At 44.3% G+C, this 57671-nt stretch carries 54 protein-coding genes, 1 pseudogene and 1 riboswitch (1 of these 56 running past the window's edge); of the genes and pseudogenes, 4 read left to right on the top strand and 51 right to left on the bottom strand.

Annotated elements, in window-relative coordinates; translation table 11 throughout:
• Positions 1–6: 6 nt before the first annotated feature.
• The 10 genes from MHI52_RS14545 to MHI52_RS14500 form a co-directional block, all read right to left on the bottom strand.
• Positions 7–726 (bottom strand): methyltransferase domain-containing protein, encoded by a 720-nt coding sequence (locus tag MHI52_RS14545; RefSeq protein ID WP_127548355.1) that lies wholly within the window; start codon positions 724–726, stop codon positions 7–9.
• Positions 713–1870: a type III polyketide synthase gene (locus tag MHI52_RS14540; protein ID WP_405159274.1), complete on the bottom strand. Its 1158-nt coding sequence runs from the start codon at positions 1868–1870 to the stop codon at positions 713–715. Before MHI52_RS14540 ends, MHI52_RS14545 begins: the two co-directional genes overlap by 14 nt.
• 229 nt (positions 1871–2099) lie before the next feature.
• Positions 2100–2984 carry an alpha/beta hydrolase gene (locus tag MHI52_RS14535; protein ID WP_127548351.1) on the bottom strand — a complete coding sequence of 295 codons (885 nt, stop codon included), beginning with the start codon at positions 2982–2984 and terminating at the stop codon, positions 2100–2102.
• Between the two features lie 164 nt (positions 2985–3148).
• Positions 3149–3841, bottom strand: coding sequence for a hypothetical protein (locus MHI52_RS14530; protein ID WP_036608182.1), 693 nt, complete (start codon positions 3839–3841; stop codon positions 3149–3151).
• Between the two features lie 105 nt (positions 3842–3946).
• On the bottom strand, positions 3947–4300 hold the full coding sequence (locus tag MHI52_RS14525; RefSeq protein ID WP_405159273.1) for an MmcQ/YjbR family DNA-binding protein: 354 nt from the start codon (positions 4298–4300) through the stop codon (positions 3947–3949).
• 141 nt (positions 4301–4441) lie between these two features.
• Positions 4442–5848: a DEAD/DEAH box helicase gene (locus tag MHI52_RS14520; RefSeq protein WP_036608186.1), complete on the bottom strand. Its 1407-nt coding sequence runs from the start codon at positions 5846–5848 to the stop codon at positions 4442–4444.
• Positions 5849–5965: 117 nt separating this feature from the next.
• Positions 5966–6280 (bottom strand): multidrug efflux SMR transporter, encoded by a 315-nt coding sequence (locus MHI52_RS14515; protein WP_100528056.1) that lies wholly within the window; start codon positions 6278–6280, stop codon positions 5966–5968.
• Positions 6280–6618: a multidrug efflux SMR transporter gene (locus MHI52_RS14510; protein WP_036608190.1), complete on the bottom strand. Its 339-nt coding sequence runs from the start codon at positions 6616–6618 to the stop codon at positions 6280–6282. The genes MHI52_RS14515 and MHI52_RS14510 overlap by 1 nt, the downstream gene beginning before the upstream one ends.
• A gap of 101 nt (positions 6619–6719) precedes the next feature.
• Positions 6720–6820: riboswitch (guanidine-I (ykkC/yxkD leader) on the bottom strand.
• Between the two features lie 70 nt (positions 6821–6890).
• Positions 6891–7520 carry a pentapeptide repeat-containing protein gene (locus tag MHI52_RS14505; protein WP_339286787.1) on the bottom strand — a complete coding sequence of 210 codons (630 nt, stop codon included), beginning with the start codon at positions 7518–7520 and terminating at the stop codon, positions 6891–6893.
• 11 nt (positions 7521–7531) lie between these two features.
• Positions 7532–8296, bottom strand: coding sequence for a methyltransferase domain-containing protein (locus MHI52_RS14500; RefSeq protein ID WP_339286785.1), 765 nt, complete (start codon positions 8294–8296; stop codon positions 7532–7534).
• A 453-nt stretch (positions 8297–8749) separates the two neighbouring features.
• Between MHI52_RS14500 and MHI52_RS14495 the strand changes: the two genes are divergently transcribed.
• Positions 8750–9469, top strand: coding sequence for an AraC family transcriptional regulator N-terminal domain-containing protein (locus tag MHI52_RS14495; protein WP_405159272.1), 720 nt, complete (start codon positions 8750–8752; stop codon positions 9467–9469).
• Between the two features lie 178 nt (positions 9470–9647).
• On the opposite strand, the gene MHI52_RS14490 is transcribed toward MHI52_RS14495, so the two are convergent.
• The 14 genes and pseudogenes from MHI52_RS14490 to MHI52_RS14425 all read right to left on the bottom strand — a co-directional run bounded on the left by MHI52_RS14490 (position 9648) and on the right by MHI52_RS14425 (position 25361).
• Complete coding sequence (locus MHI52_RS14490) at positions 9648–10727, bottom strand: low specificity L-threonine aldolase (RefSeq protein WP_036670810.1); 1080 nt, start codon at positions 10725–10727, stop codon at positions 9648–9650.
• Positions 10724–11146, bottom strand: a complete 423-nt coding sequence (locus MHI52_RS14485) for a MarR family winged helix-turn-helix transcriptional regulator (protein WP_036670809.1) — start codon at positions 11144–11146, stop codon at positions 10724–10726. Before MHI52_RS14485 ends, MHI52_RS14490 begins: the two co-directional genes overlap by 4 nt.
• 229 nt (positions 11147–11375) lie before the next feature.
• Entirely contained in the window at positions 11376–13094 is a 1719-nt protein-coding gene (locus MHI52_RS14480; RefSeq protein ID WP_282321518.1) for an ABC transporter ATP-binding protein, read from the bottom strand.
• A gap of 2 nt (positions 13095–13096) precedes the next feature.
• Entirely contained in the window at positions 13097–13471 is a 375-nt protein-coding gene (locus MHI52_RS14475) for a hypothetical protein (RefSeq protein ID WP_051449727.1), read from the bottom strand.
• 176 nt (positions 13472–13647) lie between these two features.
• Positions 13648–14589 (bottom strand): alpha/beta fold hydrolase, encoded by a 942-nt coding sequence (locus MHI52_RS14470; protein WP_405159271.1) that lies wholly within the window; start codon positions 14587–14589, stop codon positions 13648–13650.
• Between the two features lie 57 nt (positions 14590–14646).
• Positions 14647–15948, bottom strand: a pseudogene (locus MHI52_RS14465) (serine hydrolase); the annotation flags it as partial.
• A 177-nt stretch (positions 15949–16125) separates the two neighbouring features.
• The gene (locus MHI52_RS14460; protein ID WP_405159270.1) at positions 16126–18213 is read right to left on the bottom strand and encodes a serine hydrolase domain-containing protein; all 2088 of its coding nucleotides are present in this window, start codon (positions 18211–18213) and stop codon (positions 16126–16128) included.
• A 32-nt stretch (positions 18214–18245) separates the two neighbouring features.
• Positions 18246–19703 (bottom strand): alpha/beta fold hydrolase, encoded by a 1458-nt coding sequence (locus MHI52_RS14455; RefSeq protein WP_339286774.1) that lies wholly within the window; start codon positions 19701–19703, stop codon positions 18246–18248.
• A gap of 39 nt (positions 19704–19742) precedes the next feature.
• Complete coding sequence (locus MHI52_RS14450) at positions 19743–20663, bottom strand: alpha/beta hydrolase (protein ID WP_340020298.1); 921 nt, start codon at positions 20661–20663, stop codon at positions 19743–19745.
• Positions 20664–20856: 193 nt separating this feature from the next.
• Positions 20857–21843 carry an alpha/beta fold hydrolase gene (locus MHI52_RS14445; RefSeq protein ID WP_405159269.1) on the bottom strand — a complete coding sequence of 329 codons (987 nt, stop codon included), beginning with the start codon at positions 21841–21843 and terminating at the stop codon, positions 20857–20859.
• Between the two features lie 218 nt (positions 21844–22061).
• The gene (locus MHI52_RS14440) at positions 22062–23432 is read right to left on the bottom strand and encodes a HAMP domain-containing sensor histidine kinase (RefSeq protein ID WP_340020296.1); all 1371 of its coding nucleotides are present in this window, start codon (positions 23430–23432) and stop codon (positions 22062–22064) included.
• A complete protein-coding gene (locus tag MHI52_RS14435) occupies positions 23429–24103 on the bottom strand; it encodes a response regulator transcription factor (RefSeq protein WP_017688634.1) in 675 nt (224 codons plus the stop codon). The genes MHI52_RS14440 and MHI52_RS14435 overlap by 4 nt, the downstream gene beginning before the upstream one ends.
• Before the next feature lie 73 nt (positions 24104–24176).
• Positions 24177–24710 carry a GNAT family N-acetyltransferase gene (locus tag MHI52_RS14430; RefSeq protein WP_282321526.1) on the bottom strand — a complete coding sequence of 178 codons (534 nt, stop codon included), beginning with the start codon at positions 24708–24710 and terminating at the stop codon, positions 24177–24179.
• Positions 24711–24755: 45 nt separating this feature from the next.
• A complete protein-coding gene (locus MHI52_RS14425; protein ID WP_047842851.1) occupies positions 24756–25361 on the bottom strand; it encodes a TetR/AcrR family transcriptional regulator in 606 nt (201 codons plus the stop codon).
• 282 nt (positions 25362–25643) lie between these two features.
• Here MHI52_RS14425 and MHI52_RS14420 point away from each other — a divergent pair, with 282 nt between their 5' ends.
• Positions 25644–27083 (top strand): DHA2 family efflux MFS transporter permease subunit, encoded by a 1440-nt coding sequence (locus tag MHI52_RS14420; protein ID WP_237175774.1) that lies wholly within the window; start codon positions 25644–25646, stop codon positions 27081–27083.
• 98 nt (positions 27084–27181) lie between these two features.
• On the opposite strand, the gene MHI52_RS14415 is transcribed toward MHI52_RS14420, so the two are convergent.
• The 3 genes from MHI52_RS14415 to MHI52_RS14405 form a co-directional block, all read right to left on the bottom strand.
• Positions 27182–28417, bottom strand: coding sequence for a cytochrome P450 (locus MHI52_RS14415; protein WP_315371142.1), 1236 nt, complete (start codon positions 28415–28417; stop codon positions 27182–27184).
• A 215-nt stretch (positions 28418–28632) separates the two neighbouring features.
• Positions 28633–28920: a hypothetical protein gene (locus tag MHI52_RS14410; RefSeq protein WP_340032909.1), complete on the bottom strand. Its 288-nt coding sequence runs from the start codon at positions 28918–28920 to the stop codon at positions 28633–28635.
• Positions 28917–30059, bottom strand: a complete 1143-nt coding sequence (locus tag MHI52_RS14405) for an FAD-binding oxidoreductase (RefSeq protein ID WP_340020292.1) — start codon at positions 30057–30059, stop codon at positions 28917–28919. Before MHI52_RS14405 ends, MHI52_RS14410 begins: the two co-directional genes overlap by 4 nt.
• A gap of 296 nt (positions 30060–30355) precedes the next feature.
• Here MHI52_RS14405 and MHI52_RS14400 point away from each other — a divergent pair, with 296 nt between their 5' ends.
• The gene (locus tag MHI52_RS14400; RefSeq protein ID WP_340020291.1) at positions 30356–31171 is read left to right on the top strand and encodes an AraC family transcriptional regulator; all 816 of its coding nucleotides are present in this window, start codon (positions 30356–30358) and stop codon (positions 31169–31171) included.
• Here the strand turns inward: MHI52_RS14400 and MHI52_RS14395 are convergent.
• The 11 genes from MHI52_RS14395 to MHI52_RS14345 all read right to left on the bottom strand — a co-directional run bounded on the left by MHI52_RS14395 (position 31168) and on the right by MHI52_RS14345 (position 43623).
• The gene (locus MHI52_RS14395; protein WP_127548321.1) at positions 31168–31809 is read right to left on the bottom strand and encodes an HAD family phosphatase; all 642 of its coding nucleotides are present in this window, start codon (positions 31807–31809) and stop codon (positions 31168–31170) included. The two genes, MHI52_RS14400 and MHI52_RS14395, sit on opposite strands and share 4 nt — an antisense overlap.
• Before the next feature lie 28 nt (positions 31810–31837).
• A complete protein-coding gene (locus MHI52_RS14390; RefSeq protein WP_340020290.1) occupies positions 31838–32431 on the bottom strand; it encodes a DUF1349 domain-containing protein in 594 nt (197 codons plus the stop codon).
• Positions 32432–32525: 94 nt separating this feature from the next.
• Positions 32526–33770: an MFS transporter gene (locus MHI52_RS14385; RefSeq protein WP_083657105.1), complete on the bottom strand. Its 1245-nt coding sequence runs from the start codon at positions 33768–33770 to the stop codon at positions 32526–32528.
• A 92-nt stretch (positions 33771–33862) separates the two neighbouring features.
• Entirely contained in the window at positions 33863–34894 is a 1032-nt protein-coding gene (locus MHI52_RS14380) for a zinc-binding dehydrogenase (RefSeq protein WP_036608226.1), read from the bottom strand.
• 42 nt (positions 34895–34936) lie between these two features.
• Positions 34937–36244, bottom strand: coding sequence for an aminotransferase class III-fold pyridoxal phosphate-dependent enzyme (locus MHI52_RS14375; protein ID WP_036670800.1), 1308 nt, complete (start codon positions 36242–36244; stop codon positions 34937–34939).
• Positions 36245–36281: 37 nt separating this feature from the next.
• On the bottom strand, positions 36282–37436 hold the full coding sequence (locus MHI52_RS14370) for a glycosyltransferase family 2 protein (RefSeq protein ID WP_076249421.1): 1155 nt from the start codon (positions 37434–37436) through the stop codon (positions 36282–36284).
• Between the two features lie 345 nt (positions 37437–37781).
• The gene (locus MHI52_RS14365) at positions 37782–39395 is read right to left on the bottom strand and encodes an RNA polymerase subunit sigma (protein ID WP_101314040.1); all 1614 of its coding nucleotides are present in this window, start codon (positions 39393–39395) and stop codon (positions 37782–37784) included.
• Positions 39379–39897 (bottom strand): RNA polymerase sigma factor, encoded by a 519-nt coding sequence (locus MHI52_RS14360; RefSeq protein ID WP_101314039.1) that lies wholly within the window; start codon positions 39895–39897, stop codon positions 39379–39381. The genes MHI52_RS14365 and MHI52_RS14360 overlap by 17 nt, the downstream gene beginning before the upstream one ends.
• A gap of 243 nt (positions 39898–40140) precedes the next feature.
• Positions 40141–40707 carry a TetR/AcrR family transcriptional regulator gene (locus MHI52_RS14355; RefSeq protein ID WP_405159268.1) on the bottom strand — a complete coding sequence of 189 codons (567 nt, stop codon included), beginning with the start codon at positions 40705–40707 and terminating at the stop codon, positions 40141–40143.
• A gap of 206 nt (positions 40708–40913) precedes the next feature.
• The gene (gene abc-f, locus MHI52_RS14350; RefSeq protein WP_076249424.1) at positions 40914–42392 is read right to left on the bottom strand and encodes a ribosomal protection-like ABC-F family protein; all 1479 of its coding nucleotides are present in this window, start codon (positions 42390–42392) and stop codon (positions 40914–40916) included.
• A 391-nt stretch (positions 42393–42783) separates the two neighbouring features.
• Positions 42784–43623 carry a MerR family transcriptional regulator gene (locus MHI52_RS14345; protein WP_405159267.1) on the bottom strand — a complete coding sequence of 280 codons (840 nt, stop codon included), beginning with the start codon at positions 43621–43623 and terminating at the stop codon, positions 42784–42786.
• Positions 43624–43762: 139 nt separating this feature from the next.
• Here MHI52_RS14345 and MHI52_RS14340 point away from each other — a divergent pair, with 139 nt between their 5' ends.
• Positions 43763–45268, top strand: a complete 1506-nt coding sequence (locus MHI52_RS14340; protein ID WP_405159266.1) for an MFS transporter — start codon at positions 43763–43765, stop codon at positions 45266–45268.
• 157 nt (positions 45269–45425) lie between these two features.
• Here the strand turns inward: MHI52_RS14340 and MHI52_RS14335 are convergent, their stop codons facing one another.
• The 13 genes from MHI52_RS14335 to MHI52_RS14275 all read right to left on the bottom strand — a co-directional run.
• A complete protein-coding gene (locus MHI52_RS14335) occupies positions 45426–45809 on the bottom strand; it encodes a hypothetical protein (protein ID WP_405159265.1) in 384 nt (127 codons plus the stop codon).
• A gap of 143 nt (positions 45810–45952) precedes the next feature.
• Positions 45953–46558, bottom strand: coding sequence for a pentapeptide repeat-containing protein (locus MHI52_RS14330; RefSeq protein WP_341343996.1), 606 nt, complete (start codon positions 46556–46558; stop codon positions 45953–45955).
• Between the two features lie 252 nt (positions 46559–46810).
• The gene (locus tag MHI52_RS14325) at positions 46811–47419 is read right to left on the bottom strand and encodes an N-acetyltransferase (RefSeq protein WP_340029587.1); all 609 of its coding nucleotides are present in this window, start codon (positions 47417–47419) and stop codon (positions 46811–46813) included.
• 32 nt (positions 47420–47451) lie between these two features.
• Positions 47452–47814: an Asp23/Gls24 family envelope stress response protein gene (locus MHI52_RS14320; protein ID WP_036670792.1), complete on the bottom strand. Its 363-nt coding sequence runs from the start codon at positions 47812–47814 to the stop codon at positions 47452–47454.
• A 163-nt stretch (positions 47815–47977) separates the two neighbouring features.
• Complete coding sequence (locus tag MHI52_RS14315) at positions 47978–48466, bottom strand: hypothetical protein (protein ID WP_405159264.1); 489 nt, start codon at positions 48464–48466, stop codon at positions 47978–47980.
• Positions 48463–50481 (bottom strand): S9 family peptidase, encoded by a 2019-nt coding sequence (locus MHI52_RS14310; protein WP_405159263.1) that lies wholly within the window; start codon positions 50479–50481, stop codon positions 48463–48465. Before MHI52_RS14310 ends, MHI52_RS14315 begins: the two co-directional genes overlap by 4 nt.
• Before the next feature lie 21 nt (positions 50482–50502).
• Entirely contained in the window at positions 50503–51432 is a 930-nt protein-coding gene (locus MHI52_RS14305) for an ABC transporter permease (RefSeq protein WP_036670788.1), read from the bottom strand.
• Between the two features lie 16 nt (positions 51433–51448).
• Positions 51449–52366 carry an ABC transporter permease gene (locus MHI52_RS14300; protein ID WP_339260983.1) on the bottom strand — a complete coding sequence of 306 codons (918 nt, stop codon included), beginning with the start codon at positions 52364–52366 and terminating at the stop codon, positions 51449–51451.
• 102 nt (positions 52367–52468) lie between these two features.
• A complete protein-coding gene (locus MHI52_RS14295; RefSeq protein ID WP_405159262.1) occupies positions 52469–54034 on the bottom strand; it encodes an ABC transporter substrate-binding protein in 1566 nt (521 codons plus the stop codon).
• Positions 54031–55242, bottom strand: coding sequence for a M20 family metallopeptidase (locus tag MHI52_RS14290; RefSeq protein ID WP_076317980.1), 1212 nt, complete (start codon positions 55240–55242; stop codon positions 54031–54033). Before MHI52_RS14290 ends, MHI52_RS14295 begins: the two co-directional genes overlap by 4 nt.
• Complete coding sequence (locus MHI52_RS14285) at positions 55239–55991, bottom strand: FadR/GntR family transcriptional regulator (protein ID WP_405159261.1); 753 nt, start codon at positions 55989–55991, stop codon at positions 55239–55241. Before MHI52_RS14285 ends, MHI52_RS14290 begins: the two co-directional genes overlap by 4 nt.
• Positions 55992–56179: 188 nt before the next feature.
• On the bottom strand, positions 56180–56893 hold the full coding sequence (locus MHI52_RS14280) for a glycosyltransferase (RefSeq protein ID WP_405159260.1): 714 nt from the start codon (positions 56891–56893) through the stop codon (positions 56180–56182).
• A 150-nt stretch (positions 56894–57043) separates the two neighbouring features.
• Positions 57044–57671 carry the 3' portion of a Gfo/Idh/MocA family protein gene (locus tag MHI52_RS14275; RefSeq protein ID WP_405159259.1) on the bottom strand. Its footprint extends 470 nt past the window's final position, so only the last 628 of its 1098 coding nucleotides appear in the window; its start codon lies off the right edge, out of view; it ends in the stop codon at positions 57044–57046.

The raw sequence follows: 57671 nt of genomic DNA, 5'->3' as shown, positions 1-57671 counted from the left end.
GTAAGATCACCTGCCTTTCGTGGGAATTACAACAGAATAACGGAATAAGGGCTTCCATTCATAGGTCATCGTATCATGATTGAGACGTTGTTTAAGTTCCTTCCAATCCCTCCCTGTAAAACCTTTGGCTACGGAAAGAGGCCCATCATGACGAATATAACGATTGCGCGAGATCATCCGTGTAGTAATCCAGACCGCCTTATAGGATACGGGGTGGCGGTGAATATCATTAATAACGACACCGTATCTGGATGCTCTTAGCATATGAGAAACCATATCAACCAGCTGATCTCCGTCAAAATGATGTACAAACTGGGAACCTGTCACAATATCTGCTGAAGCATCCGGCAGTTGTGTAAGATCGGCACGTTGTACCCGGACTCGGGATTCGTCACGGAATAGTTGTCTCGCTTCATCACACGCTTCTTCCGTCAGATCAACCAGCGTAATTTCAAGCTGAACACCCTGACGATCTGCCCATTGCAGTAGTTTCTGGTTCACATCTCCTGAACCTGCCCCCACATCCAGCAAGGTCAGCTTATTCGGCTTACCGACTGAGTTCCACAACTTCTCTACACCAGCCAGAGTTGGGCCAGGTGCTGCAAATATTTTGTTAAGACGTCTCAGATGTCTAAGCGCTTCACGCAGCTCCTCCCCTCCCAGAGAGAAGTCATCCATCAGTTCATCTTCCTTGGCTCGAATGGACAATGTTCTAAAAAAGGACATGATCGTGCTCCTCCATCACTGAAGATAATGAGGGGACATAAGTGAATTTCATCAACTCTGCGGTGAGTCCCGGTCCAAATGCCATGGCTACACCATCTGTGGAGGATTGACCCTGTGCCTTCATGTCCTCACGCATCGCGTTCAGTACAAACAGAATGGTATTGGAAGATAAGTTACCATACGTTCTGAGGACATCCCTGCTATACTTCGTTTGCTCGTCTCGCAACTTCATTACATTCTGCACAGAGTCCACAATCCCGCGTCCTCCCGGATGAATGGCCCATAGTTCAGGAAGCTGTTCACTTTGCAATAAGAGACGCAGTTCCTCTTCCAGATGAACACCTAACAGCTTCGGAATACGAGGGGATAGATACAGGTCATACCCCAGATTCCCCACCTCCCAGGTCATATCTTCAGTCGAATCCGGAAGAAGCACAGAATAACCCGTTCCCAGACTCAAATAATTCTTGTGCTGAGATTCTGGTGTGCCCACTACACAAGAAGAAGCAGCGTCTCCGAAGAATGAAGCTGCAAACAGCGCTTCCCGATCTTGTACGGGCTGAAAATGAATGGTGCACAACTCTACACAGACCACAAGGACCTGTGATCCGGGAGCTCCCTGCACCACATCTCGTGCCATCTGAACGGCTTTCAGCCCTGCGGCACAACCCTGAAAGATTAGCGGCAGTCGATTAACTCGGGCAGACAAACCCAAATGACGGATGAGCATAACATCAAGACCCGGCAGATATTGACCTGTGCAGCTGACCGTGATGATATGTGTGATGCTCTTTGGAGATACGCCTGAATCCTCCAGGGCTTTCTCTGCAGCCTCAACCCCGAGCGGAAGCGCCTCTCGCTTGTATGTATTCATTCGTTCTTCGGTTGTCGGGATGTCTGATCGCTCACCAGAGGGCAGATAACGGCATTCTTCGAGTGAACCCAGATAGCTCGGTTCCACGGTATATCGTGTTTCAACACCACAGGACTTGAATATTCGTCTGGCAAAACGGGCCAAATCTGGCCGATCCTGAAGAGAAGAAGCGATTAGTTCTGCAATATCTGACTGTGCTACGGGGTGAGCAGGTAGAGCCGTTCCCATGCCAAGAATCGCGATATCGGATGGACTGTTATATTGGTTCATAATAAACCTCCTGGTATTGGTCATTATTTCCTCTAATTTAACAACTCTTACCCTTAACGATATCGTTATAATCTCAATAGGGCTCCTAATCTAGTTTATTAACACATTCGCAAGCTCAGAAGCTTGGTTTCTCCAAGCCATTGAAGCAATCACACCAATGAACGAAAAAAGCCGCCATTAGGCGACTTCAAGGTAACTATATTCCTTCTAAGCGTCATTCTGATACACGTTATTTGGAAAATGCTTCTCTGATCTTGTCACTCATCAGGTACCAGGCATCCTCAGCCATCTGGAGATCGCCAAAATGCGTAAATCCATGAGCGGCTCCCTTATACTCCTTAAGTGTCACCTTCACACCGCTTGCTTCCAGCCTTGCTGCATATGTTCTTGCTTCTTGGGCCAGTGAATCTTTCTCCGCGGTAATGATCAATGCTTCTGGAAGTCCCTCTACTGATGTTGCAAGCACAGGTGAAGCCCACGGGTCTTGCGCCTCTTCTGACGTTTCAAGGTACATAGCATTGAACGTTCTGGCGATATCGGCTGGAATGGCTTCTGCAAAACTCGGTTTCTCGGCCGGATCTGTAGCCACATCCAATACGGCATAATCCATAATTTGCAGAACAATTGGCAGCTCGCTACCTCGTTGCTGATTCAGTAAACACACTGCTGCAGCAAGATTACCACCAGCGCTATGTCCCCCAATAGCGAATAGAGACGGGTTAACCGAGAAGGATTGCGGGTTGGCATGGACCCACTGTACAACGTCGTAACATTCATGAACCGCCGTTGGGAACTTGTGCTCTGGTGCAAGACTGTAATCGATATTAACGACCACACAATCAGATCGATCAGCAATCAAGCGACACCATGGATCATCCATCTCTGCTTGTCCCAAGATGAAACCACCCCCATGCATATTAAAAAAGACCGGCAGAGGCGCGGAATGCTCCCTATCCGGTGTATACACAAGTACACGTGTATCCCCTTTAGTTGTAGGAATCATGACTTCTTTTACTGTGACCGCATACGTGGAACTGGGTTGAAGAGCTGCACCTGTACCGACGACATTTTGACGCATACGTTGTACCATTGCCAATTGTTGTTGTTGATCCATAGATATCACTCCTTTAGTGGATTGCCAATACGCCTTCTTCCGTTGTCACTTTAAGTATAGATGACACTTGTCTATTCCGTCATGTGCAAATCATTTGATATGTATTGATCAACATGCTGAAACGTCAACCAAAATTACCTTCCCCTGCTCTTAATGCTTCAATGTTAACATTCAGTGCCAGGAGATTGGTTTGGGTCCGTGCTTGTTTCCTTTTTTTTGTGGAACATCATCCAGACCCCCATCAAACAAAATAAAACGCTGCACCCCATGCCAAACAAGCTACTGGTTTTTAATGCAAGAGGTGAGCCTTGCATGGTAAGTAACGTCGCTTGGGTCACCACGATGGATACCATCGCATCGGTGAAGTTAATCATTTTCAATGTAGATATGATCGGGTTATGGAGATGACGGTTCGCCCAGGTACCATACACGGCAAAAACCAGCTTGGTAAAAGCAACTGTAGATACGATATACACGATGTTACCCTCATATATGAAGGCATCGCCGATTAGATACATTCGCAGGCAGACCATCGAATAGGACACGCCTAGTAAACACAGGAACAGACCTCCGCGCTTATATACCGTAAGTTCTAATCTATATCTTTCTTCGGGAGAGTCCATTCTCTTGGTAACTGTATATTTATGGAGCACTTGTCCTTTTGCCACACACAGAATCAGATAATATACAGCATTTGTAATGAACCATCCCGAAAGCAGATATATGCCCAGGATTAACTTGCCTATCCCTGTTACAGCATTGATAACAAGGGAAGCCACATTAAACAAGGCCGTTCGATCTTGTTTATTTCCAAGGTAATGGAACCAAATGGACTTCAAATATGTCTTCATTTTCATAGGATATTCATTCTGTTAGAGAAGCAGACCATTAGCCTTTTCACCTACCTCTTAAATGTCAATAACATGATGAATGAGGTGTAGAGAAAGTGGTATATGTTCTCCTCATTCGGCCAAAGACTCCCGAACGCTTTTTGGAAGGGATTTGACAACCATATCATACGAGTGATCGATCATGACATAGACATCTTCATCGGACAATGAACCATCCAGCGTAATGGTATTCCAGTGTTTTTTGTTCATATGATATCCTGGTCGAACCGCTTCATGCTGCTCTCTCAGGTTCTCTGCAATAATGGGATCACATTTTAAGTTTAATATCCCATTTTCTTCTTTGTCTTCGAAAAGTAATGCGAATATTTTCCCTCCGACCTTCATCGCGACTGGATCAGGCCCAAATGGATAATCCTTGGTCGCACCTTTCTTCTTCAAACTGTATTCAATCATCGTATCCTTCAAGTCAGTACCTCCCTTTCACCAGTGGACGATATAATGATACCGAATGCAAGTTCGTATGTAAATAAGCTCGTTGCACATAAAGCACATAATAAAACCTCCTCCAAATGAATGGAGAAGGTTTTATCTGGATTTATTTAGATCTTAATTGGCTCTATCATTCCTAGTTTTGCTGCTGCGGCTGAATGAGCCATGGTTAGATTTACTGCTACTACTGTTTGATCTACTGCTATTGGGTCTACCGTCGTTTGAACGACTACTGTTTGATTTACCACTCTTGGCAAACCATTCGGATTTGGGCTTGCGTGCCGGGTTAGCTTTGGACTTCGCCGGTTTGCCTGCAGCCGATTTGTTGAACGAAGGTTTACTGCCTGATGCTTTGCTGGTTTTATCAAACACAGGTACACCTGTCATTGGATACGGATGACCTTTCACTTCAGGAATCGTCTTTTTGATTACTTTCTCGATATCCTTCAGGAATGGAAGTTCGTCCTTCTCGCAGAACGAGATGGCCATCCCGCTTTTGCCTGCTCGACCTGTACGGCCAATACGGTGAACATACGTTTCCGGAATGTTAGGCAGGTTAAAGTTAATGACATGTGAAAGTTCCTCTACGTCAATTCCTCTTGCCGCGATATCCGTCGCAACTAATACACGTGTTGCACCACTCTTGAAGTTGTTCAGTGCCCGTTGTCTCTCGTTCTGAGACTTGTTGCCATGAATAGCCTGTGCCGTAACATTCGCTTTGGCCAAATCACGTGTAACCCGGTCAGCGCCGCGCTTCGTGCGTGTGAACACCAATGCCGTGACGATGGATTTATCCTCCAAAATTTGGTTCAACATATGTTGCTTCTTGCCGTTCTCCAGCAAATAAATAGACTGCTCAATGCGGTCTACCGTTGAAGATACCGGTGTGATTTCTACTTTGACTGGATCAACCAGCAGGGTTTTAACCATTTTGGTGATTTCAGGAGGCATCGTAGCTGAGAAGAACAGCGTCTGCTTTTTGTTCGGCATTTTGGCAATGATTCTTTTCACATCATGAATGAAGCCCATGTCTAACATCCGGTCTGCTTCATCCAGAACGAGAATCTCAACCATCTTCAGATCAATACGTTTCTGGTTAATCAGATCGTTCAATCTACCAGGCGTTGCGATAATAATATCTGCACCTTGATTCAACGCACGCTCTTGCACTTTTTGCGAAACGCCGCCAACGATTGCCGTACAACGAATGTCCGTATACCGGCTATATACCTTGATATTATCCGCGATCTGAATAGCCAGTTCTCGTGTTGGTGTCAAAATTAATGAGCGAATATGTCGTGCGGACTTCGATCCTTGCCCTTTGGATCTTTCGCTTAATAATTGAATGATCGGCACTGAAAATGCTGCCGTCTTGCCTGTTCCTGTCTGTGCACATCCCAGCAGATCTCTGCCAGCTAATACAGCTGGTATGGCCTGTTCCTGTATAGGGGTAGGATTAGTATAGTTTGCTTTGCTTAACCCTTCCATAATAGAGGGGATAATATTTAAGTCCTTAAATGTCATGTTGTCTCCTTCATTTACGCACATCTATCAATAAGACGCATCTTTTATTTCACACGTAACGTATAAGGATACCATTAAAAACGCAATTTGTACATTATCTTTTTAAAATCACTTTGTTTAACTGACCAATTTAAGACCAACTGCCGATCCGAGCACCATAGCGATAAACAGAATTCTTAGGGCATTTCGAGGTTCTCCATAAAACACCATGCCCAGAATGGCACCACCGGAGGCTCCGATTCCCGTCCATACGGCATATGCTGTCCCCATCGGAAGAGTTTCCATTGCAATGGACAGGAACATGAAGCTTAAACCAAACCCGACTACCAATAGAACCAGTGAAATGAGATTACGGTCTTTGTGCAACTTGTTTATCATCAGCACTCCGATCATCTCAAATATACCTGCCAAGATAAGAAATACCCAGTTCATTATAGCTGCACCTCCTTATTCTTCTCTTTGCTCAGCATTTTAAGACCAATTACGCCAAGTAAAAGTACACCAATGAGTACCATTTTTCCGGTTTGAACAGTCGCATTAAACAGAACAATCTCTGCAAGTACCGTGCCAGCGGTACCCAGGCCAACAAATACGGCATACACGGTTCCCACAGGCAGTGTCCGCGAAGCTGCAATCATCAAGGAGAAACTAATGATAATTGCAACCAACGTAAACCCCCATTCCAGCAGACCACTGGCATGTTTCAATCCAATGACCCAACCCACTTCAAACAACGCAGCAATTACAACCGACATCCACGTTTTATTCATTCTTGTAACACTCCTTCTCTACTACATTTTTTGTACAACCCGTAAGGTACATTAGCGAAAAAACAAAAAAAGCCCGGGAAACAAACTGCATGTAGCAGTTCATCTCCCAGGCTTTTATCCCTCCGTGGCACAACCAACAGGTTGCGGGTTTTCTCTCGGACCAGACCGACATATCCATCGCGGAACCCTAGAAAACCTGTTTTTATTCTAATGTGTCTCCAATTATACACACTTCCACTATCTTGGCAACCCCGTAAGTGTGATCACGCCATTTATTTGATAATCAAACCCATTAATCCTACAAATGTGGCGGCTTGATGTGGTGAAATCACACAACCGTTGAGATCTTCCATGGTCAGCACCAAGGAGTCAAATTCGCAATCGCTAAGATCCAAATCCTTCATTTTGGTCCCCGTTAAGGAAGCTTGGTCGATGTTACATTGACTGAACTCCATTTTTTGCAGTGCCAGATAGGCAAAGTCCGCACCAATCAATGTACATTCCGAGAAGGAGACCTGTTTCAGATGGGCAAAACGGAAATTGCTGTAGTCGCCTAGACCATGAAGGAAACTGACATTTTGCAATCGGCTATTGGAAAAATCCGTTCCGACAAACTTGCAGTTATGCCATTCGATCCGGTGCATGAAGGCACTTGAGAGATTGACATTGGAGAAGTCGCAGTGTTCAAAGCGAACATCTGTGAATTCAAATTGTTCCAAGGTAGACTCCGAGATGGTCACATGTCTAAATACAACATTTTCAAAGGAAACCTTACTCGCTTCCTGTTGATCCAATGTAATGTTCTCGATCAGTTTGTGTTTGTACTCCACTTTGGATTCCAGGAATGCAATCGTTTCCGGTTCGAGCAACTGCTCCTGAATCTTGGGTTTGTCCATTTTCATCCCGTATTCCCCTATTCCTTAATAGCTACAACTCGCAGTCGGCTTCTGTCCAGATACCACTGTCCATCCCGCATCAGTTGTGGCTGTACTTTTTTCTCAACTGCTTCCATAATAACATCCTGTTCCGCAGGTGTGATACCACTGAATAAATACTCCGCGAAGCTGGTCAACCACTTTCTGGCACCTGGCTTGAACGGGGTAAATTGATCCACATGCTGAGCCAGACTAACTCGAAATCCGTGTTGCTCCAGAAGATTAGCATATTCGCCAATGGTCGGGTGATACCACGGATTCCGTCCTTCCCATTTGTATCCACGGGCATCCAGTTCTTCCTGTACCGCTGTAATTAATATAGCCGTGTTACCATTTGCAGCAAACTCAACCACGAATCGCCCGCCCCTCTTGAGCGCTAACTGTATTGATTGTACTACAGCTGGAGCATCCTTTATCCAATGCAGAACGGCATGAGAGAAGACCGCATCAAACGGTTCTTCTGTCCGATAATGACAAGCATTTGCTACTTGAATATTCATATCAGGGTATTTCTGTTTAGCTTGCCTAATCGTCTCTTCTGAAAAATCTATACCTGTTGGCAGCGCTCCTGCGGCTGCAATTTTGGCTGTCAGTTCGCCATTACCGCAACCTACATCAAGAATACGTTCACCTTGGGATGGCTGGAGCAATGATAAGATAGGTGTGCCCTGTAACGTAGCAAAAGGAGCGGAATGACCACTCGATGATTCGTTCACTTGACCGGATGAATGTCCGTTATTCATAGATTATAATCTCCTTCTCAATTAAGGATCTAATGTACCTATAATAACTTTAATATAAAGGAACTGTCAATTCACTTATCAGATCACTATAAAAAAAGCCGCCGAATGGCGACTTTAACATTAAGAATTCGGATCAACTGAGATTTTGTTAGCCCACATATTCCATATTTCACACTCTCCTTGAATTTGTTCTGTAAACTGATGTTGTCTCGACCTCTTCGGTAACTAGCTCTAACCAGCATGTAAAGTATATCTCTCGATGTACGGAATTTTCTTCATACTTAATTTGTGATTCGAGCCTGTCAATTAATATTTGCCTCACATGGTTTGATAACCACTTCATCACCTTGTTCACCCAACTTTTTAAATAAACTTTAATCGCTTGGCTCTGTTAACATACTCTTAGTATGCCGAGTCATGGGCTGCAAGCGGTATATCAATCGTCTTAATTGATTGCCTGATCCTCTCAGGCCCTCTTCCAATTACCTGATTGCTTCCATGAATCTCCCGGTCATCGGGCAGATTATCAAGGCATCCGCCGATGCACCCTACTTAAGTCTCAAACTCGAATTCACACCGAACCAAATTCTCGAAGTACTTAACGAATGCAATATCAAGGTAACATTCAACGAAAACGCCAGACGAGCCATGTTTGTAGGTCAGATGGAATCGTCCATTCAGGACGCTGTACTCCGACTTGTTCGATTGCTGGATACGCCGGGAGAGATTCCGTTTCTGGCTCCGTTGTACGTTAAAGAAATCCTGTTCCGTCTCCTTCAAGGGCCTTACGGAGGAGAACTGGCGCAGATTGCGGTTGAAGGTAGCAGCACTTATCGGATCAGAGAAGCGATTGAGTACATCGTTCATCATTGGGAACAGCCATTTCGCATTGAAGATCTGGCTGAGACCGCCAGCATGAGCGTCTCTTCATTCCATCGTCACTTCAAAGAGATCACAGCTATGAGCCCATTACAATTCCAGAAACAATTAAGATTACAGGAAGCCCGGCGACTTCTGATGGCCGAATCTGCCGATGCGGCAGATGTAGCGTTCCGGGTTGGTTACGAGAGTGCTTCTCAATTTAGCCGCGAATATGCACGCATGTTCGGTGCCCCGCCAAGAGCCGATATCCGACGGCTGAAAGAGAAATATGACATGGCCTTGAGTGAGTAACCTAGTATGTACTCTCTATCTCACAACTATCACACAAAAGGCAAACCAAAAAAGGACAACCACAATGAGTTGTCCTTTTTTCAGTATCAAAATTCTGCGTAATATCTTTTGGATTTTTTAAAAATACTCGTATTCATGAAAGGAAATCGGAGCTGTTCTCCTTAATTAATGAACAAGATTAGACCAATGCTTCGACCCGTTCTGGCACGTGGATCTCTTCGTGCAATAATTGAGTGATGTCACGAGTCAGTGCATCCACATTTTCCTGCTGCGTTGCCCAGCTGGTACAGAAGCGCACCGCACTATGTGTATCGTCAACCTTTTCCCAGAAGGTGAACGTATAACCGTTGCGTAATTTCTCAAGCAAACGATCAGGCAGAATCGGAAACTGCTGGTTGGTTGGTGAATCGTACAGGAAGCGTACCCCCTGCTGTTCGAGTGAGTCATGAATTCTCAAGGCCATATCTACGGCATGGCGAGAAATATCGAGGTACAGACCATCTTCGAACAACGTTTCGAATTGGATACCTAGCAATCTGCCTTTGGCAAGCAGGCCACCTTTTTGTTTGATCATATAACGAAAATCAGGTTTCAGTGCATCATTCAGGATAACAACCGCCTCTCCCATCAATGCGCCAATCTTGGTTCCCCCGATGTAAAATACATCACACAAACGTGCAAGGTCAGCAAGTGTCATATCGCAATCTCGGGAGGCAAGTGCATATCCAAGGCGTGCTCCATCCACGAAAAATGGAAGACCACATGCTCTGCTCACTGTATGCAATGCTTGCAGTTCTGCCTTGCTGTACATCGTTCCATTCTCCGTTGGTTGGGATATGTAGACCATTCCTGGTTGAACACAGTGTTCCGGCGACGACTCATTCATGTGCGCATCGTAGACTGCTCTAACCTGCTCAGGCGTGATCTTTCCGTCCTCGCTTGGAACTGTGAGTACCTTATGTCCCGTAGCTTCAATAGCTCCGGTTTCATGAACCGCAATGTGTCCCGAGGACGCAGCAATCACACCTTGATATGGACGCAAAATAGAGGCAATCACCGTTGTATTTGTCTGTGTACCACCAACCAGGAAATGAACATCAGCTTGCTCATTGTCACAAGCCTGACGAATAAGCATTCTCGCCCGTTCGCAGTGTCCATCCGTGCCATACCCGCTCGTCTGTTCCATATTGGTTTCCATCAGTCTTTGTAAAATGCGTTCATGCGCACCTTCGTTATAATCACATTCAAATCGTATCATCGTGTTGTCTCTCCTGCCTTCTTGTTCAACTTCTCTTGTATGTTCATCATGGAGGTGTATACCTCTTGAATCTCTTCTTCATTCAATTCTTGCATCAGCTTCAGGATCTGTTGATCGGATCGGTCATTCAATTGGGCATACAGTTCCTCACCCTTGGCTGTCAGACGAATCAGACTGACCCGGCTGTCGGCCGCAGAATCCACTTTCACCAGCAGTCCTTCCTTGGACAGCTTGTTCACAATTCGGCTCATGTAACTGCGATCAATGGTCAGTGTATCTACCAGATTGTTCGCAATGCTCTCTCCCCGAATTCCAATCTCAATAATGACTCGTACTTCTGCAAACGAATACCCTGTTCCAAGAATATGCTTATCGAGTACACCAAGTATGTTGGTATAAAAACGGTTAAAACGTCGCATGTCAGCCAGTATATCTGGATTTATGTACTGAGAGTCGATGTCAAACCCTCCTTTTTAGTGGACATTGTCAACATTATAATAATCACGTTAGTGGACGTTGTCAACATTATATTTTACATAGCATTTTATAACTTCATTTTTAATATCCAATCAATAAAAAAAGCCGCGCATATGCGCGGCAAGGTTGTTCTGTCATCGGAGTGGCTAGTGTAAATTCAATTTACATGGATTAAGAGTGACTATATTGCACCTGATGAAGACGGCTGTATATCCCTCCAGCGGCGACCAACTCCTCGTGGTTACCCTGCTCCGCGATACCATCTGTGTTTACTACGATAATTCGATCTGCATTCTTGATAGTTGTCAGTCTGTGTGCAATCACAAGTGTAGTTCTACCCACCGACAACTCTGCGAGTGATTGCTGGATCAGTGCTTCCGTTTCCGTATCCAGCGCTGAGGTCGCCTCATCCAGAATAAGAATGGGTGGATTTTTCAAGAACATACGAGCAATAGATAACCGTTGCTTCTGTCCTCCGGATAGCTTGACTCCACGCTCGCCAATGACCGTATCCATGCCATCAGGCAACGTGAGAATCAGTTCCTCCAATGAGGCACGACGGGCGGCATCCCAGATTTGTTCATCCGTTGCACTCAGATCACCATAAGCAATATTCTCCTTAATGGTACCCGAGAACAAAAATACATCCTGTTGAACGATTCCGATATGCTTGCGCAAGGATTGAAGCTTAACGTTACGAATGTCGACGCCATCCACAGTGATACGTCCCTCTTCTACCTCATAGAATCGGGGCAACAGGCTACAGATTGTCGTTTTGCCTGCACCCGAAGGTCCAACAAAAGCAACGGTTTCCCCTGGTCGAACAGACAGACTGATATCACTTAGAATACGCCGACTGGATTCATAACCAAACGAGACGTTCTCAAAGCGAATATCACCCTTCACACTTTCGAATTCAACGGCGTTTTTGCTATCCGCAATCTCAGGTTCTGTATCAATGATCTCCAGATAACGCTTGAAACCAGCAATGCCCTTTGGATAACTTTCAATGACGGCATTGATTTTCTCGATCGGGCGGAAGAAGATATTGGACAGAAGCAGGAAGGCCATAAAGTCACCCATATTGATTCTGCCATCGATATAAAACCAAGCCCCACTGATCATGACAAACACCGTAACCAGTCGCATCATCATATAACTGACCGAGATACTTTTTGCCATCGTTTTGTAGGCAAGCAGTTTGGTTTTACGGAAATTCTGATTGTCCACTGCAAAAAGTTCTTTCTCATGTTCTTCGTTGGCGAACGATTGCACAACACGCATACCGCCGACGTTGTCTTCAATACGCGCATTGAAATTGCCGACGTCTCCGAAAAGTCGCCGATACGTCTTTGTCATGCGACCACCAAATACGATAATGACCCAAGCCATAATTGGGATAATGATAAAGGTAAGTAGCGCAAGCTCCAGATTAATGTTAGCCATCAGCCAGAACGATCCGATTAATGTCATTATTGCGATGAACACATCTTCAGGTCCATGGTGAGCAACCTCGCCGATATCATTCAGATCATTCGTAAGATGACCAATTAAGTGGCCTGTTTTACGATTATCAAAGAACCGGAAGGACAGCTTCTGCAAGTGAGCGAACATCTTCTCACGCATGTTGGTCTCAATGTTAATGCCCAGCATATGTCCCCAATATGTAACTACATAGTTCAATACGGTATTAAGTGCATAGATGGATAACAGCACGACGCAGGCAAGCATAATGAGAGGCCAATCCTGACCTGGCAACAATTCATTAATGAATTTGCTGACGGCAAGGGGGAAAGCCAACTCCAGAAGACCTGCGAGTACAGCGCATCCAAAATCAATCAAAAACAGTTTTTTATAGGGACGATAATACGAAAAAAAACGACGAATCATACTTATTCACTCTCACTCTCCAGATCCTTATTGGGGTTTACATCTTCATTTTGCAGCTCGAAAAGATGGATATACTCGTCGATGACCTGATCAATGGCTTTCAACTCCCCACTGATTATCGGGCGAATATGTTCATACTCCTCCTGACCAAGTTGTCTGGCGAGCGTTGTTCTTCGATTCTGCATTTGTTCCAGAAATACAAGAATTCGGCCGCGACGGAATGTCTGCGCACCACGGCCCCGTTTTCCCTCATGTTCACCATGACCTCTTCCACGTCTGGAACGTTCACCACGTTGCTCATTGTCACTCATATCACGTCTTGGACGCTCAACTTGACGTACACTTCCATCCATCTCTTCGATAGGACGATCTCTCATATTTGCCACCCCCATAACGTGTATACATATGTATACAGCATATTCATGTATACGATTGTATACGCGATAAAAAGAAGTGTCAACCTAAATTTTCCAATAAAGTAACTACGCTTGTATATTCACCATCTTCTTAACAGAAAAAAGCCGCGATTTCGCGACTTTTTTTGTTGGCGACACTATTTTATCTCACTCATAAACTTTCTATATTCTTGAACCATTTCTTTGGATCGGGTGTGATGCAAATAATGTTCTCCCTCAAATGTCATCACTTTTCCATGCACAGAATCTTTGACTTGCTCTTCATGCAAGGGTATCCAGCCTTCTGTTTCCGTATCATTTGCTTGTAAAAAGAAAATCACAGGAAGATCTTTGGGGAAGGACAGGTTCTCAGCTACTTTGAAATTAGGACCAAAGTTCTCACCTTCATTCAGGTTGTTCGGATTAAACGTATTTTTGAGTGAAAGTATTCTAATTTGTTCTCTGGTCTCATCATCAACATCGGGTGCAATCAGTTGATCAGGGGCCAGTTTCATTAACAATCGGTAGAACCCTGATTTTTTAAGCAGTTTGTACGTTTCGGTTGGAAATGGATCATCATTACCTCCCTGCGTTGGGACACTACTCTCAATTCCGACAAATGAACTTACTTCGTTTGGATATTTGTTCACATAATCCAGGCCGTATATCCCTGAAATGGAGTGAGCCATGAGCGTGTAATTATGAATACCAAGTTGCTGTAACGCTTCATGAATTTCACTAACCATATTTTCAGTGGTACGCTCTTTTTCAGTAATATCACTTAATCCATAACCGAAAGGTTCAATGACAACAACTTTGTAAAATGAAGATAACTCATCGATGAGCGGTTTGAAATCAAGGGCTGGGGCAGGTGTTCCGTATCCAGGAAGCAATACCACCGTTTCTTTGCCTTTTCCTTGAATCAACACATTCATGTTTTTCCCGTCAACTGCTACAAACTGACCATAGGGTTTTATTTTCCCTTCCTCTGATTTGTTGCTAAATACATTAACAATAAAAACAGTGGCAATAAATAATGCAAAAGCGATAACGATGGCTCCGAATATTTTGAGCAAAATGATTAATATTTTTTTCATCATGATGGTGTTCTCCTGTTGAGTTCGTTTGTTGTACAGCCGTTTGAAACGCTATTCATTTTACTTTTTTAATGTAATTTCAAATTGAGAACCAGCCTCACCTGCAAATACAATACGACCGTTTTCTGGTAAAACAACTTCATTTTTACCGCTGACCACGGTGTGATTAATACAAATTCCGGTCTGATCATAGACAGCAAAGGCTCCCTTTGCAGGCAACTTCACTGTCATGACTTTTCCTTTCGCAGTAGCTGGTACCGAAAACCATTTGGCATATCCATCTGCTTGAATGGTTGTTGCAGATTGTTTACCCGAATAGATTGGTTTCACCATTTCCTCACTAGCGTATACATAACCTGAAAATGTAAGATACTCTCCTCCGTTCTTTTTGGAGAAATGAATGTCCATCGTATCACGTCCGGCAGTACCCGGAATCTGCAATTGATTGGCTGCTTCGTTGGCTCCAATAATCTTATTATTGGACATATATCCCGGATTCTCTTTATTCAACTGAATAGGCAGGATCGATGTAGCATTAAGATAGAGCATTGATGTGTATTTCTCATTCACCAGATAATATTTTTTACCATCACGCTTTGCCCATGCAGCGTTAATCTCCTTGGATAATTTATTGGCTTCAAGCTTCTCCCCATTATATTCTGAGAAAGCCAGCTGTCCGAGTCCTGGAACGGATACATAAGATCGTGACCACAAGTAGGTTTTCCCATTTTTCTCCACAACGAATTTCAACTTGTCTGTACCTTCGTTATTAACAAAAGTACCATCCGCTGTATAGGTGTATTCTTGAGCCGGATTACTCGGAGCAGTAAGTGAAGATACAGTCATTTGTCCAGCCTTATTTATTTTGATCTTCATAACCGAATTATTGCCGCCATATATACCTGCATACTTGGAGACTTCCTTAGGCATATTGGCCTTCACAGGTACGCCAAATGTTTTTTCTGGCTTCCGTTCTGTAATGATGTCCTTTTCCTCAAGTGCGCTGAGTAATAATTCATTCGCAATGAAATTATTGGTTAAGCTTGACCCGCCTGAAGAGATAACGGCTGCAGCCATGTTATATTCCGGGAGTACCACTAATGAGGACTGATAAGATAAAGTATCTCCACCTTTCATAACGGCCTTAATGCCGTATTCGTTGAATGGGAACAAGTTCACACTATCCCACCCCAACCCGTAAGACATCAGCGTATCGCTATCCTCTGGCCACATGCCTCTTTTATACTCTTCTTGCGCCATAGCTTCTACAGACTTACTGGAAAGAATACCATCAACTTCTCCCGTGAAGATTCTTGAAAATTTGACCAGATCTTCAGCGGTGGAATACAGACCTCCAGTACTCTTGCTTCGTTGTTAAAATAAGCTTAACCCATGTAAATGGACTGCTCGTGACGTCTATATGAACCGAATATGAACAGGCAAAATAATGTTTGAGTACATGATGATTCACGATCCATGGTCCTTTTTTGCCATAAAAATAACCCCTTTAAGTGTCTACTTAAAGGGGTTACAGACCGTCTATTTTAATGTAATTTCAAATGTGGAATCCACGTCACCTGCAAATACAATGCGGCCGTTTTCTGGTAATACAACCTCATTCTGACCGCTGACTACGGTGTGATTAATACAAATCCCCTTCTGATCATATACGGCAAAGGCGCCAGTTGCAGGCATTTTAACCGTCATGACTTTTCCTTTCACCGTTGCTGGTAACGAAAACCATCTGGCATATCCATCTGCTTGAATCGTTGCTAGAGATTGTTTACCCGAATAGAGTGGTTGTACCATTTCCTCACTGGCGTATATGCTACCAACGGCTGTAATGTACTCTACTCCGTTCTTTTTAGCAAAATAAATCTCCTTTGTATCACGTCCAGCCAGGCCAGGGATTTGCAGCTCCGTGACTGCTTCGTTTGCTCCAATAATCTTAGTATTGGATACATACCCAGGCGTCTCTTTGTCCAAATGAATAGGGAGAATTGGTACCGAATTGAGATAAACCGTTGATGTATATTTCTCATTCAGAAGGTAATATTTTTTACCTTCACGTTGCTCCCATGAGGCCGTAATATCCTGGGATAATTCATTGGCTTCCAGCTTTTCCATTTTATATTCGGAGAAAGCCAATTGTCCAAGTCCTGGTAAGGATATATAAGATCGATACCACAGATAAGTCCTTCCATTCTTCTCCTTAACAAATTTCAACTTTTCCGTGCCTTCATCGTTAACAAAAGTACCATCTGCTGTATAGGTGTATTTTTGAACCGGATCACTTGGAGCTGAAGGTGTGGATACAGTCATTTGTCCAGCCGTATTCATTTCGATCTTCTTAACTGAATTATTGCCGCCATATATACCTGCATTCGTGGCTATTTCTTTAGGTATATCTGCCTTCACTGGAACACCAAACGATTTTTCCGGCTTCCGTTCTGTAATAATGCCCTTTTCCTCAAGTGCGCTGAGTAATAATTCACTCGCAATGAACTGATCTTTGGCACTTGTCCCACCTGATGAGGTAACGGATGCAGCCAGATTATATTCCGGCAGTACGACTAATGATGAGTGATACGATATGGTATCTCCACCTTTTGTTACTGCCTTGATACCATATTCACTGAATGGGTACAGATTTACACTATCCCACCCTAATCCGTAAGATATAGACGTATCGCCACCCTCTGGCCACATGCCTTTTTTGTATTCTTCTTGCGCCATGGCTTCTACAGACTTATCGGTAAGAATGCCTTGGACCTCTCCCGTGAAGATTTGTGAAAACTTCGCAAGATCTTCAGCGGTGGAATAAATGCCTCCAGTAGCGATAACATTATAATTCTCTTGTGGAAGCTGACCCTCATACATAGGAGAATAGATTCCCGCCATTGCTGCCGTGTCAACCACATCCTGTGGTGTTTTGGTATGTTTCATGTCCAAAGGTTCCGTAAAATATTGGTGTATAAAAGCTGTAAAACTCATGCCGCTAACACGTTCAACCATAATCTCGGATAACGTAAACCCATCGTTACTATACACCGAGAACTCGCCGGGATCTGCCTTCAGGTTTTGACTTGCCAATTGGTCCAGAAACGTATCATGTGAGTACGTATCATTATCCCCGTACAATGTGGCATTACTGCCCGTGCCTCCCAGCAGACCGGAAGAATGATTCAACAGCATGCGTGGTGTGATTTGTTTGTAGCGATGATCTTTCATCTGAAAATCAGGTATATAGTTCACAACAGGCAGATCCAAATCCACCTTGCCTTCGTCAACTAACTTCATAACAGAAGCTGTGAGGAACATTTTACTCGTTGATCCTATGCCATAGATCGTATCCGGCGTAAGAGGCACCTTGTTGTTTTTATCGTTTTTGCCCGTCTGACCGGACACCACAATCTCGCCACCATCGATAAGGGCATATTGCAGGCTTGTGATTCCATGTTTCTCAGTGAGTAACTTGGCTTTCTCCATCACCGTTTTCTTGGTTGGTTCATACGTATGATCACTGCTACTTGTAGTAGGCGCAGCCATTGCAGACATTGGAGCTAACATGGTTAATGCCAGCGTTAACACGGCGATTGAAGTGCGTTTTCCCTTTTGTCGTCCCATTCACATCATCTCCTGAATTTTAAGTGTTTTGGTTATTTGATTTCTTCTGGGTCTACAAATTTCACCTCCGGATACAAGTCGTTTGGTCCCTGAATGAGATCTCCACCCGTTCCTTTCAGTTGCTTGTTAAAGAAATCGAGTACATATTGATTTACGATGTTTGATCCTCTTTTACCATTGATATCTCCTGTGATACCGGACAGTTTAACCAGCTCTGAATAGAACTGAAGGTCCGTGAAATTGAAGTGCTGGGTTCCTTCTACATAGATCACTTTTCCCCCATGATTCATAACATTTTTCATAATGTGCAGCTCATCTGAAAGAGATTTAGTTACTTCATCATCCGAATTTCTATCTATTTCAAAGTTGGCAAACCAGTCTTCAAAACTTCCCGATCGGATGAACATAAACGGCTTGTTTATATCATCTCTATTTTCCACTTCATATAGTGACCCATCCATATTAACCCCGGCCTTGATTCTCTGATCTAAATACGTTGCATTAAACGCGGTTGCACCCCCAAAAGAATGCCCCATCGCGCCGATGTGATCTAGATCGATTTTCCCTTTAAACTGACTTTCGATTGCACCTGAATTCAGCTTTTCGATTTGATCGATTACAAACTCCACATCTTTCGTCCATATACTCCCTGTTTTTGTACGTTCATCTAGTGTAGTCGTGCTTTTTTTATAATCCGTTACACGGCCATCTGGAAAAAGAGTAGCAAAGGTGCTATACGTATGATCGATGGTGACCACGATATACCCATGACTGGCCAGATTCTCGGCCTGTGATACATGTAGAACTCTACTGGTTCCCATACCATGAGATAGTAGTACCACGGGATAAGGACTTGTAGAAGGTAATATTTCAACATTTTCATAAGAGTTGGTTTGACTATACTTCAAGTAGTCGAGCAAAAATTCGGGCAGTTTTAAAGAATTAGAGAAGCTCTGAATATACTTTTTGAACATTTCTTTATCTTTTGGAAACAGCGTGTCACGCTTGTTATTATTGCTGTTTTCAGTTGGGTACCAAACTTGAACCATTAGTTCTCTCTTATCGCTTTGATCTTCAGTGAAGATTTCGTCTCTGTTCTGGTCTGTTAAATGAAATGTTTGAGTACCCACCTTCTCTGGACCATCAAGCTTCGGCAGATTAAAAACAGGTAAGTATACAGACAAGACGGTAGAACCAACAAGCAGAATAACGATTAAGGAAGATAAACTATATTTCAAGAACTTCCCTATTTTAAGATTCGCCATCTTATCGGAATGTCTGAATAAAACGATGATTATGAATAGAGCCGTCATGATATATACCAAAAGCAACTGCCATCTGTATCCCTCAACAAACAATTGAACTAATAATATAACGCTACTTCCTATACCCAAACCCAAACCTATTTTCTTTGCACTTCTTTTAATAAATAGTAGGTCTATGAGTAACGCGAAACAGGATAGAACTAACAGTATCTCAAATAATCTCAATTGAATTCCTCTCTCTCATCACGGACTTTTACAGAATTATTATTTCGCTTCGTTCATGAATGCTCTAACATCTTCAGCTATTTCTTTGAATAACGTATGGTGCAAGTAATGTTCGCCATCCATGGTGATTACTTTCCCATGTACTGAATCTTTGATCTGCCCTTCATGCAGCGGTATCCATCCTTCTACACCTTCATTATTCGCTTGTACAAAGAGAAGAAGTGGCAGGTCTTTAGGGAAGGTTAAACCTTGGGCTCCTTTAAAATTGGAAGCAATATGGTCCATCTCATTCAAAGTCGTGGAACTGTTCGAGTTTTTATTCGACAGCATGTTCATCTGCTCTACGGTATGTTCATCAAATGCGAGTCCAGCATAGGGGTCACTACTAAATTTGACCACCAATCTTTGGAGACCTGATTTTTTAAGAAATGCGAACGTTTTAGTAGGTAATTTGGCATCCATACCCGGTTGTGTTGAAACACTGCTATCAATTCCGACAAATGCCGTGACCTCATCCGGATATTTGTTCACATAATCAATGCCATAAATGCCTGCAATGGAGTGACCCATGAGCATGTACTGATGAATATCGAGTTGCTGCAGAGCTTCATGAACTTCACTTACGATATTCTCTGTGGTTCGTTCTTTTTCAGTAGCATCACTTAATCCATAACCGAATGGCTCAACCGCCACAACTTTGTAATATGGTGATAGTTCGTCAATGAGCATCTTAAAATCAAGCGCTGGTGCTGCTGTTCCAAAACCAGGCAGAAGTACAATCGTTTCCTTGCCTTCACCTTGAATGAGTACATTCATATTTTTCCCGTCTACAGATACATGCTGACCATAGGAATCGATTTTCTTGGCCTCTGAATTACTACTGATCACATTGGTGATATAAACAATACCTAGAAATAGAATAATGGCGATTACGATTGCTCCTACTATTTTCAGTATCATGTTTCTCACTTTTTTGGCCTTTGATCTATTCTTTGTTTTCTTTTCCGCAGGCTGCGTCGTCAGTGTTATCTTCTCCTGTCTTGAACTGATAGTTCGATTTTCTTTTTTGCTACTAATGAAATCTTATCCAATGAAAATGTACTCCCCGTGACGTCAATATGAACTGAATATGAACAAGCCAATTCATTTATATTTACTGCTGCGTCATAAATCCCCTGAATTTTTCAGCAATTTCTTTGGCATGGGAACGATACAAATAATGATTTGCTTCCAGCAACACCACTTCACCACGCACAGAGTTCTCTATTAACTTCTCGTGTTCCGGAACCCAATTGTCTGCTGCCGGATGATTCTTTTGAACAAAGAAAAGAACCGGAAGATTAACAGGGAAAGTTAGTTGTTCAGATGCTTTAAAGTTGGAATACATACTTTCTGCCTCATTTAATTGCGTGGTATTATACATATTTTTGCGTATCAGAATGTTCAATTGTTCTTTCGTTTGCTCATCATAAGGCAGTCCATCATAAGGGTCAGCACTCAGTTTCAGTTGCACTCGGGCGAAACCCAAGTTGCGGAACCATTTAATCGGTTGTGTATCTGATGAATCAATCTTCTGTTCACTTATCGCTGGAACACTGCTATCCAGCCCAACATATGCACTTATTTCATCTGCATACTTGTTCACGTAATCCAGGCTATAGATCCCCGAAATGGAATGACCCATGAGGATATAACGATCAATATGTAGACGCTGTAACGCTTCATGAATTTCACTGACGATATTTGCTGTGCTGCGTTCCTTTTTGGTCTGATCGCTCAATCCGTAACCAAAGGGCTCAACAACGACAACTTTATAATATGGAGATAACTCGGAGATAAGAGGTTTAAAATCAAGCGCTGGTGCCGCTGTTCCAAAACCAGGCAGAAGCACAATCGTTTCCTCGCCTTCGCCTTGAATGAACACATTCATATTTTTTCCGTCTACGGATACATGTTGACCATACGGCTCCATTCTTTTTTGCTCCGAATAACTGCTGATTTTATTGACGGTATATACGATAGCTACAAAAAGTAAGATTGCTATAATGATTGCGCATAGTACTTTAAACAAAATACCTAACACTTTCTTGGTTTTGCTTTTACTCTGGACTCCTCTGTCTGCTTGTAGTTTCACATTCATCTGCTCCTATCCTCATCTGTATATTGGCCTGGCAGGCTGCTTAAGAAATCCTAATCAAGAAAGATGTACTCCCCATGACCGGAATATGAACGGAGTATGAACAAGCAAAAAAAAATGTCCTATGTAACATACAAGGAAGCTTGCATGTTACATAGGACATGAACATTTGGTTTAGATAATCCGATGGATATTCTATTCATTGACCCTATCCTGTGAGCCTAACTATCCGTTGGTGGATGGATGGGCAACGTGACAATAAAGGTCGTGCCTTGACCAGGTTCGCTTTCCACTCGGATGTCACCCTGATGAAGGGACACGATCTGTTTAACGATAGCAAGTCCCATACCACTCCCGTCATATTTGCGGCTGTGGGAACGATCTGCCTTGAAAAAACGGTCGAATATACGCTTCTGATCTTCCAGGGGAATTCCAATGCCCGTGTCGGATATTCGAACAGTCACATTTTTGAAGTCCTCTTCGATACTGACTTTAATCATACCGCCATCCTCGGAAAACTTGATGCTATTTCCGATGATGTTTGTCCATACCTGATTTAACTGATCGTGATCAGCCGTTACCTTCACGTTCTCCAAATCAAGCTCGAAATGAATGTTGCGCCCAGACCATTGCGGCTGAAGCGCCACGATGACCCGCCTGATCTGTTCATCAAGGCTTAAGGTGGTGAGCCGTAGTTGCTGTGACTGCGATTCAAGCAAACTCAGCTTCAGCAGGCTATCGCTCATTTTGGACATTCTTTTTGCTTCTGAGATGATAATATCCAGGTAACGGTTTCGTTCTTGTTCTGAGAGATTTACTTGCTTCAGTGCCGAAGCGTAACCGGATATCGAGGTGAGCGGAGACTGAACCTCATGCGAAACATTGGTAACGAATTCCCTGCGCATCTGCTCCAACTGCTGAAGATCATGCATCATTTCTTCAAAGCTGCGGGCCAATGTACCAATCTCCGTCGTTTGTTTAATGTTCAGCTTGACGTTGAAGTCTCCAGCTGCAATCCGTTTGGTCGCTTTGGTCAATTTTTTGATCGGTCTAACCAGATATACAGAAGCAACCACAATCAACAAACTTCCTACAATCAAGGAACAGCTTGCAAAAATCAACCCAAACTGGACCACAAAAGAGGCTGAGGGGGGTGAGAGTGTTTCTAGAAACATCGCTCTTGTACCCGTTTCCGTCTTGATCGGTAGCCCCAAAAGAACGGTAGCGATACCTTTAGGTGTGTCCTGCACAACCCCTCCGTTTAACACCTTCTTGAGTTGATCCGTCGATACGGGGGATGATTTATGTTCGTTGAGCTTCCCATAAGACTTGAAATTGCCCGTTGCATCATAAATTCGAATATGATACGAATCAAGTTGTTTCATTCTACTAACGAATGATTCTGCTTCATCAGCAGGCAGCGTCTTATAAATCTGCACAACGTCCTGGCCAAAATTGCGTATGTTAATTTGAGCATTTTCATTCAATTGATCTTCGAACATCCAGGTTGACATAAAAAATGAAATAATCGTGCCTGTGATGACTGACACCAGAAAGGTCAGAACAACACGAATATATAAGGATCTGATCATTCATAGACCTCAAGTCTGTACCCTAGCCCACGCACCGTTTCAATCCGAAAATCAGGTGTTGTCGCGAATCGTTCGCGCAGGCGTTTAATATGTACGTCTATTGTTCGATCATCTCCCGCGTAATCAATACCCCATATCTGATCGATTAATTGCTCCCGTGTATAGACTTGTCCTGGTGTTCCAGCAAGCTTATACAGCAATTCGAACTCCTTAAGTGGTAACGTAAGCGACTCCGTGCCTCTCATCACCTTATACGTCTGACGGTCCAGAATGACGTTGCCAAACTGGATTGTGTGTGTGGAGCCGATTTTGTATCGTTTCAGTAATGCTCGGACACGAGCGGTCAGCTCTAATGGATCAAACGGTTTGGTCAAATAATCATCCGTACCCAGTTCGAATCCTTTCACCTTCTCCCAAGTCTCTCCTCTCGCCGTCAGCATGAGTAACGGGAGGTCGGGATTGGCTCTTCGGAGTTCTTTGCACAGTGCCCAACCATCCATGACAGGCATCATAATATCAAGGACGACCAGATCCACTGGAGTTTCGCCATATATAGTGAGAGCTTCCTTACCGTCCGCAGCTTCCACTGTTGTGAATCCATCGTTTTTGAGAAATAGACAGACGAGTTCACGAATGTTCGCATCGTCGTCTGCAACGAGTATAGTAGCCATATGTTTTTTCTGTCCTCTCCGTTACGTTTAAATATATAGTCCAACTTGTATAGTAAATATTAAAACATCTTGCTTATAGTATATCCACAGCAAACATCGTATGTTCTTTCAACGTTCCCTGGATTGGCACAGGCTGTGACCCATTCTCCTTGAATCCTGCTTTTTGAAGGACACGAATGGAACCTGTATTATCGGGTACAGCGCCAGCTTCGATTCGAGTAATTTCAGTTTCGTGTTTGGCAAATTCCAGTACACATTGCAGGGCTTCGCTCATATATCCTTTTCCTTGATGCAGAGTATCCGTCACATAACCAACGATCCATTTTGGGGTAGAATCCAGTATGATCTCGAACAAAGAAATTTCACCGACGAGTTCATCCGTTGTATGTAGAAAAATACCAAAAGAATAGCGATTTCCTTCTTCTCTCTTCTTGTTCCAGCTCTCAATGAGTGACCTTTGCCCTTCCAAGCTGTAGAAAGACTCGTCCCGATCACTTGCTGATATGTTCTCTATTTCCCCACGGTTGCGAACCTGTAGATCCAGAAGCAATGCGGCATCATCCACATTCCAAAATCTCACATAGATACGTTCTGCACTATATTTCATCACATTATTCCTCCTCTATTAACGTTAGGTGCAATTGTAGCATGATTATATCAGGTCATTATAAGAGTACGAGCGGATCAACGAGAATTGTTTCGCCAGAAAATGCGGGGAATATGGCATATCATTACGCAACCAGGCAACGATGGTTCCAATCAGAGCCGAAGAACCGTACCATATTGCGATTTCTTTGTGAATGCCGGATTCTTCGAGTTCATCTTCCATCTCTACCCGATCAATTTTGGCTTTGACCAGCGTACTCAACAATTTAAGCAGTCGTTCGGTAAAAATCGGTGTGCGCTTTGTAGCAAGAACCACTTGATAGAACGAGGCGTTCTCTGCAAAATGCTCCAGTAACTTGACTAGAACAGGCCAAGCCTCTTCCGTTCTTTGTTTCTCAAAATGAGGGGCATATTCATCCACGATCCGTTCAATATTCTCAATCATCTCATCCGCCATCTTCTCCATCATATCCGTAATATCACGATAGTGCAGGTAGAAGGTTACCCGATTGATCGTCGCTCGTTCGGCAATTTTGTTGACTGACAACTTCTCAATATCCATTTCCTGCAGCAATTCAACAAATGCACCTCGAATTAACTGACGTGTTCGCAATATTCTTGGGTCCACGGCTGATTTCTTCTCGTCTTTCACGTGTATCCCTCCCATCAAATTTTAAACATTACAATTTTAAACAAACAGTCGTTTATTTTTGATTTACACAACAAATTCATTTTATTTGTAAAATAAACAACGAAAACACGTCATAACGTAAATTGTAATCTGTCCGAATATGTATATAATTCAATAAATACAATGTAAACTATACAACACGTTGTAAATTTAGTCACGTGTGGATTGAAAGGATGAAAAGGATTGAGTCAGGCTAGAGTACAAGAAGAATTATCCGTAAAGAAAGGCCCCATCCTGTTTATCATGATTTTGGGAGCCTTCCTTGCAACGTTGAATCAAACGATCATGAGTGTCGCTACACCGGAACTGATGGGTGATTTTAACATCTCCGCCGCAACAGCACAATGGTTAACGACAGGTTACATGCTGGTGAACGGGGTGCTTATCCCGATCACGGCCTACTTCATGCAACGCTTTTCAACCAAGCAATTATTCCAAGCTTCCATGTTTATTTTCCTGATTGGTACTATCGTATCTGCTCTTGCAGATAACTTTGGCACACTGCTGACAGGACGTATGATTCAGGCAGCGGGTGCTGGCATTATCATGCCGCTCTTAATGCACGTTATTTTGACCTTGTTTGCTCCTGAAAAACGAGGATCTGCAATGGGTATGGTTGGTTTTGCCATCATTTTTGCCCCTGCAATCGGGCCTACCCTTGCCGGTTATATCCTCGAGAACTACTCTTGGCAAACGATGTTCTACGGCATGATTCCATTAACTCTTATTGTCATTGCTTTTGCGTTTGTATACCTGAAGAATGTATCCGAACGGGTCAACACAAAGTTCGACACAATCAGTGTGGTGCTCTCCACGATCGGATTTGGCGCATTGCTCTATGGTTTCAGCAGAGCAGGAAGTCTGGGATGGTCAAGTGCAGAAGTTCTTATCTGCATTGGGGCTGGAATTGTTTCTCTTGCCCTGTTTACATGGAGACAGCTCGTTTCTGAAACTCCGCTGCTTGATCTGCGGGCATTCAAATACAACATGTTCTCCTTGACCACGGTCATTAGTATCGCGATTACAATGATCATGTATGCTGACATGATGTTGCTTCCCTTGTATCTCCAGAACGCACGTGGTTACACTGCACTGGAGTCCGGATTATTACTCCTTCCGGGTGCTCTTGTCATGGGCTTCCTGATGCCAGTAGCCGGAAAATTGTTTGACCGATTTGGAGCGAAATGGCTCGCTGTTATCGGGATGGTGATCACCATCGTGACAACAATTGGTTTCATCGACTTAACGGATTCAACCAGTTATGGTTACCTGGTATTAATGTCTACCGGCCGCCGAATTGGTATGGCTCTGCTCATGATGCCGATTCAGACTGCGGGACTTAACCAACTGCCACCAAGACTTGGTGCACACGGTACAGCTATCTCCAACACCGTCAGACAAGTGGCTGGTGCTGTAGGTACTTCATTACTCGTAAGTGTCATGACCTCCCGTACAACAGCGCACGTACAGGATATGATGGCGACTGGTGCAGCCAATGGTCTCAGTCAAAAACAGCTTGCTACAGAATCCATGATCCAGGGTATCAATGATGCTTATGTTGTTATCATCGGTATCGCTGTTGTGGGATTGGTCCTTTCCTTCTTTATCAAACGCACCAAACAAGCCAAAGAGGAAGAAATCAAACAGGTGGTAAGACAAAAAGTTTCTATGAATTCAAATTAAGGTGTCCAACCTCATACTTGCTTGCATAACAAAGCGGCAGATCAAGACGTTTACGTCTGATCTGCCGCTTTTTAGGTTGTGTCCCGTATGATTCCTTCTCACTCCGCAACGATCTTCACTGGCAGATGGGTCAATGACTGTCCCGGAGCTGAAGTGGCCAGATTATTCTCCAGATCAAAGGACTCCACCGGTTCAATCCGAGCAATCTTCTCCACAAATGCTGTCAAGGCAATGCTTAGTTCCATTCTTGCCAGCGGGGCCCCTAGACAAAAGTGTGGGCCATTACCAAAGGTAAGATGTCTTTTGTTATTACGACGATGAATATTCAGCTCAAAGGGGTCTTCAAACATCTGCTCATCCATATTGGCTGCACTCATCCAGGAGATGACAACATCTCCTTTTTTCAAATCCACTCCGAGCAGTTGATTATCCTGCTTTACTGTCCGATGCCGCTTGGCATTATGGAACCTATAACGAAGCATTTCTTCCACTGCGAGCGGAACCCATTCGGGGTTCTGCCTGAGTTGGCCATACAAGCTCGGGTCATCGTAGAGGAAGGAATAGAACGTATTTGAAACCATATGACTCGTTGTCTCTATACCGGCTCCAAGCAGAAGCATGGTCGTGCGAACAACCTCATCCTCCGTGAACTTCTCCCCCTCAACATCCACGTTCAACAGATCGGTAATGATATCCTCACCAGGATGAGTCCGTTTATGAACCACAATAGGATACAGGAATTGATAATACTCTTGAGCGGCAGTTTGCTTTTTCAGTTCACTCTCCTCAGCCGTCTTGGGATTGATGGGTTGAAACAGAATATCTACCCAGTTTTTGAAGCGATGGCTGTCTGTAAGAGGGATGCCAAGCAGATCGGCCATAACCATCGAAGGTAGCGGAGCGGCCAATGCTTGAACAATATCAATGGTCGTATTTGGCTCAATATCGGCTACCAGCTGCTCTGCAATGTTGCGAATTCGTGGCTCCCAGTTTTTCAGACTACGCGGTGTAAAAGCAGCGGATAACAACGAACGACTTTTTTGATGACGGGGAGGATCGATACTTGATATGTTTAATTTGTCTGGAGGTGTGCCTTCATTGTTCTTTGCTCCAACGGCAATGGTCGTCCGGGTTCCTTCGGCCGAAAAATACTCATGATTACTGAGAACCTGCTTCACATCATCGTATCTGAACACATTCCATGTGTCTGTATCTTCGTGATAGTACACTGGTTGCTCAGACAGCATTTTTCGAAACCAGTGAAGTGGGAAAAACTCTTCAGATCTCGACTGAAACCCCGTAATGTCCTCAACACGTATCACTTCTTTATACATTTGGAATCCACCTCTCAGCATAGTTTCGTGATTGGTTACATGGGTATCTGAATTGACAGTTCAGCACCTGATTCCATTTTATACCATATGTTCACTTATTGATATAAACCATTTGAACAAAATCAGAAAAACCCCTTAATATAAGGGGTTTTCGTTTTATACGTATCGTATATTATTTCTGTCGATGTCTCAGAGAGATAAGCCATACGAGCCGATCAATCGCCTAGTCTCGCTAATGCTTCCTGTAGTTGCTCCAGTTGTTCAGACAGGGTTTCAATCAAGTTCTTCGTTTGGCTTGCCTTCTCCATTAAGACTTGCTCTTCAGAATTGTCTTCGGATGCATTCCTGATTGGTGATGACTTCAATTCCGACAATTCGCTTTTGTATGTTTCTTTTTTCTCCAAAGCTATGCGCAGTTTTTCTTTTGTCGTACCGATCTGATGCTCCAGATATACGATATCGGACGAGTTCGCTCCATCGGATACACGTTGTGAATATGTCATGACTCACCTCTTTCAATTTCATCCATTGCTTTGCCAACAGTGTAGGGCTCAATATCGATATCCAGCTCCATGCCGAGAGCTAGTTTCGCCAGTTGACTCCCGATAAAAGGACCCATGGTCAATCCAGAGGCTCCAAGTCCATTCGCGGTAATCAGACCTTGCCAGCCTGGGACAGCCCCCATTACTGGCAGAAAGCCAGGTGTGAACGGACGGAACCCAACTCTTACCTCCTGGAATGTGCTATTGGCTAGCCCCGGCGCCAGTTCCAGACCTTTATTCAAAACTTCCTGCATGCCCCCTGCAGTTACTCTTGTATCATAACCCTCCACATCACTTTCATGAGTGGCACCAATCACAATCTTCTGTTGATCAAAGGCCAGCAGATATTGATCAGAAGGTGGCATGATCACAGGCCAGCGGCCTGTATCCTCCCCATCCGTGACATGTAGATGCATAATTTGTGCCTTTTGATAATGCACTTTAAAGTGTATGCCGAGTGGCTTCAGCAGTTCGTTGGCCCATGCACCTGCACAGACAACGACTTCATCTGCCAGGAAACTCTGATCATTAACACTCACACCAATGACCCGATCTGCTTCGAATTGAAGCGTGGCGTCTCCATGGATCACTTCCGCTCCATTTCGCTGTGCAGACCGGATCAATGCATCGCGCAGCGCTCTTCCATCTATACGTGCAGCACCACTGATATGTACCGATTGATAACGTTCATCCAGCAATGGAAAACGTTCACGGGTTTCTTTGTCATCTAGAGGTGTAATGTCGCCAATCTCCGGCGCATCTGTTTTGCGAAGACGGGCCCGCTCTTCCATCTTGTTGATTTTGTCCACGTCCGTATGAATACTAAGCGCGCCCACTTGAGCATAACCGGTTTCCGTTTCTCCTTCGGCTTTAAGCTCCGCTATGATGCCAGGATAGAACCGCGCACCAGCCTTGGCGAGCTGATACCAATCCTGATTACGTCGCTGTGACAGCCATGGACAGATGATACCGGCAGCTGCATCCGTTGCCTGTCCTATATCTTTTCGATCTACGATGATGACCTCTGCGCCATGTTTGGCTAATTGATAGGCTGTTGATGCCCCCAGAATACCCGATCCGACTACGATGACTTTCTTCATGTTTGCATCCCTTTCCTTAATCACTCATTCGTTATAGCGTATACCGTTTCGCATTCTGTTGGCAAGGCGGGCGTACTTTTAGATCCATAAATCAAAGGCTGATCAGACCACAGTTCATACTCATTCATCCAATTAATAATTGTTGAAGCATTTATATGAAAACGTTTTATATATTGCCCGTCATTAAATTAAAATTATTCCATTTATGTAATATAATTCTTTCTAGGTTTCTTTTAACGCTGTAACCACGCCACTTACGCACATGATCCTTTAACGAAAAGAGGAATAACACGACGATGCCGAAACCTAGTATGGGGAATCCACTGGATACCGATATGCCGCTCATGATTACAGGGCAAAACCAGTTGACCGTTGATGAATTGATGAATTGGAGCGACCATTCACGGGATTACAGCATTGTACAGTGCATCGGAGGAACAGGGCGAATCGCAGCAAAGAATCATGAATTTTCGATCAAAAAAGGGACCGCTCTCATTTTGTTCCCGGAGGTAACCTACCGTTACCACAATCTGAGTGATTCATTACGATTTGATTGTCTGTCTTTCAATGGCTATTTATTGCCACGGTTCTTGCATACCTTGCAGATCGGGGAGCTGCGCGCCTTCAAGCCGGATGGAATGCTTCATATCCTGTTGCGTGAAATTACGTTGGCGCTGCAGTCCCGGCACAAGGATCAGATCTGGCACGTATCCGCATTACTGTACATGCTTTTGGTCAGATTAACCATTGAAGGTGAACGCTATAGTGCTTACGAACGTTCTGATGCCCGATTAAGATTGGATGAAATCATTACTTTTATCAAACAAAATTATCATCAGGATATTTCTCTCCCCATGTTGGCTGAGCAGATGGACGTTACCGAGCAACACCTCAATCGGATATTCAAAAAAGAATTTCAAATGACTCCACTAGAGTATCTGATGCGATATCGGTTGTTGAAAGCCAAGGAAATGCTCATCGAAAATAACGCTACGACCGCTCATGAAATAGCCAAAGCCGTTGGTTTCAACAGTGCCAGTTACTTTGGATCAGTGTTCAAAAAATACGAAGGGATCTCCCCTATCGAGCTACGCAAGCAGTATCTGGATTAAAGCGCCTCCATATCGATCTCGGCCAGCGAGGATAACCGCAGTTCATGCATGGCGAATTCCAGACCACGCGTTACCTCGTTAGGTACGATGATACAACGAATACCTGCCGCATTGGCTGCCTTCAAGCCATTAGGTGAGTCTTCGAACACAATCGCTTCGGAAGCCTCGATCCCAAGACTCTGGAGAGCAAGAAGGTACAGTTCAGGGTCCGGTTTCACTCGTTTCACATCCTCGGATGTATGAACGACTGTGAAATAATCGAAAATGCCTAATTTCTGCAAGTAACCATGCACCCAGTCCCGTGTGGAGCTGGAAGCAACCGCTAGCTGAATCCCCTTTTCCCTCGCAGACTGAAGCAATTCATATACCCCCGGAAGAATGGCAGCCTGTCCCAAATAGACTTCGTATTTCTGTTCAGAGAGAAGTTTGATATGATCATGATCTATCTTTTTTTGGAGCGCTTGCTCCAGATACAGAAATGGATGAAATTCCTCAAAGGATGTCCCCACATTTTTCGACCATAGCTCCAGACCAAGTTCAACTCCGTGCTCTTCATAAATATCCCGAAACGCATAATACCAAGGTGTCTCTGTATCAACAATGAGTCCATCAAAATCAAATATAAATGCTTTTACCATGAACCTGTTCTCCCTCCAGGGGAGCGGATTAGAAACGTGCGGTCAAGTCCGGATGAGTAACGTTCACCGATAAAAAGTGACACGTACAGCCCGTTCCAGTTGGCGACTGAACAACTAATCCAGCTCGAAGTTCCCCTTGTATCGGCATGCCGAAATAACGAATTAGTTTCCACTCATCCCCATCGGGTGAATAAAAGAATGATATGCAGCCCTCTACTTTGCGTATACGCAGATAGGGATTAGGTACGGAGACTTCAACCGAATTACAATCATCGGATGAACCATCACGTGTCACCACCGACACGATGGTAGGCGCTTTTCCATCATATTCAAAACAAATTTTGCACCAGTTACGATCATCCGCCATCACCATCAGACATCCGGAATCATATTGATTTTTCATATCAACGGTTAATTGGGTTGTGATTTCGAAGTCCTCAGGCACAGGTATGGACAGAAATGGTGCGGTTGCACGAATATGCTTGCCCGCAGGGTCTTGGAAAAAGTCGGTGTCCGCCTTCGCTTCCACCAGCACACCTCCCTGATCCGTGTAGGACCAGATTTCGGGCTCGTTCATCCAACTCCATTGCTTCCGTGCTTCTGTTGTCATTACGTTAGTCATTTGTTAGCAGCCTCCCAAGTTAAAATATGTTCTAGAGGTAGTTCTATTTTTTTCTGTACTACATATTCGCTCCAGATACAGTAAACACCTTTTTCTACATATTTTTGTAAGTCTCCAGCACTTGGGAGTGCTTTTGTGGATCTGGCAGGAAAAACATAATGACCATGAGTACAACATATAGACCAAGAATGACGCTGAATAACAGTGTTGGATTGTGATGGTAGAGCAGGCCCGTCAGGTAACCGGATGGAATGGCTGTAAGCGTCATGACGGTCTGCACGGCCGAGAACATATCGGCTTTCTCATGCGTACCCAATCGGTTCATCAGCAGGGAATCCCGGTACGTCTGCAAAATGAAGTTACCCGCAGCGAGCACGATTAGCGTGAGAAACAACATCCCTATATTCCCCACAGGGATCAACAGAAACAGAATGGCTCCGGCCGTGCTAAGCACGATGGAAAAACCAACATACTTTTCTTCCGAACGCCTTTTCAATCGCGGAATGATGACCAGATAGAGCAGCATGACGGTTACCGCAGTCACTACTGGGATAAACGAAATAACACGGTCATCAAATTTCAACTGTTCCTTGAAGAAAATGACCTGGAAGAAATTCAGCTGTAAAATCAGATTGGACAACACCGTGATCAGAATAATCGGAAAAAGTCTCCGTTTGTAGAACGATTTTCCAAACAGGCGCAGACTGGAACCCAAGCTCTGAAGCACGCGGGTTTTACTATGCAATCCCATAAGTTCCTTGCCGACCTCGGTCTCATCCGTGTATCGGTTACGAATGAAAAACATGGCGGTCATGAGGATGCCTCCGACAAAGTAAATGCTGGCGAGTGTAGGCACAATACCATAATCAGCAATGACCACCCCGGCAATAGGCGTGAGTACACCTGCCCCTGTAATAATCATGTTGAGAATGGCAAACACCTTCGATCGTTTGTGTTCCTCCACATCCTCTATGATCAGACAGTTAAAGGCGACCGTTACAAACTTGGATGTTGCATTCAGTAAATAAGCGATCAGGAACAGCCAGAAGTTCTGGGAGAAGGCCCAGATGAACATGGGAACACTCCAGGCAAGCAGATCAAAAATCAGTGTTGTTCGTTTCCGGCCCAGCTTATTCGTAATGGAACCCGCAAACAATTGAAAGATAAAGGCAAAATAAAGATTCACCGAATTGATTAAACCGATTTCTATGTCCGAAAGTCCGGCTTCCTTCATATATAAAGGAGCGTAAAAGAGAACGATCGTGCCCGGAATGGCCCATACCGGTTCGAGTAAAATGGAGTAGCGTGGATTCTTCGGCAAATCTTGAAGCAATTTCAATCGATATCCCTTCCTTCTGCGGTTCTCACCGCTGCGAATTCAAACTTCTCGCAGCGGCAAACCCGCTAATGTCTACATGCTTATCGTACCTCTTATAGGATAAGAGCTGTTTTGACCGAATTCATCGGCAACTTCTCTCCAGTATGCATGTCATAACCAATCGTTCCATTAAAGGCCTGTTCATAATCACTCAGCAGTTCCTTGGCTGTCACCATCTGTTCCAGTTCCGGGATGCTTTGGGCAAATTTCAGTGCCGTACTGATCATCGAGTGATTAGCAACTGCACCGATGATACTAATACCATCATTAATCACGGCTGTTGATTTGAACGTCACCTCATAGCTGTCGTCATATCCCATAGGAATAATTTTGCCGCCTTTGGCAATCAACTCAAACCCTACATGAAGTTGGTTACCAACCGCGTCCACTACAATATCAAACTTTTTGTTATTATTGATCTCGTATACTTTATCCAGTGTCAGATCCTGAGGATAAAACACATGATCCGCGATTCCTGAAGCGAACTCTTTGCGGTATGGATCAACTTCCGTACCTACAGTAAGCCTTGCCAATCGTTTGCTAACAAGCTGACACAGGGAACCGATTGCACCAGAACCGAGGACCAGTACGGAGTCACTTGGCTTAGTCCCTGCTTTCATGAACGTCTGAAGTACACATCCCAGTGGTTCGATCATCATGGCCGTTTCCCAACTCATGGAATCCGGAATGGCATAGATATACTTTTCGTCCCCAACAAAATATTCAGCAAAGGTTCCGTGTGTCGTCATCCCTACTTGATAGTCATCAAAATTCTCGCAGTAGATGAACAGACCCTCACGGCAGTATGAGCAGGTACCGCAAGATTGCGTGGGATCAACCAATACCCGATCACCGATCTTGAAACCACGAACGTCGTCGCCCACCTCAACCACTGTGCCTACGCCTTCATGACCAATGATCGTTCCTTTATTCGCCGGCACTTTGCCTTTGACAATATTCAGATCTGTCCCGCAGATGCCGGAACCATAGATTTTAATTTTTACCTGGTTTGGCTTTTGAATGGTTGGCTCCTCAATCTCCTGGTAAGTCACCTGTTTGAGATCCTGATATACGAGTGCTTTCATTGAATAATTCCTCCTAGTAGATTGTCGATTATGATCTATGGATTAAGCTTCAAACGTTTTCGAAAGTTGCATCGCATGAAGATGTTCCTGCTTCTGAATCTCTTTCCAGTCTGACAGGATCTGTAACAGCGCTTCCTCGACCCACAGCAATTCTTCCCGTGTATGGGCATCAGAGAAAATAAAGTAACCCTTGGTGAAAATGCCGAAGTGAGCCATTCTCTTCACCATGAACTCGCGGAAAGGGTCTGTCTGGAAGTTATCTTCAGCCAGGGATTGAATGCAGAAGCTTGCATACGTCCCTCTCACTTCCAATTGATCCGTCAATCCGAGTAATACAAGTTCAGATTCCAGACGATCCATGATCCGGGTTGCCGGATCACGCCAAGTCGGCCATACTTTCGCATTTTTCATTAATCGTTCACAGGCAATGGCTGCTGCGAGCGCTGTCGTTTCACTGGAATGGGCATTACTGAATCTGACCTGTCCTGACAAAGACATCAAGTGCTCAGGCCCCATAACCGCTGCGAGCGGTAAACCGTTGGCCATACCTTTAGAGATACAGAGCAGATCAGGCCAGATGTCATATTCTCCTGCTGTAGCCTGCTTGCCCATTCGAATACCGGAAGTTACCTCATCGAATATGATAATGATGTCCAGAGACCGACATAGGTTTACGGCTTGCTCCAGCGCGTCCTTTTTCCACTCGTTGGGGCATAGAACAATACATGCGATATCCTCGGGAGACGCGGTAATCTGAGCCTCAATTCGCTCCGTAGTAGGCTTGTTAACCCAGATCGTTGAACGCTCGATATCCACCGGTATGCCACGTTCTTTTGTCTGGCCACCATAATAACCGTAGGCAGACCAGTCGTGCCACCCATGATAAGCTGTCGCAATAACCTTGCTTTTGCCACTAGCGGCACGGGCCAGACGCACGGCCCCGCTCACTGCATCGGCACCACTCTTGGTGAAGCGCAGCGATGGATAACGCCCCTCGAACCGCTCCAGAATCAACTCGGCACATTCAAGCTCGATGTCGGCAGGTAAAGAAAAGCTTGTCCCTTTTTTCAACTGGTGAATGACGGTTAATTGGACTTCATGTCTGGCATGGCCCCATGGCGCCGTACCCATGGCCATTTCGCAATCCAGCCATTCATTTCCGTCGATATCTGTAAATCGGGAGTTATAAGCCTCTGCACAACATACGGGTGTATGGCCCGGAAATAAACGTTCAGGTGCTTTGGCTAAAGTGCTGCATCCGCTCGGAATTACCTTCTCGACTTGTTCCAACCACTCCAGATTACGGGTAAACCGTACGGCACGATCGAGCGTGCTCTCTTTTTCTTTCACCTTAAGTACCTCCCTGTTTATTTTCGTTGTGAGTGTATTACCGAACTTTGGTTCCAGGCCAGCATCCATCGTATATGCGATCCATTGTGATCACATTGCCATACAGATCGATGATCAGATCCTTGGCTCGATGAGCATGTCTCATCTCAATCCAGTAGCGGTTCTCCAGCAAACGGGCGAAATTGTCCACCAAAAACAGTAACCGGTTCTCACTATGAATCAATTCCTTGCCCAGTACCTGTGGCAGCCAGATGGCCCCGTTGGAATTAAAGCGGTTTGAATAGTCCCGTACTTCGGCTACATTTGCAAATTCGGCTTCCTCCAGCTTGTTCCAGAATGTATCGGCATCACTTCGAACCTCGGCAAGGTCAATCCCGACAATCGGCAGATGCTGGTATTCCTCTTGGCTTTCCAGTTGTGCTTTCAGATGACTGAAAACGAATGGCCACACATCAGCCTCGATTTGACCGCCCCACTTTTTCCAGAATCGTGCCAGATTGTTCTTCCGGTTGAAGTTGCGGTGAATGCCGCTGCTGCGTTCCCAGTGATATGCTTGAATATTCGGATTAATGACTGTATCGTATCCGGCTGCTCGTGCCCGCATCTGATAATCAAAGTCCTCGTATCCGTTAAAGAACTTCTCATCGAGGTTGCCGATCGTCTCATACACCTCCCGCTTCATGCCAAACATGGCAAACACCACCAGTTGAACAGAGAAGGTTTCTTTTGGGATATCATCAGGAGATGCGTTCAGGAACAGGTGTCGGCCGATGGTGTCCGCAAAAGCAATGCCGCAATGCTGCACGCCTCCTGTTTGCGGATACAACAGAACCCCTCCAATCATGCCGATTGTAATATCGCTATCCAGTGTCTCTTTCATCATCGGTTGCCAGTTCGGTTGAAGAATGGTGTCAGAATCCAGGAAGAAAATGTACTCTCCCTTGGCTAGGCTCAGTGCGCTATTAATCGACACGGCGCAACCGAGTGGAAAATCATGCTGAAGAATCTCGATGGTCACACCTTCTCTTACTTCTTGCTTCAGTTTATCCAGATGTTGAAAGACTGCTGAGCCGGAACCATCGTTGATGAAAATAATCTGAGTGGATGGGCTTACCGTCCGGAGTAGCGAATCTGTGAACAGGTTCAAAATGTTATAGTCCTGGTTGACTGGCACAATAATGGTGTAAAGCATGGAATCCCTCCTGATTTGGGTTGATGGAATGAGTACATAAGCTGATTCGAACTGCACAATTGCTGGTGTTTCTGTCCGGCCCCCTCACTTGAATATTTTGTCTTTATTTGGTAATGATTTGAATCTACTAGAAATTTATATCATTTTTTGTAAACTGAAAATCTTAAATTCTGAACTCTGTTAATATTTGAATATGTGAGAAAATCAAGTTTTTGCAGCTTGCGCACTGAGAAACGCTTTTGTGAACGCAAAAAAACACCCTCAAAGAGTCTCCGTTCCTCATGTAACGGATTCTCTCTGAAGGTGTTATATTGTTCATCAAGCTCAAATTATGAATTACTTTATCTACAGTTGAATCTCTACATTTTTGTCCGGATCGCTGTATTTATAGATGCCCGGATTCAGTTCAATATGTCCATCAAATGGAATATCTTTGTAGGTATCTATATGAATTTTTGCAGGTGTCATCCCTTGGGGGTTAATTTCAGGAAAGACTTCTTTGCCATTGATCCGAAGCATTGTTTGGTTAATACCTCTGAAACTAGGCGTTTTGGAATATGACTCTACAATTAATTTCTCCCCATCCCTATAATAAGAAAATTGTATTTCAAGTCCATCGACAGTGAGTTTGGTGTATTGCTTTTGTTTCTTGGGTTCATTTAAATGAATCCAGTTTTTAGTTGTATCTCGTTTCTGAACAATGGCATCTTTTAAGATGAGTTTCATTGGAACATCAGACCAGTTTTGATACCACTCAGGAGATTCAAAATCAAACAATTGCTGATTATTTTCAGAACGCCCCCCTTTCGTGGCTTGCACCCCTGTGATTGTTTTATCATCTATAATCATCTGAATCGATTTATATTGAACAATACCTTCTGTATATGAACCTTCTTCATCAATTAAAATCTGAAGATTCAATGGAGTAATCACAAGTTGATCTAAAGTAACACCGGTTTTTGCTTGGAATTCAGGATTGGTATACAGTTTTTTCGTATATATCGCCTCACTTGCTTTTTTCCCATTTGCGACAAAATCGAATTTCCAAGTACCTGTCAATCGTTTTGCTGCTTCAACATAATTGAAATGAAGGTTCGCATTCGCCCAATCCGCTTCCGATATATCAAATACCTGTTCAATCAACAATCCTTTTTCTTCGTTAGGCAAGATGGTCGGAATAGCATCTACAACCTGGGACCCGGTATGAACTCTCAAGTGAGGTTTGACGCTTTCCAAATCTGATGCTGCTACCTCGACTTTATAACGGATGACCGTTTGATTATCTGCATGTCTAACCGATTCAATATGAATCGCCGGAAACTGTGAAACACCAGTAACCATTGATTCTCCAGTATGTTGATTAGATTTCAGAAAAATATCCCTATCCCGATAAAGGATAAGATTCTTTGCTTCGAATGTAAACTCTTTGGTACCACCTTTTAAAGTATCAGCTGTTTCATAGATCCCAATGAGTTTCTGACTATCAGGATCGTGCCCCAAATAACCATATACGTTCGCTCTCGCATCGGATTCTCCTATTATAGTATTTTCCTCAGTCGCAAATTCACTATATGGAGAAAGATCGATTGATGTGTCCAGAGATATGAGCATTTTCATTTTTTCTCCATCTGTTACAACACCGCTTAAATTCATTGTCACACCTGAACTAGCGGACTGAAGATCATATTGCTGACCGATACCATTATTTATTGCGCTTGCAACGCCCCGGCCTCCGATTCGATCCCAATCAATCGTCATACTGGCGAATACAGGAATAGCAACAAGTAAGAAAAAAGTAAAAATGATGCTTATAGGAATTGCTTTAGCTCGATATCCAGCAGGCTTTTGTGAAGAATTCAGATTGACTCGTCGTTTATGTGCTTCTTTTTCAATGGTTGTCCACATCAAGTCATAATCCGGAGGAGATATGTTTTTTTCCTTATTAGAATACTGATTCATTATTACTCATCTCCTTTAGTTGAGGTTCAACCATTTTATTGAGAAGTTTTAACCCTTTGTTTAATCTGGATTTTGCAGTCCCTTCAGGTATGTTCATAACTTTAGATATCTCAGGTACAGTCAAATCATTGATAAATCGAAGGACAACAACCATCCTAATCTTGTCAGGAAGCCCACTATATAATCCTCGTAGCTCTTCTTTTGTTTCCCTATGGTACACACCCTCTTCCACAGGGTTATAACTCTGGGATTTGGACAACAAATAATGCCGCATTTCTTTCAACCATCCAGATTTCCGTCTTCTCATAACGTTATGACACTCATTTGAAGCAATTCGCAATATCCATGATTTCATATTCCTTACCTTAGTTCTGTCAGCCAAAATAACTTTGACAAATACTTCTTGGCAAATGTCCTCGGCATCTGCTTGATTCTTCATCAGATAATAACAGAAGTAATAAACTTGCTCTTTGTACAATTCAAAAATTTCTCTGTCAGTCATTCTATCCCCCCCTTTGCCGTGTTCTCATTAATAAGACAAATAATGTTATGTAATCGTTCATTTTGTTTATAGTTGGTTTTGCTAAGTTCTCGGATACCTAGAATAGATTAGTTCAATGTCTCTGCTTGAACAGGTCTATATACATGTAAACAAGCAAAAAAAGCCGCTAAATTAGCGACTTTATGAAATCATTTGGTCATCGAGTAACGAGCTGATGCTGTTGAGTTAATCTCACCCCTATTTTCATCTCTGCTTAAATCCATGATAAAACGTATCCACCACAAGCGCAGGGGCTGCTTTTCTCGCGATATGACCACTTACAACCTGCTGCCACGTCAGGAACATGATGGAATACAACACATCGACAATCCAGGTTTTATCGAGATCGGAGCGGAAATAACCTTTCTGTTGTAACAGACCGACCGCGTGTAATACAGGTTCTCTCAGTTTCAGATCTGCTCCCTCAATCTCGGGATTATAGTTAATGGTGGTGTCATGAGCCAGAAAATAAATTTTGTCGCCTAATGGAATCAGCGCCTCGATCAGCTCAGGTATGTACTTTTCACAGTGCTCCTCATCCAGTTGGATTTCTCTCATGGTCTCACTGACCACCTCTATCGCGCGTAATCCGAGATATACCATGAGCTGTTCACGGCTTTCCACGTATCGATGTAACGTAGCAATCCCGATTTTTGCAGATTCTGCAATTTCATTCATGGAAGCATTCGGTTTTTCAATCAGCAACTTGGTGGCCTCGTCCAAAATGGAATGGAGCCTGGTTTGTTTGATTGTTGTCATTTCCTTTTTCATTGGTATTACACCTCTTGGCGAATTAGTCTACAATTGATCTAGTCATCCATCAAATGATTGGATGAGATTATAAAATTATAGCATATATTCTCACGATATCGCATTTTGAACGTAACAAGTCACCTTATATATGTACTGTAAATATAAAGCTTAAAAGCCGCCATTTGGCGGCTCTTAGCATGGTCATCTTTTATCTCATACGTTACTTACAGTTCGATGATTCTCGTTGCAATATTTGTACAAAATTCACGATCATGCTCTACAAAAAGCAGGGTTGGCGAGTATTCCAAGAGTAAATCTTCGATCTGCATACGTGAAATGACATCTACAAAGTTGAGTGGTTCATCCCAAATATGCAGATGAGCTTTCTCACTAAGACTTTTAGCAATGAGCACTTTCTTTTTTTGACCTGCGCTAAACGTTGAGATATCTTTCTCCAATTGCAGTCTGGAAAAATCCAACTTTCGAAGTATCGATTTAAACAGGCTTTCATCAATCCCCTGTGTGGCCGCATACTCAGATAAATGCCCTCCGAGATCGGACGTGTCCTGCGACACATACGAGATTTTAAGCTGATGATCCTTTCGGAAAAGACCTGTATAAGGGATATCTTCACCACAGATCAGTTTAAGAATGCTTGATTTGCCAGATCCATTTTTACCGTACAGGGCAATACGACCCCCGTTTTCAACCGTGATACTGACATTCTTACACACCGTATTGGAGCCGTATGATATCGACACATGTTCCAATTCAACAAGTTCCTGCTTGTGAAAATCCAGCTGATGAATCTGTAAACGTTCTGCACTCTCGATGTTTTTGAGAAGTTTGGATTTCTCTTGAATCGCAGATTGCTGCCTTTGTTCGATATTTTTGGAACGTTTCATCATTTTGGCAGCCTTGTGCCCAATATATCCTTTATCCACCTTGGAACCGGAATTTCTCGTACCATTTTTGGTTTTTTCAACTTCATGCGACCATCCACCGGTCCGTTTGGCTGAATCGGATAAACGCTTGATATCCTTTATTAATTTCTCATTACTCGCAAGTTCAAACTGATCTTGCCTTCTTTTATTTTCCCACCAAGCGGAGAAATTGCCTTTCTGAATCTCGATGTTACTCTTATTGATGGAAAGGATATGGTCCACGCTGTGATCCAGAAACGCCCGATCGTGAGATACCAAAATAAATCCACTCTTGCTGCCAAGATAATTACTGACGATTTGTCTTGCATGAAGATCAAGATGATTGGTAGGTTCATCAATGAGCAGAAATCGATTATCCTTCAGGAACAAAGCAGCCAGCATCACCTTTGTTTGTTCTCCGTTGGATAACGTATCAAAAGGCCGATACAACACATCTTCTGACACTTTCAACAGGTTAAACTCGCGCACAACTTGCCAGTGTAGATATTCAGAATGAATCTCGCCGATGACATCAACGGTCATGGCTCCCTTATTTTCTACCTGGAAAGGAAAGTATTCAAAGCTAACATTCGCAGAGATATGTCCGCTGTATTCATATTTGCCAAGCAACAGATTGAGGAAAGTCGTTTTGCCTCTGCCGTTCCTTCCGGTAAAACCCAATTTCCAATCGGAGTCCAACTGAAAACTAACATTTTCAAATATATTATCGTAACTGCCTTCATAAGCAAAGGTCAGGTTGGTAACGTTGATTAAAGACATGCATATCATCCTTTTTATGTGAAATATAAAAGTAAACTGACGGGATTTCACCATAGAACATGGCATGGATTCCCTCACTTTAATATTTGAACATAATCAGAATTTAGATTCGCTTATACAATAAAGAAACCTGGCGATAAACCACTCAGCGCCAAGTAGATCTATGCATAGGAGGACAAAGTGTCGGATTCTGATTAGTCATATTGTGAACCATGCCACTGTTCATGTTTGTTGACAGGTCCACATAAACATCCACAACCTCTAATTCAGTCATGACTCTATCCCCCCTTTGAAAGTTCAAAATTTAATACAGAAAACTTAACATGGAATACGACATGGGTCAAGACACGGCAACCTCAATCACTTCCTCCGCGTCTTTCCGCTTCCTCCTTCAATCCACCGTATTATCAGCCTTACACACCTCTACGTAAATTTTGATGATGTACTCATCGGGATTACTTTCTGCAAAATAAGTGAGCAGGTCCAGTGCATACACATGTCCACAGACTTGCAGTCCCTCTTTTTCTATCTCCTCTTTCATGAGGGAATACGTCTCCGGCATGCTTTCGTATGAACCTCGATGATTCATGACGGCATACATCCCTTTTGGCTTAATCCATATCGTTTCCCCTGGAATGGGAGCTTTTATTTTGTTGCCAAAGTAATCCGGATAGTATTCTCCTGCCTCATAGTGCTCCTGAGTTAAGATCGTCCATACCGGAAACTCATAGTCGATCATCTGTTCATCACAATGGGTCCTGTATTCAATGAACTTACGGAAGAATTCCTTATCCCCATCCCCTTGCTCCAGTTGTACAGCAATAAAATACTCCAGCTCACATTGTTCGATATGTAGCCCTTCAGGAGAAGCATCCGTGGCTTGTTTCGTCATTTCAATGGCACCACTTAGCAGCTTTTGCATACGTTTGATTCGTTGTTGCTCCAACTCAAGTGCCTTTAATTTCTGTTCAAACAGCTCAATTAACAATGGTGTATTCTGATTTTGAATAAACGACTTAATCTCTTGGAGTGAGCTTCCTGCCTTCTTCAGCACATGTATGACATCCAGCACATACGTTTGTTGCATACCATAATAGCGGTAGCCCTTGGCATTGGTATATTCAGGCTTTAACAGCCCAATCTCGTCATAATGAAACAAGGTATGTTTGGTCACTCCGCAGATCTTGGCAAATTCACTGGTGGTAAAATGTTGTGCGTGATGTCCAGCCATCTATGGGCCCTCCATGTACATATGTAGTCTAAGTTTTATCAATATAAATGCATTATAGTGTGTAAAGAAAAGTTTGACTATAGGGTTACCCGATAGTTTAGTCTTGAATTGTAAGTTATTCATATCGTCGGAGGGAAACATGTCTAAATTCAAACGTTGGATGATTCTTGTTATTGTCTCAAGTGCACTATTACTCATTGTGATGGATATGACCATCTTGTACACAGCCCTACCCAGCTTGACCTATGATCTCGGTGCATCTGCTTCGGAGAAATTATGGATTCTGAACGGTTACTCCCTTGTCATGGCGGGTCTTCTTCCTGCAATGGGAACACTCGGGGACCGTCTTGGTCATAAAAAAATATTCACCCTGGGCTTGCTCGTCTTTTCTGCTGCTTCTCTTGCTGCTGCCTTTTCTCCAGTACCGGCTATGCTGGTCATGAGCAGAATTCTTCTAGCCGTAGGTGCCTCCATGATGATGCCAGCGACATTGTCGATTATCAGAGTTACGTTTACGAATGAGCGAGAACTCGCACTGGCAATCGGCATCTGGGGTTCCATTGCATCAGGTGGTGCTGGATTGGGACCGATTGTTGGTGGACTGCTTCTTCAACACTTCTGGTGGGGTTCTGTGTTTCTGATTAACCTGCCCATAGCCATTATCGCGTTTGTATTCGCCTTGAAAATAATCCCTAAACATCAAGGGGATGCGTCGAAAAAGTGGGATTTCACCAGTTCCATTCAGATCATGATTGCCATGGTCGGAATTATCTATTCCATTAAGGAATTCACAAGACGCGAAGGATCTCTGACACTCGCTATCATAGCTGCTGTGATCGGTGTTCTGTCCCTGATCATCTTTATTCGCCGTCAGAATAACAGTCCCAATCCGCTGCTGGATCTGTCCTTATTCAAAATCCCAAGATTCAGCACCGGCTTTATTACCGCACTGGTTGGCTTGTTTGCACAAATGGGTGTGCAATATATGGTCACTCAGCGGCTTCAGCTGGTGGAAGGCATGTCACCTCTTCAGGCTGGACTATTCACCGTATCCATACCTGTTGCAGCACTCATCGCCGGACCTGTTACGGGGGCCATTATGCACCGTGTGGATGTTGTATATATCAAAAGCTTCACTCTCTTCATCTCTGCCCTTGGCATGGGTACGTATCTGATGTATTTCAATGCTGGGTTCACTGGGCAGATTCTCGGTTTGGCACTGCTTGGTGCAGGTCTTGGATCAGGCATGACCGCTGCATCACATTCCATTATGAGTTATGCCCCACCACACAAAGCGGGTATGGCCGCTTCCATTGAGGAAGTGGGTTATGAGCTGGGCGGAGCATCCGGTATTGCAATCATCGGAAGCATGTCGACCCTTTTCTACACACTCGCTATGAAGATTCCTGCGGGGATTAGTGTGCCAGCCAATGCGAAGGACAGTCTGGATGAAGCGCTTATTGCTGCCGAAAGCTTGCCTGTTGCGTCTGCTGAATCGCTCAAAAATGCCGCCTTTGCTGCATTTGACCAATCCTTCTTTGTTGTCATTGCAGGTGTGACCGTATTTCTGTTCATTGCTGCTCTGATTATGAGTTGGGTTGCTGTGCGGTTGAAACGAGCCCCAAAGCACAGCGTTAAAACGTAATGAAATTCACTTCATGAAACAAAGCGAGGTATATACGAAATATGTCAAAAGAAGAGGATTAACTCAATTAAATTAACGTCAAAAACCATTACCTGAGTTGTTTCAGGTAATGGTTTTTGATATGCCTGATAACCGAAGCTTACCACCATGTGGCACCTCACGGAAGGTAAGCATCCTCTACCTCAACTTTTCGTTCATTCCCCATCGCAATGTATCTTACGTTAATGACATTTCCTTTCTGAAAATGGGGAATATGTGTGATTGGAATATAAGTCTCTACAATTGTTGGGAAGGTGCGGCCGTCAACTTGGGTTACAGTCAGATCCAATCGCACGCCAGGCCTTCCATCCATACTGGATGATGTCTGTACAATATCATGAATTATTGCTTCTGTTGGAATTCCGTCCATCAGAATGCTCTTGCGAAGGTAATATTTCTCTTTATTGTTACGTAACAGTTTAAATGCCATAATCGTAGTGATTGTGCCTGTTATAAGCCCAAAGACAATAATAGCAACAATAATAATTAATGTGACGGTCATGATAACCTCCTTTTAGTTGAAACTTATGTTAACTACTTCTTGTTTAGATCTCTTTTTCCTGCCTATTCTCTCTGAATCGGAAAACCTCAAAGTCAAAAAAGCCGCCTTAAGGGCGGCTTCATGCTGTGTATGTTCAACTCAACTTAGTCTACTTTCGCACCATACGAGCGTACAAACAGAACGGCTTGTTCGCGATCCAAACGTACACCTTTGATATCCAGTGATTTCAGATCAATTCCTTCCAGGTTAGCCCCTCTTAGATCTGCCCCTTGAAGCTTGGCTCTGCTTAATACAACTCGGGTAAGATCACAGTCTCTCAAATCCGCTTTGGTGAAATCCGTGTCCGTAAAGTCAGCCTCAAAGAAACGAATTCCTCGCAGATCCTGTTTCCCCAAACGTGTATGTCTCAGATTTGTATAGGACCAATCGCCGTGACTTAGTGTGATGCCATCCATTTGCGCACCTGAAAAGTCTGAGCCTGTCATCTTGCAGGAGCTGAATTTGGAAGCAAAGAGATTCGCACCAAAGAAGGTGCAGTTTTCAAAAGCCGATTCCGTATGAATCGAACCATTCATGGAAGCCCCTTTGAAGTCACACTCGATAAAACGACAGTTACTCGTTTCGATTTCTTCCATAGAAGCGTTCATAAATGTACACTGCTTGAAAACACAGCTTATGAGTTCTCCATAGCGCAGATCACGTCCCTCAAAGTGTACTGCTTCATATTCCTGATCCTTATATTGATACACTGGTTACACCCCACATTGTATATTTCTCCGTCTTTCTTCATTAAAAGAACTTTTTATACTATACCACACCCCTGTCAAGTACCTGCTTAAACACCCACAAAAGTCAAGTTACTTTTTTTATGAGAAAAATCTGAAAACTAAAAAAGGAACGCATAAAGCGCCCCTCCAGCTCACACTTTTAACTGTTCCAATGTGGGCTTATATATATGAAACTCTCCAGTTAGCTGCTTGTTCTATTCCTATCAGAAAACATTACACCAGTTTTTTGGACATCCTGTACAGGAATAACGAAGGTTTATTGATTTCTCCTACTCTCTGGTATCCCAAACGCTCGTAGAGTTTAATAGCTAGTAGGTTTTCCTTTTTAACCGTAAGTGAGGATTTGGACAGACCTTGTGTTATAGCTTGCTCCTCGGCAAAATGAATGAGCTGTGTCCCTACACCAAGTCCTCTGCTTTCAGGCAACGTAGCCAATGTTCCGATGTGGTACTCGTCGTTCTCCGCTTCTTTTAATGTTACCATGGAGTAGAACTCTTTCCAATGTTGGAGATTATACTTAATCAGGCTCCATTTACGAAGTTCAAACAGTTTGGAGAACGTTGGCAAAGCAAGTTTGTTCATTATAGTGGTCGGATAACACATGATCATGCCCAGCGTTTGGTTACCCATTTTAGCTTCATAAGCATATTGGTGACTGAATCGGTTCTGATTTGAACGCCATAACTTGTTAAATGTTTTCTCTATAATGCCTTTGTCCTTGGTACCTGCAAGCGAATAGGCCATATATTCAAGTGCCATCTGATTTAGTTGCCCGCCGACTAATGATTGTGGACTGGCTTTTGTTATGGAAATCTTATTCATCGCTGTCACTCCTCTAGGTAGCTGAAATTGGACTAAAACCTCGTAGCAGGTTGGTTGAATGATAACCCCTCAACGATCACATTCACCGTATCAATGGTTAATCCGGTCAGCTGTTCCACATGTAATCTCACATTGTTTTGCAATTCCCTGCAGACTTCATGCACTTTTGTTCCATAACAAACGACAACCTTTACGTTTATCTCCAGTCTTGATTCTACCTTGCGGATATCTATGCCATTTTGTAGACTTTTCCCGCTCCACTTTTTGGTGACCCCTTCTATAAGTCCTGTCGACATGGAGGAAATCTCACTGGTAGTATTTGCGATCTTGCCGACAATTTTGGAGATCACATCATCCGATATTTGAATTTTTCCCAAAACATTTTGAATGGACATCCTAGGTCCCCCTCTTTATACCTGCATTTTTGATAGATAATAATATCATTTAATATAAATATAAATCATACAGAGTCCGATTTCAACTTTTGAATTCAGTCATCCTCATTTCTACCTGTACATAGCAAAAAAACCGCGATCATCGCGGCTTCTTCTAGTCATACTATGGGAATTTCAATTGAATACGGACAGGAATGTGAGAGGATGACTGGCTCTCTGTTCTGCTCTCTGTTCTGCCTTCTGCTGCTGCCTCTACTTCTTCTGCTTGCACGATCCACTGCCTGCCAATTAACGATTGTAGCAGTTCAATCTCTTCTGCGGTCAGTTCAATATGCTTCAGAGACAACTCATCTTGAACGTAATCCCGATCCACCTTACGGTCAAACCGGAAATCGAGCAATCGTTTCAACCCGTTAATATGCAAAAACTTGAACTCATAACCCTGACGTATCGCCTTTTCCCAATCGTCTCCGATATCAACTGCTGTCTGTAGTCTTTCATCAAAATCCATCGCGGATTCCTTAACCAGAGGCAACAACCGGGAAAAGTCTCGACGTTGTAACCATTCAATAATCACGTCTCCCGGCACCCCACTTGTCAGAACATTCTCTACAAGAAGCCCTACAGGAATGGACAGCTGAGTCCGACTCATCGCTCGCCCTCCTCATTCCCCAGGTACTGATTGAACCAGGCATTCACCTGTTCGAAGCTATCGATACGTAATGAAGGTTTACCGCTTTTGAGTAAACTGTGGTTGGAACCCGGGTAACGAATCAGTTTGGTCTTTTTGCCGTAACGTTTTAGCGTAGTATATAATTCCTCCGCTTGTGCAATCGGTGTCCGATAGTCCTGCTCTCCGTGCATGATCAGAAGTGGCGTCTCAATGTGATGTGCATGGGCAAGAGGTGAGCGAGACCACAGGAATTCAGCGTTTTCCGCCGGATTACCACTAATGACTCCCTCAACATAGGAAATTCCGATATCACTCGTTCCATACATGGACAACCAGTTGGAGATACAACGCTGGGTTACAGCCGCCTTGAAACGGTGGGTATGCGCTACAATCCAGTTGGTCATCACTCCGCCATAACTGCCACCCGCTACACCCAGACGTGATGCATCAAGGAAATCATATGTAGCCAAGGCATAATCAACAGCTTCCATCAGATCCCGGTAATCCCCTCCGGCAAAGTCACCACGGCAAGCTCTGGCAAACTCCTGACCGTATCCCATACTTCCGCGAGGATTGATCCACAGAACAGCGTACCCTTGCGCAACGAGTGTCTGCATTTCATGACTGTATGTACCCGTATACATCGCGTGGGGTCCACCATGAATCTGCAAAATCAGTGGCAGTTTCCCATTGGTGTCACGTATTGCCGGTGTGGCTAACCAACCTTGAAGCGGCCATCCATCGGAAGACTTAAACTCTACACGTAGAGGCACATTAACAGCTAATTCAGCCAAGAATTCATCATTTCGCCGGGTGAGTCTGAACATTTCACCACTGTCGATATCCACGCGATATAACTCTCCAGGGTGTTCATCCGTCAACGCAGCGATAACCAGCGACGTACCATCTGACGTTAAGGTATACTGATACACATCCTTTTCACCAGCGCCCGTAACGGATTGACACGCCCCATCTTCTTGAATACGGTACACGTCCACATTCCCGTTATGTGTTCCGAGTACATATACACCGCGTTCCGGATGATGGGCATCCGAGATAGGAGAAGGTGACGCACCTGCCGACTTCATATCTCCAAGCGCCGCGTTACCAATCTGCATATCTAATTGAGGTGCGATTGGCCTGGGTATACCTCGATGAACGGGAACAGCGTATAAGCTGTTGTGGCTCCCGCTTCCATACTCACGATCACTGGCGATCAGGATCAGCTGCTGCCCGTCGGACGAATAGGAGAATTGGCTTATCGCCAGACTGGAATCCGTCACTTTGAACAGATCACTTTCTCCCAATCGAATGCTGTATACATCGGTAAAGTAAAGCAGATCCGCATCAAGTTCCTCGTCCTCTACTTGCTTCGAAATGAAAGAAAGCTGCTGGCTATCTGGCGACCATGCCGGAGCGCTGATATTCCATAGCCCGGAAGTCACCTGTGTGATCTCCCCGCTTTTGATCTCATATACAAACAACTGGCTGTATTGACCGTCCCACCAGCCAGCCCCTTCCGCCTTCGGCGTTGTACGCTCGAAGACTTTACCTCGCAGCTCAGGTACAGACTCCTGTTGGACGTCTGCTTTCTTCTGTTGGTCCTCCGGTTGTACTTTGCTGGTAAACGCAATGTACTGCCCGTTCGGCGACCAGATATAACTCAATATTTTACGTGCGGGAGATATCAGCATGACCGGCTCTTTTTGATCTGAATGGAGCGTCCATAGTCCTTTGCCACCATCCACTGAGCGAATGAATGTGAGCTGTGTGCCATCCGGCGACCAAGCAGGTGAGGAATCTTTTGTTCCATCCGAAAGTGCAATATCTTCATCACCATCGAGCGAAATCCCTCGAATTTGTGTATTATATTCGTTTTTATCCTGATCTATGGTCTGTTCCACATAAGCCACTTGTCCGTTAGGACTGATCACCGGCTGACTTATCCAACGGTAGTGACTCAGATCCTCCGGCATAATTGGTCTTTGATTCATAATGATGGCTCCCTTCTCCGTTTATTTATGGGTTGTCTCCGTACGTGGATCAAGCACATCACGCAGCCAATCTCCAAGGAAAATAACACCGAGTACGGTAAATGTGATCGCTAGTCCCGGGAATGTAGCGACCCACCAGCTTGTAGCAACGTATTGTCTGCCATCACTGAGCATCCCTCCCCAGGATACATCAGGTGGTTTGATACCCAGGCCCAGGAAACTGAGTGAAGCTTCCATAATAATCGTTGTGCCGACATTCATACCGCAGATGACGATAAAAGATGAAAGGATATTCGGCAGAATGTGTTTCAGAATCAATCTTCCATTCTTCGCGCCAATCGATCTGGCCGCATGAACAAAATCACGCTCTTTGATACTAAGAACCTCACTTCTTACCACACGGGTGAATGGAACCCAGTTCGTCACCCCGATGACAAAGATCAACGTTGTAATACCCGGGCCAACAATTGCCATCACAACAAGCATGAACAGAATGGTTGGAATCGCCATGAATGCATCACCTACACGCATGATAACAGCATCCAGCCATTTCCCGTAGAATCCGGATACCAGCCCCAGAATCGCGCCAATAATTCCTGACACAATCACGGCACCCATCCCCACGATTAAGGAAACTCGGGCACCATATACAATTCGACTCCACATGTCTCTGCCGAGATTATCGGTGCCCAGCCAGTATTCGGCCGTTCCGCCCTCAAGCCATGCTGGTGGTTTAAGTCGGCCCAGCGGATTCACCGCTGCCGGATCATGACTCGTCAATAGAGGTGCACCTATGGCAATTAACACAACCAACAATACAAGCACAGCACCAAACATTCCGGTCTTGCTGATGATCAGTTGTTGCCAGATATAACGAAATCCCGTTGGTGCACGCCCATTGTCTTGTTCCTGTTCTGTACCCGGAATTGGCATTTCATTGCTGCCTGTCATATGATTGCACCTCCTTCTAGTCGTATTTGATGCGCGGATCAAGTAGCCTGTAAGCTACATCCGTCAAGATGTTGATTACTACAACGATAAAGGCAATGACAAACACCGCTGCCTGTACAATCGCCATATCATGTGTGTTGACTGCAACGACCAGCAACTGACCCAGTCCAGGCCAGGAGAATACCGTTTCCGTAATCAAAGTGCCCCCGATCAGACTTGTAAACTGCAAACTCATAATTGTCACGACCGGAATCAATCCGTTCCGAAATGCATGTTTTACAATGACAACTATCCGGCCAAGCCCCTTGCTGCGAGCTGTTCGAATATAGTCCTGGTTGAGAATCTCCAGCATGCTGGAGCGAATCAGTCGGGTCATCTGCGCAGCCAGTCCAACACCAAGTGTAAAGGCCGGCAAGATCAGATGTGACAATCCTCCGCGACCAGATACCGGCAATACGCCCAGCATGACGGAGAACAAGAGGATAAGCATAATCCCCATCCAGAAGTTTGGCATCGCCTTACCAATGACGGATATTCCTGAAATAATGAGATCGGTAAACGTATTGCGTTTGACAGCTGAAATGACTCCAAGTGGCACAGCCATAAGTACAGCAAAAAACATGGCGGCTACAGCCAGTTCAAAGCTGGCAGGCAATCTCTCCAGCACAAGCTCTAACGCAGGCTGATTGTAGCGAAAAGATTGACCAAAGTCTCCCTGTATCGCACTGCCCAGAAACTTCACGTATTGCGTATATAAAGGCTGGTCCAAACCAAGTGCCTGCGTCAAGACAGCACGATCTTCAGCGGTAGCCGTTTCAGGCAACATTAGCGCAACCGGATCACCGGTGACTCGAACCAAAATGAACACAATTAATGAAACAATGAACAGCACCGGAATGATCTGCAGTAGTGACTTAAGTACGTATTTGCCCATTCCTTGTTCACCTCCCTTTTAAAAAAGAACGGCAGGAACATGGTTATCCAGTCCCTGCCGTTCACGGCCTATCTTTTCAATGACCGGTTGTTATACCCGATGTTACTGTGCAACAGGTGTAATCTCGTCAGCATAGAACATCTCGTCACTGCGTGGCGCGAAGTTCACTTTAGCATTTGTTCCGTAGACACCTTCCATTTGGTACAGATATACGGCTGGGCGTTCTTCAGAGAAGATCTGTTGTACTTGCTGATACTCTTTCTCACGAGACGCAGGGTCCATGTTCACCAATGCCGATTGAAGCAGTTTCTCTACTTCAGGGTTGTTGTAATCCGACTCGCCTTTTGCTTCTTCCAACATATAACGATTGTAGTTATTCGAAGCATCGAACAAGGAGTTACCAATACCAATCATGAAGATTTCTTTGAATGATTTGGAGCTGTAACGTTCACTGAATGCACTTGCTTCCAGGACATCCAGATTGATTTTGAATCCGGCTTGTTCCAGCATTGCTGCAACAACTTCAGCCTGTTCTTTGTATTGTGCGGAAACGGAGATAGTCATCTCGGCTTCACCTTCCGCATAGCCAGCTTCTTGCAGCAACTGTTTGGCTTTTGCTTGATCATAAAGTGATGTTTTGTACAATGAAGGATCAGCACCGAAGTTGCCTGGTGTTACGGATGTGCGGGTTACGATACCTGCTCCGCCGGCAATGCTGTCCACGATCCCTTGTTTGTCGATAGCCAGGTCAATCGCTTCACGTACTTTCGGATCAGCTGTGATGCTACCTTCTGTCTGACGGAATATCAACTGAAGCACACGCTGGATTGGCGCTTTGACAATCTTCTTATCTGCTTCGCCTTCGATCCGGGCAATGTCAGTGGAGGGAATGGAAGACGCCACATCTACACCACCAGCAAGCAATTCGGATACACGTGTGGAGGCTTCAGGAATAACGCGGAATACCACTTCATTCCATTTTGGTTCACCGTCAAAGTAGTTCTCGTTTTTTACCAGTTCCACACGATCATCTTTGGTCCATTTACTGAACTTATAAGGGCCTGTGCCTACTGGTTGTTTCAGGAAAGCATCGAATCCTTTATCTGCAATATATTTTGCTGGCAGAATGCCTGCTCCCATTTTGGACAGACGATTCAGGAGCAACGGATCTGGACCATCTGTGATGATATCTACGGTATAGTCATCCACCACTTTAACTTCTACGATATTTTTGAAATAACTGTTTTGTTTCAGTGTCTCGTCCTTGGCTACGCGCTCCAGCGTGTATTTTACATCTGCTGAAGTGAATGGATCGCCATTATGGAAGGTAACACCTTCACGCAGCTTAAATCTCCACGTTGTATCATCGACTTGATCCCATGATGTCGCAAGTCCCGCAACTTTTTTCTGTTCACTGTCATTTTTGATCAGATAATCAAAAACGTTGACCAGAACCGCCTCACTGGAAGTATTGTTGTTGTTGTGCGGATCAAAACTCTCAATATCGGTTACCGCAGCAACGGTCAGTGTTGTACTTGCGCTTCCACTGCCCGTTCCTTCTGTTGCGGAACCATCATTTGTGCTTGTCGATTTTCCTCCGCAAGCGCTGAGTACCATTACGACTGCCAGTAACGTGATCCACAAGCCTGTCCATTGTCTTTTTTTCATTGTGATTGCTCCCCCTCAGAAGTTGTATTCCGTGCCAAAAATTCAAGTGCTACTGCGGACAACATGCCCACACCATAAGGCATCGCTGTCTCATCAAGATCAAACATGGGATGGTGGAGTGGATAGCGAGTACGTTCCTCATCATTCCCAGATCCTAGTCTGAAAAACACACCCGGAACCTGTTCACAATAAAACGCGAAATCCTCGCCCCCTGTAGAAGGTTTGATATAAGTCCATCCCTTCTCCGCATTAACCTGATCACAAGTCTCTGTTAGCAGGTCAACCATGCCGAGATCATTCACGACAACAGGGTATCCATCGCCGTAGACAACTTCGCATCCAGCTCCAAAAGAATCACAGACCCCTTTAACAACCTGCTCGATCAAAGCTGGCATCCGCTCACGAATGGCAGGTGAGAGTGTACGAACCGTACCGATCATCTCCACTTCGGGGGCGATGGCTGTTCCCATATAACCTCCCGTGATTTTGCCAATCGTGACTACTGCCGGTTCAAGTGGATCAACCATCCGACTGACGATATTTTGCAATGCGGTGATGACCTGAGCGGATACCGCGATCGCATCAATACCCTCATGCGGACGAGCTGCGTGCCCACCCTTGCCAAACACCTTGATAATCAAGGGATCAGCTGATGCAAAAGCAACGCCCTGACTTACGCCCAAGGTTCCCGTGTCCTGTCCAGGTGTCATGTGTAATCCTGCGATGGCATCAACCTTTGGATTCTCCAGAACGCCGTCCTGGATCATGGCTCTTGCACCTGCAAGTCCCTCTTCTGCTGGCTGGAAAATAAATTTGATGTTGCCTGACTTCGGTCTTCCAAGACCAGTAAGCAGTTGGGCGGCTCCCATCAGGATGGAGGTGTGAGCGTCATGCCCACACAGATGCGCTTTGCCTTCTACTTGCGAACGGTATTCCACCGCTTTCTGATCCTGGATTGGCAAGGCATCCATGTCTGCGCGCAAAGCAAAGGTTGGTCCGTCGGTCTCTCCGCGAAGCAGGCCTGTAACCCCGGTCTGTCCGACATTGCGTGTAACTTCCAACCCCAGGCTTTCCAGATGCTCAGCTACGATAGCAGATGTGCGATGCTCCTCATAACCGATCTCCGGATGCTCATGTAAATCTCTGCGCCAAGCACTTAACTGGGCTTGTAGTGGCTGAGCCAGCTGTATTAGTTCTGAACGATTCATTTGCTGTCATTCCCTTCATTTTTGTCCGATTCAGAAACCAAACGGGCATAGATTGCATCCGCTGAGAATTCGATATGCCTTTTCATCGTCTCCTTAGACTTAGTGCTATCATGGGCTTTCAATGCTTCAAGAATCTCCATATGTACACCGTGGTTGACGGTACGTATCCGGTCATCATAAGGCATCAAGTCAAGCGCCGGATTAATTTTCGTCCGGATCTGTCTGACGGCTCTCTCGCAGTATGGATTCCCCGAAGCCTTGGCGATGGTTAGATGAAATTTCACATCCAGCGCCCTGAACCATTCCCTTGTGCAGTCTGGCTCTATACTTTGCTCCATGTAACCCTCAAGCAACTCCAGTTCGCCTGCGGTGATCCGCTCAGCAGCGAGAAAAGCTCCCTCTGGCTCGATGATGGTTCGATATTCGAACACCTTCAGCATCTGTGACCAATCCCGTTTAATTTCTTCTCTGGTCCGTTTATGCGAATTGGCTGTCAGAGGCAGTACAAATGTTCCGCCTTTGGCACCCACCCTTTTCTCTATCAAGCCTTTCTCTTCCAGTGAAGAGAGTGCCTCGCGAACAGTAATCCGGCTTACGTTAAAAATCTCTGCCAGATCTCGCTCGGCTGGAAGCTGTTCTTCACTCATTAATTCTTTCAAAATAATGGCTTCTTCCAGTTGTTCCCTAATGAATTCACTAACCTTTTTGGTAGATACTTTCTCAAAACGAAATGAAAACGTACTGGACATCTAAACACTCCGATCTGTATATGGTCTAGACCTTATACCATTAATATAATTCCGACTAAACTTATATGCAATACTTTTTTTCAAGTAAATTCATATTTTTTTTCTAACCACCTCCAAATTGAAGCATTTTGGCACAAAAAAGACGCATCTACACGCAGCAGATGCATCTTCGCTTTCGTTATTCTCCTCTATAACTTCTTATTGGCAAAGGGTCTGAAATCCTCTGTAACCGCAAGTTTTTTGCTTCCCCTCAGGTAAAAGCTGTCATCCGCTCTCCAGGTATGACTCTTTTTGTTCTGTCTGCGGTGATAGACATAATTGTAAGGAGAGGTTGCATACGCTTTGAACCCTCTTTTCCTGCATTGTCTCAGGAAGGTCACATCTTCCCCTATGGAACGGTCCGTGAAGCGGACTTTTTTCAAGATCTCTCTTTTGAATAAAATAGTACCCCCTTGTACAAATTCAACCGGTTTATTTTTTTCAGCTGGAGATCTGACCAACAATGTCTTGGATGCGCCCAAATAGACCAGGCACGAATGTTTACCCACAATATCACTTTTGGTCCGTCTAAGTTCTCTCACCTGCTCTGTTAAATAATACGGCGAATAGTAGTCATCATCATCAAATTTGGCAATCAACGAAAAGCGTGCCCTTGTCATGCCAGCGTTCAGGCTTTGTCCTAGGGAAATGCTCTCCGGAACTTGATATACATGAACATTGTCAAGATTTCGAACCCGGTTTTGGTATAATGCCAGATTCATACTGTCATGATTCAGGACAATGATCAGCTCTTTGCTTTTATAACGCTGCCGACTGTAATTTTGCAGGATGTTATCAAAAAATTGCGGCCGATTGGTACATACAACAATGGAAACACCATGACCCATTTTGTGTTTAGTCAAGACATACCCTCTTTTCAGCTCATTTTTCTCTCATCATATGTGCCGAAACAGAGTCTGGTATGGACCAATAGCTAGTATCTAAAACACCAAAAACCCTCTGCCCCAAATAACAGGACAAAGGGTTTTGTAATCTATTGTTTTAAGCCTTTTCTATGCTTCGCTACCGTTATTCAAGTACACAGCCTTACCTGTGCGAGCAGATTCATAGAGCGCTTCCAGGATTTGAGATACAACCAGCGCTTGTTTCGGTGTAACGACTGGCTCTTGATCGTTCTCAATCGCTTCAATCCACTTTCTCATCTCAACATCCGGTGCGCTCTCGCTCTTACCATCGTAGAAAGCTACCCCGCCTGCACTCAGTTCAATCTCATTGGTGTATAGACGGCTGAATTTCTCACCATTGATGCGCAGTCCGTTCTTCATATCCGCACCCGCTTCGCTACCGCTCAAGCTACATTTCGCCTCATCCACATCCAGTGAGTTCAGTGCCCAACTGGATTCCAGCATAATCGTTGCCCCATTCTCCATTACAATCATGCCAAAGGCCGAGTCTTCTACGGAGAATTGTTTTGGGTCCCACGGGCCCCAGGCATTGGCCGCATTTTCACGTTGTGAAAGCTCATGATAGGTCGTACCCAGCACAACTTTTGGTTGATAGTTATCCATCATCCAGAGCGTCAGATCAAGTGCGTGCGTACCAATGTCAATCAATGGACCGCCACCTTGTTTCTCCTCATCCAGGAAAACACCCCATGTTGGTACTGCTCTACGTCTAATT

Source organism: Paenibacillus sp. FSL H8-0283 (assembly GCF_045040675.1).
Taxonomy (GTDB): Bacteria; Bacillota; Bacilli; order Paenibacillales; family Paenibacillaceae; genus Paenibacillus; species Paenibacillus amylolyticus.
Note: the sequence above shows the minus strand (reverse complement) of the source record. Positions and strands in the feature narration are given on the sequence as shown.

Bases quoted from the DNA above. Each gene is read 5' to 3' on its own strand.
- MHI52_RS14490 (WP_036670810.1), bottom strand. From the start codon at position 10,727: ATGATACGATTTGAATGTGATTATAACGAAGGTGCGCATGAACGCATT.
- MHI52_RS14520 (WP_036608186.1), bottom strand. From the start codon at position 5,848: ATGACATTTAAGGACTTAAATATTATCCCCTCTATTATGGAAGGGTTA.
- MHI52_RS14335 (WP_405159265.1), bottom strand. From the start codon at position 45,809: ATGACCGTCACATTAATTATTATTGTTGCTATTATTGTCTTTGGGCTT.
- MHI52_RS14295 (WP_405159262.1), bottom strand. From the start codon at position 54,034: ATGAAAAAAAGACAATGGACAGGCTTGTGGATCACGTTACTGGCAGTC.
- MHI52_RS14370 (WP_076249421.1), bottom strand. From the start codon at position 37,436: ATGCTTTACACCATTATTGTGCCAGTCAACCAGGACTATAACATTTTG.
- MHI52_RS14285 (WP_405159261.1), bottom strand. From the start codon at position 55,991: ATGTCCAGTACGTTTTCATTTCGTTTTGAGAAAGTATCTACCAAAAAG.
- MHI52_RS14345 (WP_405159267.1), bottom strand. From the start codon at position 43,623: ATGGCTGGACATCACGCACAACATTTTACCACCAGTGAATTTGCCAAG.
- MHI52_RS14355 (WP_405159268.1), bottom strand. From the start codon at position 40,707: ATGAAAAAGGAAATGACAACAATCAAACAAACCAGGCTCCATTCCATT.
- MHI52_RS14315 (WP_405159264.1), bottom strand. From the start codon at position 48,466: ATGAGTCGGACTCAGCTGTCCATTCCTGTAGGGCTTCTTGTAGAGAAT.
- MHI52_RS14545 (WP_127548355.1), bottom strand. From the start codon at position 726: ATGTCCTTTTTTAGAACATTGTCCATTCGAGCCAAGGAAGATGAACTG.
- MHI52_RS14515 (WP_100528056.1), bottom strand. From the start codon at position 6,280: ATGAACTGGGTATTTCTTATCTTGGCAGGTATATTTGAGATGATCGGA.
- MHI52_RS14535 (WP_127548351.1), bottom strand. From the start codon at position 2,984: ATGGATCAACAACAACAATTGGCAATGGTACAACGTATGCGTCAAAAT.
- MHI52_RS14380 (WP_036608226.1), bottom strand. From the start codon at position 34,894: ATGAAAGCACTCGTATATCAGGATCTCAAACAGGTGACTTACCAGGAG.
- MHI52_RS14365 (WP_101314040.1), bottom strand. From the start codon at position 39,395: ATGAATCAGTATTCTAATAAGGAAAAAAACATATCTCCTCCGGATTAT.
- MHI52_RS14360 (WP_101314039.1), bottom strand. From the start codon at position 39,897: ATGACTGACAGAGAAATTTTTGAATTGTACAAAGAGCAAGTTTATTAC.
- MHI52_RS14505 (WP_339286787.1), bottom strand. From the start codon at position 7,520: ATGAAAATGGACAAACCCAAGATTCAGGAGCAGTTGCTCGAACCGGAA.
- abc-f (WP_076249424.1), bottom strand. From the start codon at position 42,392: ATGTCTTTAATCAACGTTACCAACCTGACCTTTGCTTATGAAGGCAGT.
- MHI52_RS14480 (WP_282321518.1), bottom strand. From the start codon at position 13,094: ATGATTCGTCGTTTTTTTTCGTATTATCGTCCCTATAAAAAACTGTTT.
- MHI52_RS14390 (WP_340020290.1), bottom strand. From the start codon at position 32,431: ATGACTAACGTAATGACAACAGAAGCACGGAAGCAATGGAGTTGGATG.
- MHI52_RS14450 (WP_340020298.1), bottom strand. From the start codon at position 20,663: ATGATACTGAAAATAGTAGGAGCAATCGTAATCGCCATTATTCTATTT.
- MHI52_RS14540 (WP_405159274.1), bottom strand. From the start codon at position 1,870: ATGAACCAATATAACAGTCCATCCGATATCGCGATTCTTGGCATGGGA.
- MHI52_RS14310 (WP_405159263.1), bottom strand. From the start codon at position 50,481: ATGAATCAAAGACCAATTATGCCGGAGGATCTGAGTCACTACCGTTGG.
- MHI52_RS14400 (WP_340020291.1), top strand. From the start codon at position 30,356: ATGCCGAAACCTAGTATGGGGAATCCACTGGATACCGATATGCCGCTC.
- MHI52_RS14500 (WP_339286785.1), bottom strand. From the start codon at position 8,296: ATGAATAACGGACATTCATCCGGTCAAGTGAACGAATCATCGAGTGGT.
- MHI52_RS14475 (WP_051449727.1), bottom strand. From the start codon at position 13,471: ATGAGAGATCGTCCTATCGAAGAGATGGATGGAAGTGTACGTCAAGTT.
- MHI52_RS14300 (WP_339260983.1), bottom strand. From the start codon at position 52,366: ATGGGCAAATACGTACTTAAGTCACTACTGCAGATCATTCCGGTGCTG.
- MHI52_RS14460 (WP_405159270.1), bottom strand. From the start codon at position 18,213: ATGGGACGACAAAAGGGAAAACGCACTTCAATCGCCGTGTTAACGCTG.
- MHI52_RS14420 (WP_237175774.1), top strand. From the start codon at position 25,644: ATGATTTTGGGAGCCTTCCTTGCAACGTTGAATCAAACGATCATGAGT.
- MHI52_RS14320 (WP_036670792.1), bottom strand. From the start codon at position 47,814: ATGTCCATTCAAAATGTTTTGGGAAAAATTCAAATATCGGATGATGTG.
- MHI52_RS14290 (WP_076317980.1), bottom strand. From the start codon at position 55,242: ATGAATCGTTCAGAACTAATACAGCTGGCTCAGCCACTACAAGCCCAG.
- MHI52_RS14340 (WP_405159266.1), top strand. From the start codon at position 43,763: ATGTCTAAATTCAAACGTTGGATGATTCTTGTTATTGTCTCAAGTGCA.
- MHI52_RS14510 (WP_036608190.1), bottom strand. From the start codon at position 6,618: ATGAATAAAACGTGGATGTCGGTTGTAATTGCTGCGTTGTTTGAAGTG.
- MHI52_RS14415 (WP_315371142.1), bottom strand. From the start codon at position 28,417: ATGTATAAAGAAGTGATACGTGTTGAGGACATTACGGGGTTTCAGTCG.
- MHI52_RS14445 (WP_405159269.1), bottom strand. From the start codon at position 21,843: ATGAATGTGAAACTACAAGCAGACAGAGGAGTCCAGAGTAAAAGCAAA.
- MHI52_RS14430 (WP_282321526.1), bottom strand. From the start codon at position 24,710: ATGAAATATAGTGCAGAACGTATCTATGTGAGATTTTGGAATGTGGAT.
- MHI52_RS14395 (WP_127548321.1), bottom strand. From the start codon at position 31,809: ATGGTAAAAGCATTTATATTTGATTTTGATGGACTCATTGTTGATACA.
- MHI52_RS14405 (WP_340020292.1), bottom strand. From the start codon at position 30,059: ATGAAGAAAGTCATCGTAGTCGGATCGGGTATTCTGGGGGCATCAACA.
- MHI52_RS14435 (WP_017688634.1), bottom strand. From the start codon at position 24,103: ATGGCTACTATACTCGTTGCAGACGACGATGCGAACATTCGTGAACTC.
- MHI52_RS14485 (WP_036670809.1), bottom strand. From the start codon at position 11,146: ATGCGACGTTTTAACCGTTTTTATACCAACATACTTGGTGTACTCGAT.
- MHI52_RS14470 (WP_405159271.1), bottom strand. From the start codon at position 14,589: ATGATGAAAAAAATATTAATCATTTTGCTCAAAATATTCGGAGCCATC.
- MHI52_RS14325 (WP_340029587.1), bottom strand. From the start codon at position 47,419: ATGAATAAGATTTCCATAACAAAAGCCAGTCCACAATCATTAGTCGGC.
- MHI52_RS14410 (WP_340032909.1), bottom strand. From the start codon at position 28,920: ATGACATATTCACAACGTGTATCCGATGGAGCGAACTCGTCCGATATC.
- MHI52_RS14305 (WP_036670788.1), bottom strand. From the start codon at position 51,432: ATGACAGGCAGCAATGAAATGCCAATTCCGGGTACAGAACAGGAACAA.
- MHI52_RS14530 (WP_036608182.1), bottom strand. From the start codon at position 3,841: ATGAAAATGAAGACATATTTGAAGTCCATTTGGTTCCATTACCTTGGA.
- MHI52_RS14440 (WP_340020296.1), bottom strand. From the start codon at position 23,432: ATGATCAGATCCTTATATATTCGTGTTGTTCTGACCTTTCTGGTGTCA.